Below are 53,950 nucleotides of genomic sequence, written 5' to 3' on the forward strand. Positions count from 1 at the left end.
CCGCCGCATCCGCCAGTCCCGCGCCGACATAGCCCCAGAAGGCCGGCTCGTGCCCGGCGCCGCCTCCGATCACCAGCCCGACCTTGCCCGGTCTCGGCCCGTGGACGGCGCGGACGGCGCGCGCGGTGCCGGGAACGGAAGCGATCAGCGTGCCGTGGGCGGCGAGCGCGCCCTCGAGCGCCTCGTCCACGGCGCGGCGCGGATCGTTCAGGAGCTTCTTGGTCTGGGTGCGCTCCGCGAGCGGGCGGGGCGGCGCGGCGGGCGCCTCGCGGCGGCCGGGCTCGCTCCAGCCGTCCGCCGTCAGGACGCCCCAGCCCGTCACCGCGTCGGTGACGAGGACGCTGACATAGCCGCCGCGCAGCGCGCCGAGGATCGCGGGCACCTTGTCGGGGCCGCCGGCCACCGCGATGCGCTGCGAGACGGCGCGCAGGCTCACGAGGTCGATGCCGATCGTGCGCCGGTCGAGGGGGCCGAGCACCGGCTCGCCCGAGGCCGAGATGAAGCGGCCCGCGATCGAGCCGATCGCCCGCGCCTCGTAGTCGTGCTGCGCGACGCCCTCGAAGAAGCCGCTCGTGTGGATCGTGCTCTCGGGGCGCAGCGAGGAGATGCCGAAGACGATGCGGTTGGCCTCGGCGAGAACCGCCATCTGCTCGGCCAGCACCGTTTCGTCGAGCAGCATGTCGCGCATGGCCGCGCTCGACACGATCGCGGGGGCCGAGAGGGGAATGCAGCGCGCGCGCATGGCTTCGGCGAGGCGCGAGGCGCAGGCTTCCGGGGTCCAGGGGATCTTGGCGGTCGTGCCGCCCGTCGCCTGCACGACGCGAAGGTCCGCAAGGCCCGGAAGGTCGAGCGCCTCGGCCAGGGCGAGGGCGGTGCGTCCCCAGGTGACGGCGATCGTGTCGCCCGAGCGCACGAAGCGCCGCAGCGCCTGCGCGCCCGCCGAGCCGAGGCGCGCGATCAGCGAGCGCTCGCCCCCCGTGGTCGGCACGACGAGGCAGTCTTCGAGGCCGAAGCGCTCGCGCAGCGCCTCGGCGAGCGTGAGGGCGCGGAACTGCCGGGGCTCGATCTCCACCGTCACGAGGCCGCGCGCCCGCGCTTCCGCCAGGTAGCTGTTCACGGAGGCGCGGGAGATACCCATCTCGGCGGCGATGTCGCCCTGCGTCATGCCCTCCTCGTGGTAGAGCCACGAGGCCCAGAGCAGCGAGTCGTCGCCGAAGCGCAGCGGCATGGCCGACGACTCGCCGGCCGGGCGCCCGGAAGGCCGCGCCATCAGCGCTCCCCGCTCCGGCGCGCGGCGAGCGCCTCGTGGGCCTCGCGCATCGCCTCCACCACGATCGCCGCCGAGGCGGCGCCCGGATCCACATGGCCGAGGCTGCGGGTGCCAAGCCGGGCCGCGCGGCCCTTGGAGGCGGTCATGGCGCGCGTCGCCTCGCGCCCCTCCCGCGCGGCACGGGCAGCGGCGGCGAGCGCCTCCTGGACCTCGGCCCCTTCCGCCACCGCCGCCGTCGCGGCACGCACCGCCGGGCCGAAGGCGTCCATCATGGTCTTGTCGCCCGGTGCCGCCTTGCCGCGCCGCGCGATGCCCTCCGCAAGACCCGCCAGGATCACGATCAGGTCCCCATCCTCCAGTTCGTCTCGTCCCGCGAGGCGCCGCCCGGCCTCGGCGAAGCCGCCGGCATAGAGCGGTCCGGCGGTCGCGCCGACCGCGTCGAGAAACGAGCGGGCGGCGATCGGCAGGAGATCGGCGGCGCCCGTCCCGCGCATGGCCGCCGCCTGCGTGTCGCGCACCACCGCCGCAAACCCCTCCGACATGGTGCGGCCGTGGTCGGCGTCGCCGATCGCTCCGTCGAGCTCGCCCAAGGCGTCGCGCGCCTCGTCGAGCCGCTGGGCGAGGGTGCGCAGGATGTCGACGAACTGGTCCGCGGTCAGTCTGGTCATGGCGCAAGTGTCGGGCGGCCGGACGATTCTTCAAGCGACCCGGCCGGGGATAGCGTGCCGGACTTAGCTTATACCGATTGACATATTCCGGCGTGAATCGAATATTGTCGAAACGGCGGGCCGAGGAGGAATCGGCCGGCGGGAGTCCGCGTCCGGGCTTCGGGAGGGAATGCCATGACGACCCCGCTCTTGAAGGTGGAAGGGCTTCGCAAGTCCTTCGGCGGCATCGCCGCGTTGCGGGACGGCCGCTTCGAGCTGGAAGCCGGTTCGGTCCATGCCCTGTGCGGCGGCAACGGCGCGGGCAAGTCCACCTTCCTCACCATCGTCATGGGCATCCAGAAGCGCGACGGCGGCACGATCTGGCGCAAGGGCCAGCCGGTCGACTTCTCCAGTCCCGCCGACGCGCTGAAGGCCGGCATCGCCATCATCGAGCAGGAACTGAGCCCGGTTCCGCACATGAGCGTCGCCGAGAACATCTTTCTCGGCCGCGAGCCCTCGCGCCGCTTCGGCGGCATCGACTTTCGCGCCATGAACAAGCGCGCCCAGTCGCTGCTCGACGATCTCGGCTTCGCGATCGACGCGCGCCAGGCCATGGCGACGCTCTCGGTCGCCCAGATGCAGCTCGTCGAGATCGCCAAGGCCTTGAGCCACGACGCCGAGGTCATCTTCATGGACGAGCCGACGTCCGCCATCGGCGAGCGCGAGGCCCAGCATCTCTTCTCCGCGATCGAGCGCCTGAGGGGGCAGGGGCGCGGCATCGTCTACGTCTCGCACCGCCTGTCCGAGATCTTCCAGATCGCCGACAGCTACACCGTGTTCCGCGACGGGGCCTATGTCGCGAGCGGCAAGCTCACCGAAACCGACCGCCCCGGCCTGATCCGCATGATCGTCGGGCGCGAGATGGGCGAGGAATACATCAAGACCAACACGCCCACCGAGACGGTCGGGCTCTCGGTCGAGGGCCTCGGCAGCCCGGGCCGCATCGACGACATCTCGTTTTCCGTGCGCAAGGGCGAGATCTTCGGCATCTACGGCCTGATGGGCTCGGGCCGCACCGAGATCTTCGACGCCCTGTTCGGCCTCGACCCGAAGGCGCAGGGGCGCATCGCGCTGGACGGCGCGCCGGTCACCGTGCGCCGCCCGGCGGACGCGATGGCGCAAGGCCTCGCCTTCGTGACCGAGGACCGCAAGAACAGCGGGCTGAACCTTCACGACACGGTGCGCGGCAACATCGCGCTCGCCTCCCTGCCGGAGATGAGCCCCGCCTTCGCCATGCGCGGGCGCGAGGAGGCCGAGGCCAGCCGCACCATGATCGAGCGCTTCCGCATCAAGGCGGCGCGCGACACGATGCCCGTGTCGGGCCTGTCGGGCGGAAACCAGCAGAAGGTCGTGCTCGGCAAGTGGTTCCTGAGGAAGCCTCGGGTCCTGCTCCTCGATGAGCCGACGCGCGGCGTCGATGTCGGCGCCAAGCGCGAGATCTACCGCATCATCTGCGAGTTCGCGGCCGCCGGCGGGACGGTCGCCATGATCTCGTCGGAAATCGACGAGGTGCTGGGCCTGTCGGATCGCGTCATGGTGATGCGCGGTGGTCGCTCGGCCGGCATCCTGTCGCGCGGTGAGGCGAGCGCGCAGTCGCTCGTCCACCTCTCGACCTGAACCACAAACGACGCGCCGCGCCCGCCGGAATAGGGAAGAGTCACGTGACCGACATCAACGCGAAAGCCGCCGACCCGGCGCTGGGCGCCGAGCGCCGCCGCCTGCTCATTCAGGAATACGGCATCTTCATCGCCTTCCTGATCCTGGTCGGCGTCCTGTCCGTGTCGAGCCCCTACTTCCTGACGGCGGGCAACATCTCCAACGTCCTGCTGCAGACGTCGATCAACGGCATCCTCGCCATCGGCATGACCTTCGTCATCCTGACGCGCGGCATCGACCTGTCGGTCGGCTCGGTGGTGGCGCTGGCGGGCATCGTGAGCGCGAGCTTCGTCACCACGACGGCGACGGCGAGCGTGGCGGGCGGACCCTATCCGGTGGTGCTGGCGCTCGCGATCGGCATCGGCGTCGGCGTCCTCAGCGGCGCGATCGTCGGCGCGATCGTCTCGCGCTTCAACGTGCCCGCCTTCGTGGCGACGCTCGGCATGCTGTCGGCGGCGCGCGGCATGACCCTGATCTACGGCGGCGGGCGGCCCGTGCCGGGCCTCGTTCCCGACTTCCGCTGGATCGGCACGGGCAACATCCTCGGCGTGCCCATGCCCGTCGTGATCCTCGCCGTCGTCTTCGCGGTGTCCTGGTGGCTTCTGTCGTCCACGCGCTTCGGCCGCTACATCTACGCGGTCGGCGGCAACCCGCACGCGGCCAAGACGTCGGGCATCAACGTCGCGCGCATCCGCTTCCTGGTCTACGTGATCTCGGGCGCCCTGTCGGGCCTGGCGGGCATGATCCTGTCGGCGCGCACCGGCTCGGCGCTGCCGCAGGCGGGCGTCGCCTACGAGCTCGACGCCATCGCGGCGGTCGTGATCGGCGGCACCTCGCTGTCGGGGGGCGTCGGGCGCGTCACCGGCACGCTGATCGGGGCGCTGATCATCGGCGTCATGAACAACGGCCTCGATCTCATGGGCATCCAGTCCTACTACCAGCAGATCCTAAAGGGAGCCCTGATCGTGGGCGCGGTGATGCTGGACCAGAAGCGCAGCCATTCGGCCTGACGCCTCGGTGAGTTTCGCCCGGCCGTCGCCGCCGGGCCGAAGGGAGGCGCGCGCCATTCCGGGCCGCCTCGATGGTTCCAAAGGGAGGATACCTCACATGAAGACCTTGCTGCTCGCCCTCGGGCTCGCGACCGCGCTGTCGGCGCCGGTCATGGCGCAGGAGAAGCTGAAGATCGGCGCAACCGTCTACGGCCTCAACGCCGAGTTCATGCAGATCTGGACCGCCGCGCTCCAGAAGCACCCCGCCGTCCAGAAGGGCGAGGTCGAGGTGACCGTGTTCGACGGCCGCTACGACGCACTGGTCCAGCAGGAGCAGTTCAACACGATGATCACGCAGAAGTACAACGCGATCATCTTCGTGCCGATGGACGTCGAGGCGGGTGCGGCCCCCGTGCAGGCGGCGGTCGACGCCGGCATCCCGGTGGTCGGCTCCAACGCGCGCGTCAACTCCGACGCGCTGACATCCTATGTCGGCTCCAACGACGTCGAGGCGGGCGAACTGGAAGCCAAGGCCGTGCTCGACAAGATCGGCTGCAAGGGCAACGTCGTGATCATCGAGGGCCCGATCGGCCAGAGCGGCCAGATCCAGCGCCTCGAGGGCAACGAGAAGGCGCTCAAGGCCTGCCCCGACGTGAAGGTCCTGGAGAAGCAGACCGGCAACTGGTCGCGCGCCGAGGCCCAGACCCTGATGGAGAACTGGCTGACCTCGCATCCCGGCCAGATCAACGGCGTGATCGGCCAGAACGACGAGATGGCGCTCGGTGCGATCGAGGCGATCAAGGCCGCCGGCCTCAACGTCTCCGACTTCGCGATCGCGGGCGTCGACGGCGTGACGGACGCCATCAACGCCGTGAAGGCGGGCGAGATGGCCTCGATCCTCCAGGACGCGAACGCGCAGGCGCAGGGCGCGCTCGACATCGCGATCAAGGCGGTGAAGCCCGACTACCAGCCGGAATCGCCGATCTGGAAGCAGTACCCCTCGATGGGCTGGGAAGACGGCAAGGCCAAGACCTACCTCGTGCCCTGGACCCCGGTCACGACCGCGAACGCCGACGAGCTCCTGAAGTCGCGCCAGTAGCACTGCTCGCGGCGGCCGGGCGATCCGGCCGCCGCAACCCGTCTCCCTTCCACCCTCTGCCCGGAGCCTCCCGTTGAGCGACGCGCCTTCTATCGACCTCGACTTCTCGCTGGCGACCAAGGTCGCCCTCGTCACCGGCGGCGGCTCGGGCATCGGACAGGCCATCGCGCGGGCGCTGGCCGCCAAGGGCGCGCGCGTCGCGCTTCTCGACAACAACCTTCAGGCGGCCGAGGCGACGGCTGCGACCTTGCGCGACGCGCGCGCCTTTCGCTGCGACGTGGCCGACCCGTCCTCCGTCGAGGACGCCGTCGGCGCGGCGGCGGATGCCTTCGGGCAGCTCGACATCGTGGTCAACAGCGCGGGCATCGTGGCGCTGGCGCCCGCCGAGGCGCTGACGCTCGACCAGTGGGACCGCACCATCGCGATCAACCTCAAGGGCACCTTCCTCGTCAGCCAGGCCGCCGGGCGCCGCATGATCGCGGCCGGCCGGGGCGGGCGCATCGTCAACCTCGCCTCGCAGGCCGGCACGGTCGCGATCGAGGAGCACGTGGCCTACTGCGCTTCGAAGTTCGGCGTGATCGGCCTCACCAAGACGCTCGCCGCCGAGTGGGGCCGCCACGGCATCACCGCCAACACGATCTCGCCGACCGTGGTTCTGACCGAGCTCGGCAAGGCCGCCTGGGCGGGCGAGAAGGGCGAGGCCGCCAAGCGGCGCATCCCCGTGGGCCGCTTCGCCTATCCCGACGAGATCGCCGCCGCCGCCCTGTTCCTCGCTTCGGATGCCGCCGCGATGATCAACGGCGCCGACCTCGTGGTCGACGGCGGCTACACGATCCTCTGATCCCCCAAAGCCCCTTTCGAACGGACCCCAGTCCCATGCAGCGCTTCATCAACGACCCCGACCAGGTGGTCGACGACACCGTCCGCGGCTTCGTGAAGGCCCATTCCGACCTCGTGCGCCTGTCGGAGACGAACCGGCGCGTCGTGGTCTCGACGGCTGCGCCGAAGGCGGGGCGCGTCGGGGTCGTGACGGGCGGCGGCTCGGGCCACGAGCCCGCCTTCATCGGATATACCGGACGCGGGCTGGTGGACGCGGTGGCCGTGGGCGAGCTCTTCTCCTCGCCGACCGCCAAAAGCTTCCATGACGCCATCAAGGAGGCCAATGGCGGCGCGGGCGTCGTATGCCTCTACGGCAACTATGCCGGCGACAACATGAACGTGAAGATGGCGACCAAGCTCGCCAGCAAGGACGGGATCGAGGTGGCGGTCGTGGTCGCCAACGACGACGTCTGCTCGGCGCCGGCCGCCGAGCGCGAGAAGCGCCGGGGCGTCGCCGGCGAGATCTTCATGTGGAAGATCGGCGGCGCGAAGGCGGCCGAGGGCGGGAGCCTCGAGGAGGTGCGCGCCGTCGCCCAGAAGGCGATCGACAGCTGCCGCTCGATCGGGGTGGGCCTCGGGCCCTGCACTCTGCCCGCCGTCGGCCATCCGAACTTCCAGATCGAGCCCGGCACGATGGAGGTCGGCATCGGCCACCACGGCGAGCCCGGCATCCGCGTGGAGCCGCTGAAGACGGCGGCCGAGGTCGCGCGCGACATGGCGCGCATCGTGCTCGACGACCACGACCTGGCCTCGGGAACCGAGGTCGCCGTCCTTGTCTCGGGCCTCGGCGCGACGCCGCTGAACGAGCTCTACATCCTGAACGACACGATCGAGGAGGAGATCCGTGCGCGCGGCCTCTCGATCCATCGCACCTATGTCGGCAACTACTTCACCTCGCTCGAGATGGTCGGCGCGACGCTGACCGTCGTCGCGCTCGACGACGAGCTGAAGCGGCTTCTGGATGCCGAGGCGCGTGCGCCCGGCTTCGCCGGTTGAGGGAGACGGGACCGATGCAGAGCTTTCCCAATGCGGGCGGCGGCGCCATCGTCGAGGCGATGGCGGCGCGGATCGTCGAGAACCGTGCCTATCTCTCCGAGATCGACGGCAAGATCGGCGACGGCGACCACGGCGTGAACATGGCCAAGGGCTTCGGCATGGCGGCGGAGCGGCTGAAGGGCCGCGAGGCGACGCTGGCCGAGGCCATGGCGCTTCTCGGCGAGGTGCTGATGGGCGAGATCGGCGGCTCCATGGGTCCGCTCTACGGCATGACCTTCACCGAGTTCTCTGAAGCCATCGAGGGCCGGGACGCGATCGACGCTGCCCTGTTCTCGGCCATGCTCCACAAGGGGCTGGAAGGCGTGCAGTCGATCGGCTCGGCCAGGGTCGGCGACAAGACCCTTCTCGACACGTTCGTGCCGGCGGTGGAAGCCTTCGATGCGGCGACGGCGCAAGGCCGCCCGTTCGCCGAGGCGCTGGACGCGCTCGTCGAGGCGGCGGACCGGGGCCGCGACTCCACGGTCGACCTCGTGGCGAAGGTCGGCCGCGCGAGCCGGCTCGGCGAGCGCTCGCGCGGCGTTCTCGATGCCGGCGCGACGTCCTGCGCCATGATCCTCGGCACGCTGGCCGAGGGGGCGAAGGCGCGTCTCGCCTGAGGCTCGCCTCACGGCGCGGAGCGGATCACCACTCCACGCCGATCTTGCCGAAGTGGCCGGCGCCTTCCTCGTAGCGGAAGGCGTCGGCGAGATCGTCGAGCGCGAAGCGGCGGTCGATCACCGGCCGCACGTTGTTCGCCTCCAGCGCCCTGACGAAGTCCTGCTGCTGCTGGCGGTTGCCCACGATCAGGCCCTGAAGCCGGGCCTGCTTGGTCATGAAGACCCCGGTCGGGATCTCGCCCGAGAAGCCGGTGAGGACGCCGATCAGGGAGATATGGCCCCCGATCCGCACAGCCTCGATGGACTGGGCGAGCGTTCCCGGCCCGCCGACCTCGACCACGTGGTCGACGCCCGCCCCATCCGTCCAGTCACGGATGCGCCGGCCCCATTCGGGCTCGGCCTTGTAGTTCAGCGTGAACTCGGCGCCCATCGCCTTCGCCCGCTCCAGCTTCTCGTCGGACGAGGACGTGATCGCGACCCGCGCGCCGAACATCCGCGCGATCTGCAGCGCCCAGATCGACACGCCGCCGGTTCCCAGAAGGAGCACCGTGTCGCCCGCCTTGAGCGCGCCGTCGCCAACCAGCGCGCGCCAGGCGGTGAGGCCGGCGGTCGTGATCGCGGCGGCCTCCACCGCGTCGTAGCCCTTCGGCGCGCGGGTGAAGGCGGTGGCGGGCAGCACCACGGTTTCCTGCGCGAAGCCGTCGATGCCGTCGCCCGGCGTGCGCCGGAAGTCGCCGACGGTCGCCGGGCCCGCCTGCCAGTCCGGAAAGAAGCACGAGACCACCGTGTCGCCGGGCTTGAACTCCGTGACGCCCTCGCCGACGCTGTCCACCACGCCCGCCCCGTCGGCCAGGAGGACGCGCCCATCGTCCGCCTTCATCTGGCCCTTGGCGACCGACAGGTCGTGGTAGTTGATCGATCCCCCGTGGAGGGCCACGCGAATCTCGCCGCGTCCGGGCCGACCGGGATCGGGCCGGTCCTCGCGTTGAATGCGCTCGAGGCCGCCGGGGGCCCGCAACACCATCGCCTTCATCTGATCGTTCCTGTCTGCCTGCGGCCCTTGGTGGGCCGGTTGCCTGCTGAGATATGGGCAGAGGCTCGGGCGTCCATGGCGATCGAGCCTGCGATGCCGACACGCTCTGTTGAGGCGGAGCGACCCTCGCAGGCCGAGGTGGTCCGTCCGCAAAGAGCATCCTGCATCAATGAAATTGGTGTCGGTGCTTCTACCGAAGGGTCGGACGCCACCTATTTCGTGCGCGACCGATCGGTTGCCGGCGCCCCCGAAAGCCTTTGGGGGACGAGGCGGTTTCGGGCGGGAGCCGGCGCCCGCGACAACCGGGAACAAGCAGCCGGTTCACCTACACCTTCGCGAGGAGCGCGGCCTTTCATGACCACCACGATCCCGACCGACGACGTGCCCTTGCCTGCCTGCGCCCCGGTGATCCGGGCGGGCGCGAAGGCGGCGCGCGACGGCCAGCCGCGCACCGGCAACCCGCACGACCTCAACAGCGAGGACTGGATCAACTGGATGGACGGCTTCGACCACCAGACGGTCTGGACCGAGCACGGCCGGGGCGTTTACGACCCCTTCGCCGACGCGCCGGCCGATCCGCGTTGATCGATGGCCGGACCTGCCGGGCGGCCCGCGGCTTTCTCGCCTGGACCGCGCGTTACCTGTCGTCCCGCTCGGGCGTGCCGATCTCGCGCATCTTCGAGTTCGAGCGGGACCGGCCGATCGAGGAGGGCTACCGGCAAAGCCTCGAGGCGACCTTCCTGCGCCACGGCGTGGCGGTGACCGGCGACGGTCGCCAGACCACGGGCATCCGGGCGCTCCGCCTTCCCGAGCCGGCCGACGCCGCGATCGCGGCGGAGGTCCTTCCCGAACCATGATGTCGACCCCGCACCACGGAGCCAGGTCCATGGCCGACAGACTCGCCGCACAGACGGTCGAGCGTCAGCAGCTTCAGCAGATCATCGCCGGCCTGACCGAGGGCGTGATCCTGATCGACCCGGACCAGACGATCGCCTGGGCGAACCGGGCGGCGCTGGTGATGCACGGCGCGCGCGAGGTGTCAGACCTCGGCCGCGACGTCGACGAGTATCGCCGCCGCTACCAGCTTCGTTACCGCAACCACCACGCGGTCGACGAGGGCGCCTATCCGGCCGACCGGGTGGTGGCGGGGGAGATGTTCACAGACGTCGTGGTGGAGGTGGCGCGCGCGGGTGCGGCCGAGCCGGAGTGGGTGCATCGCGTGCGCTCGCTCGTGCTCACCGACGGGGAAGGGCAGCCGGACTGCCTGGTCCTGATCGTGACGGACGCCACCGACGAGATGCAGGCGATCGAGCGCTTCGAGCGTGCGTTCAACGCCAACCCGGCACCGGCCCTCATCTGCCGCATCTCGGACCTGCGCTTCATCCGCGTGAACCAGGGCTTCCTCGACATGACGGGCTACGCGCGCGAGGCGGTGATCGGCCGCTCGGTCTACGACCTCGACGTGATGGCGGGCGCCGACAAGCGCGAGGTCGGCAAGGCGCGTCTTGCCGCTTGGGAGACCGTGCCGCAGATGGAGGCCTCTCTCCCGCTGCCGGGTGGCGAGACCAAGCTCGTGATCGCCGCCGGACAGCCCATCGAGATGGGCGACGAGCGCTGCATGCTCTTCACCTTCGCCGACCTCGAGCCGCGACGGAAGGCCGAGACCGCGCTTCGCAACAGCGAGGAGAAGTTCGCCAAGACCTTCCGCCTCGCCCCCGTGCCCATGAAGATCTCGACGCTGGACGGCTTCCGCATCCTCGACGTCAACGAGGCCTTCCTGAAGGAGACGGGCTGGTCGATCGAGGAGGTCGTCGGCCGCTCCACCGCCGAGATCGAGCTTTGGGACACGGCCGCCACGCGGCGGCGGCAGGAGCGCGAGCTCGTCGAGACGGGCGGCTTCCGGGGCTACGAGGCGAAGCTGAAGAAGAAGGACGGCACGACCGCCGACTGCCTCGTCTCGGCCGAGACCGTGCGGATCGGCGGCGAGGTCTGCGTGCTCGACGTCTTCCAGGACATCACGGTGCGCAAGACGTCGGAGCTCGAGCTCGTCAAGGCGATCGAGGAGGCGCTGGCCGACACGTCCTGGCTGAGCCGCAGCGTCATGGAAAAGCTTGCCAACATGCGCTCGCCCCAACCCGAGGGCCAGGGACGCTCCAGCCTGGTCGATCTGACCGCCAAGGAACGGCAGGTCCTTGGCCTCGTGTCGCAGGGGCTCGACGATACCGAGATCGCCGAGAAGCTCTTCCTGTCGCGCAACACGGTGCGCAACCACGTGCAGCGCATCTACGCCAAGATCGGCGTCCACCGGCGCAGCGAGGCCATCGTCTGGGCGCGTGAGCGCGGCATCGTAGGCGCCGAGGCGGAACGGCGCGGACCCGCGCGCAAGCGGTGACAAGATCAGGGCGGGCGAGGGTTTATCGCGAGAAAGAAACGCGTGCGTCATACGCACTGATGCACCCGGCTCTTCGGAACCGGCTGCCGCGCCCCAGATCATCGGGTATGCAGGAAGGCCCGCCCGTCATGGTGCCGGGCCCGTCGACCGAGAGAAACCAGGGAGATCGACATGGACAAGGATCGCATCGAGGGCGCCAGGAAGCAGGTCGTCGGCTCCGTCAAGGAGGCGCTCGGCAAGGTGACGGGCAACAACCGCGTGGAGGCCGAGGGCGCCGCCGAGAAGACCGCCGGCAAGCTCCAGGGCAAGGCCGGCGAGGCCAAGGACGCGGTGCGCGACACGTTCAAGCGCTGATGGTCGAAGGCTATACGGCCGGAGCATCGAGATGCTGAACCTCTTTCGCAAGGACGGCGAGCTCGTCTCGCTCTGCGCCGTGCCGGACGGCGGCGCCCTGCCGCACTTTCTGCACGGAGCGGGCTGGGCGTTCGCCGGCAAGGTCGCCGACATCGCGGAGCAGCTGCCCGCGGCCGAGCGCGCGACCTTCCGGGAGGTGCTGCGCGAGACCGGCTACTACGTCTTCGTCGCCGCCTGACCCACAGGCCGCGGAGCTGCGGCAATCTCTAAACAAGGGGACGTCGCGCCGGAAGGGGGGACCGGCGTCCGAAGGGAGGACACATGCAGGAGCCGAGCGACGGCGATCTGACGCCGATCGTGCGGGAGCGGGCCTACTTCCTGTGGGAGGAAGCCGGGCGTCCCTACGGCCGCGAGTTCGAGTTCTGGGCGCGCGCCTCCGGCGAGATCGAGACCGACCGGCGCGCGGCGGCGGAGCGCCATCAGGCCGGGCGAAGCGTCGCGCGCTAGCGCCCCGCCCGCCACCCCCCCCCATTCCGCGCGCCGGAGTTCATGCGTCGAGGGCGCGGAGAGGAGAGGCCGCAGGACCGCCGTGGGTCCTGCGGCCTCTTGCGCTTATCGGGGGCAGGGCAATCTTGGTTCGCGAGGCAAGGAAGAGAGCATGCGAGCATTCGATGTCCTGACGCGGATCGCCTTCGGGGTGGCGAGCGCGGTCCTGATGATCCTGGCCTGCGCCCTGATCGTCTATGCCGGCTCGGGCGTGTGGGAGAGCCTGCGCGTGCCCGACCGCAGCCTCGGGGCGACCGCACTCGAGGCGGTCGGCTACACCGTGATCGCGATCGCCGTGTTCGACGTCGGCAAGTACCTTCTGGAGGAGGAGGCGATCCGGGGGCGCGAGATGCGCAATGCGGGCGAGGCGAGGCGCAGCCTGACGAAGTTCATCTCCACCATCATCATCGCCGTGCTCCTGGAGGCGCTCGTCACCGTGTTCGAGGCCGGCAAGGAGGATCCGCGCCTGATGATCTACCCGACCATGCTGCTCGTGTCGGGCTGTCTCCTGATCGTCGGGCTGGGCGTCTACCAGCGCCTCAGCATCAGCGCCGAGACCAAGGTCCGCGACCCGGAGGAAGAGGAGTAGTTCGAAGGTGGCGCGTTGACGGGGCCTTGTCCGCCGTATCGCAAGGCGTTCGAAACCTCCGCGTGCCAGAACCGGGCGCATGAACGAGCGATTGGCTGCGGCGAAGTCCTGGGCGAAGCGGATCAAGCGCGACGTCGTGGCCCTCTGGGTCGCGGCGCGCGATCCGCGCACGCCGGTGCTCGCCAAGATCGTCGCGGGATCGGTCGCCGCCTACGCCCTGTCGCCCGTCGATCTCATCCCGGATGTCATCCCGGTTCTCGGCCTTCTGGACGATCTCCTGATCGTGCCGTTCGGTATCCTCCTGGCCGTGCGCCTCGTCCCCGGACCCCTCATGGCGGAGTTCCGGGCCGAAGCCCTGCGGCGCGAGGCGCGACCGAGGAGCCGAGCGGGCCTCGCCGCGATCGTTCTGATCTGGGCCGCCGCCGCGATCGGCACGGCGTGGTTTCTCCTTCGCGACGGCTGATCGATCCGGCGGCCGGGGGCTTGCGGGCAAAAGCTGACGCGCTTCCTATATGAAGGGTCACAGGATCCGGAATCCGGAACCGCTTGCCGCGAGGAGGGCACCATGAGCGTAGCCTTCGTGAAGGAGCCGAACGAGGACCAGGTGGAGGCGCTGCCCGAGCGCGATCTCGGCACCGACCCCAACTTCGTGACGGCCCATGGACTGGAGCTACTCGACCAGGCGATCGCCGCCGGCGAAGCCGCGCTCGAAAAGGCGCGCGCCTCGGACGACAAGATCGCGATGGCGATGCTGAACCGCGACCTGCGCTACTGGCGCGCGCGCCGTTCCACAGCCCAGCTCGCCACGCCCGATCCCGACGGCGAGACGGTCCAGTTCGGGCACGACGTCACGCTGCGCCGGGCGGGGGGCGCGATCCAGCACTACCGCATCGTCGGCATCGACGAGGCCGACCCCGCCAAGGGCCTCATCTCCTACCTCTCGCCGCTGGCGCGCCAACTCATCGGCAAGGAGGAGGGCGACCGGTTCCGGATCGGTCCCGCCGAGGCCGAGATCGTGCGGATCGGGCAGGCCGCGAAGGTCTGATACCCGCCGTCGCCAAACCTGCGACGGCGGGGCGTCGCGCTGCGGTCGGATCGCTCTTCGGGAGCATGCGGCTCGACACGTCGCGCCCTTTCCTAATAATGGAAGGCGGCTAACCAATGCGGCGGCCGTGGCATTCCAGGAACATCTCATGAAACCTGTGAACGACAACGCTCAAGGCCTGCTGGCGCTTCGCCTGTCGGCCCATCTGCCGTTCGGCCGCAGCGAGCACGAACTCCTGTCCGGCCTTCCCTGGCGGATGGAGGAGATGTCCGCGCGGCACACGTTCATCCGGGAAGGCGACACGCCGAAGCATTCCTGCCTGATCGTGCGGGGCATCGTCGTGCGCACGCAGTACACCGCCGACGGCCAGCGCCAGATCCTGTCGGTTCACATTCCCGGCGACATGCCGGACCTGCAGAGCCTGCATATCCGGCGCATGGATCACGACATCGAGACCGTGAGCGCGGCGCGCATCGCCTTTGTCGGGCACGACGACCTGCGGCGCCTGTGCGACGCTTCCGCTCCTATGGCCGCCGCCCTCTGGCGCGAGAGCCTCATCGACGCGGCTCTCTTTCGCGCGGCGATCTTCCGCAACGCCCAGCTCGGCGCCGAGGCGCGCCTTGCCCACTTCCTGTGCGAGATGCAGATGCGCCACGGCGCCGTCGAGCTCGTGGGCGAGGACGGCTTCGAGTTCCCCATGTCGCAGGAGCTGATCGGCGAGGTCCTGGGCCTCACCGTCGTCAGCATCAACAAGGCGGCGCAGGCCCTGCGCGCCCAGCACCTCATCCGCATGGAAAAGGGTCGCGTCGTCGTCCTGGACTGGGACGGGCTGGTGCGCTTCGGCGAGTTCGACGGCTCGTTCCTTCATATGGAACAGCAGCAGCGCCCCCTCGCGGCCGCAGGCTGACGGCGGGCGGACTTCGCCGGATGCGCGGTGCGTCTCAGGCTGTCCTGGCGAGGGGCGCTACGATCTCCCGCTCCTCGTCCGCATCCTCGTCCAGAAGCTGGTACATCGCCAGCAGGGAGACGCAGCCGGAAAGCTCCAGCGCGTCCCCGGCGTCGATGCGCCCGCCTTCGTAATCCTCCACGATCTCGCGCAGGGTCATGCGATCAACTCCATCTCTCGTCTCAACGCGTTGAACGAGACAAAGATGGCGATACGATCATATGGCGCGATATAATTCATGGTCGCCGCTAAGAATCGGCGAGACCCACTCCCGCATCGCGCCGAGCGGAGGCGTCGGCCGGAGTGCTGCCGCCTCCCAGCCGCGCGAGGACGGCCACCGGCAGCATCCCGATCAGGACGATGAGAAGCGCGGCGATGGCGGCCTCTTCGTAGGTCCCACGCGCCGCCTCGCCGTAGAGGTGGGTCGCGAGCGTCTCGAAGTTCAGCGGGCGCAGGAGAAGGGTCGCGGGCAGTTCCTTCATGCAGTCGACGAAGACGAGGAGCCCGGCCGAGGCGATGGCGGCGCGGGTGAGGGGCAGGTGGACGCGCCGGAAGGCGGCGGCCGGGCCGTGGCCAAGGACGCGCGCGGCCCCGTCCAGCGAGGGGGAAATGCGCCCGAGGCCCGCCTCGACGCCCCCGATCGCGATCGCGGCGAAGCGTGCCGTGTAGGCGAGCACGAGCGCCGCGCCCGAGCCGAGCAGCACGAGGCCGGGCGAGATGCCGGCCAAGCGCTCCACGACGTCGGCGACGAGGCGGTCGAAGGCGCCGACCGGCACGAGAAGCCCGATCGCCAGCACGGTTCCGGGAACGGCGTATCCGAGGCTCGCCAGCCGCGCGGCGAGCGCCGCCCGGCGCCCGGGATAGGTGCGCCCGACATAGCCGAACAGAAGGCCGCAGCCGAGGATGGCGAGCGTCGCGGCCAGGGACACCGCGACCGTGTTGCCGATCTCGGCAATGATGCGCGGCGACACGCCTGCAAAGCGCACGCGCTTGGTGGCCTCCGACACGAGATAGGCGGCGGGCGCGGCGAAGCCGAGGAGGACCGGCAGGGCGCAGGCGAGCGTGGCGCCGAGCGCGGGCAGGCCGGCAAGCGGCACGGGCTGCATCGGACGCGGCTTCTGCGCGGCCGCCGCATAGCGCTGGCGGCGTCTTGCATGGCGCTCCGCCATGACGAGGAGCACGACCACGGCCAGCATGGCGAGTGCGATCTGCGCGGCGCCAGCCAGGTCGTTGCGGTTCACCCAGGTGGAATAGACCGAGACGGTAAGCGTCTGGACGCCGAGGAACTGCGAGGCGCCGATGTCGTTCAGCGTCTCCATCAGGGCCAGGCTCACGCCCACCGCGATCGCGGGGCGGGCGAGCGGCACCGCGACGCGGCCGAAGACCTCGGCGCGCGAGAGGCCGAGCGTGCGGGACGCCTCCACGAGGCTCGCCGCCTGGGTCAGGAACATCGCGCGCGTCGTCAGGTAGACGTAGGGGTAGAGGACGAGGCCGAGCAGCAGCACCGCGCCCGGCAGCGAGCGGATGTCGGGCAGGCGGAACTGGCGCGGGCTCGTGTAGCCGAGGACCCAGCGCACGAAGCCCTGCACGTCGCCCACGGGATGCAGGATGTCGAGATAGGCGTAGGCCACGACATAGGTCGGCACGGCGAGCGGCAGGAGCAGCGCCCATTCCAGGATGCGCTGGCCGGGAAAGCGGTAGGCCGTGACGAGCCAGGCCGTGCCGGTGCCGACCACGCCGACCAGCACGCCCACGCCGAGAAGAAGGGCGAGCGTGTTGAAGGCGACGGAGGGCAGGACAGCGCTCAGCAGGTGGCGCCAGAGATCGCCGCTTCCCCCCAGCGCCGCGACGGCCAGCGCGCAGACTGGCAGGCAGATGGCGGCCGCGACCAGGAAGGACGCGAGCCGCCATCCGGCCGAGCCGGTGAACGCAAGACGAGTGGACGCGCGGGAGGAGGCCATGAGGCGATCGGGGCCGGGACGCCAGGTCCCGGCCTGGTTCGTCACGTCAGCCGTCGAACCCGACCTTCTCGGTCAGCTCGCTCGCCTGCTTGCGGAACTTCACGCCCTCCACGATGTCGATCGTGTCGGGCTTGAGCGGTCCGAACTCGGCGATCAGCGGATCGACGCTCGCCTTCGCGCTGACGGGATATTCGAAGTTCGCCTTGGCATAGATCGCCTGCGCCTCGTCGGAAACGAGATATTCAAGGAAGCGCACGGCCTCCGCACGGTTGGGGGCGTGTCGGGCGACGGCGCCGCCCGTGATGTTGACCTGCGTGCCGCCGTTCTCGAACGTCGGCAGGATCATCTTGATGCCTTCGGCCCATTGCTGCTGCTCGGGGCCGCCCTTTCCGCTGCGCATCAGGCCGACATAGTAGGAGTTGGCGACGCCGATGTCGCACAGGCCCCCGGTGATGTCGCGCGCCACGTCCCGGTCGCCGCCGCCGGCCGGCCGGGCGAGGTTCGCCTTGAGGCCCGCGAGCCAGGTCTCGGCCTCGGCCTCGCCGTGATGGGCGATGAAGGAGCCCGTCAACGCGACGTTGTAGGGGTGAAGCCCCGAGCGGATGCAGACGCGGTTCTTCCACTTCGGATCGGCGAGGTCCTCGTAGGTGATCGCCGCGAGGTCGAGGTCCTTGGCGGCGTAGAGCGCGCGGGCGCGCATGGACAGGGCGAACCAGTGGCCGGCGTCGTCGCGCAACGTCGCGGGAATTGCGGCCTCGAGGGCCTGGGAGGAGACGCTCTGCGTCAGGCCACGCTCCACGAGGTCGACGAGGACGCCCGCGTCCACCGTCATCAGAAGGTCGGCGGGCGAGCGGTCGCCCTCGGCGGTGACGCGCTCAGCCAGGCCCTCTTTCAGGAAGATCGTGTTGACCGTCGTGCCGCTCGCCTTCGTGAAGGCGTCGATGAGAGGCTGCACGAGGCCCGGCTCGCGGGTCGTGTAGAGGTTGAGCTCGGTCGCCGCGGCGCCGCCCGCCGTTCCCGCCAGGAGCGCCAGACCGACCAGCGCCCGCCCGTATGCCCGCATGCCCATCGCCATCCGCTCTACCCTCTCTTCGATCGCGTTCCGGATCGGGGAGGGCCATGCACATAGATGATCGATTCAGTCAACTTATCGATGCGTCGCAGTCGAGCCGGAACCGTTCGAAGATTTCATGGCCCGCACGCCCGCCTGCTTGCCGCGCGAGACGGGCAACACGGCAAGCCGTTGCTTTGCCGACATCTGTCCGCAGATCGGTAACGACTGGGAGTCGCTGTCTGGAATGCTTCTAAGCGAGGTTCTCGTCGGGAAACACGAAGACGTGTTCCGCCGGGGCGACGATCAACACCTTGTCGCCTGCCTCGAGAGCGGTCCGGTCCGTCGAGCGGACGCGCAGGTCTGCCTCCAGTCCCGGCACGGCCACGCGGACCTCCTCGATTTCGCCGAGAAGGGTGTGCCGCGTCACCCGGCCCTCGACGCCCTCGACGCCTTCTCCGGTGCGCGCAAGGCGCAGGATGTGGGGCCGGATGTGAGCGGTCGCGCGCGTGCCGTCGGCCAGGCCGGGAGCGGGGAAGTCGCCGAGCGGCGTCGCGAGGCGCCCGTTCCGGCATGTCCCCGCGATCCGGTTGGAGCTGGCGAAGAACTCTGCCGCATGGGCGTCGGCCGGATGGTCGAAGAGGTCGGCGGGCGTGCCGGCCTGGACGACGCGCCCCGCGCGCATGAGGATCACCCGGTCGCCCGAGGAAAGGGCTTCCTCGGGATCGTGCGTCACCATCACCACCGTGGTGCCGAGGTCGCCGAGGATGGCGAGCGTTTCGGCGCGCACGCCCTCCCGCAGGAACCGGTCGAGGTTCGAGAAGGGCTCGTCGAGCAGCATGATGCCGGGCCGGGGCGCCAGAGCGCGGGCGAGCGCGACGCGCTGCTGCTCGCCGCCCGACAGCATGTGCGGGAAGCGCTCGGCCAGATGCTCGATGCCGAGGCGCGCCAGCACGTCGCCGGCCAGGCGGCGTGCGGTGGCGCGCGCATGGCGCCGGAGCCCGAACAGGATGTTGTCGGTGACGCTGAGATGGGGAAACAGCGCGTAGTCCTGGAACAGGAAGCCGATGCCCCGGTCCTCCGGCTCGACGAAGACGCCGGGTCCCGACAGCACGAGGCCCTCGGCCTCGACGCACCCCGCCAAGGGCCGCTCGATACCGGCGAGGATGCGCAGGAGCGTCGTCTTTCCGCAGCCCGAATGCCCGACGAGGCAGGCGACCTGTCCGGTGGGGACGCGAAACGACACGTCGCCGAGGACCTGCGTCCGGCCGAAGCCGTGCGTGATCCCGGAGATGTCGAGCGACAGGCGGGCGGGCGGGGGCTGCTGGTTCATCCGTGGGCTTTCGGCTCTTGGGCGCTCCGGTCCCATAGCATTCCAGGACCCGGCGGTAAGCCGCCTTCGGCCTGCCGCGCCTAGCGCGGCCTGGCGAGCCAGAGTTGGAGTTCGGCCTCGGCCTGTTCCAGGCCGCCCCGGTTGAGGAGCTTGCGCGACAGGGCGAGCGAGACCGCGCGCATACGCAGGTTGAAGACCTCCGCGCCGCGCTCGGCGTCGTAGACGCCGAGCTTGTCGTAGATCTGCTGGAGGCGGTTCTGGACGGAACGAAGCGAGATGCCGCGCCGCTCGGCGATCACGCGGTCGGTGAGACCGAGCGCGAGGTCGGTCAGGATCTCGTATTCGACGTCGGTGAAGCTGCCCGAGCGGTCGGCGGAGCGCTGCTGGAGCGTGCGGATCTCGCGGTCGATCACGCACTGGCCCTCGAGGAAGACGCCGCGCAACGCCAGCGCAAGGCGCTCCTCGGAAGCCGACTTCAGGACATAGCCGTAGGCCGCACCCGGCGGCACGATGCGCGACACGCCCCGCACATAGGCCTCGTCGGCATAGTTCGACCAGAACATGATCGAGGTGGCGGGCCGCTCGCGCCAGACCGCACGCGCCATGTCGACGCCGGTGCGCTCGGGCATTTGGAGGTCCACCACCACGGCCGCGGGATCGTGCTCGCGCGCCAGGCGCTCTCCCTTGAGCCCGTTCTCCGCCTCCAGAAGCTCGCAGCCCGGCAGCGTGTGGGCGAGGACGTCGCGCAGGAAGGCGCGGTGGACGGCGTCGTCCTCGACGATCAGCACCTTCACCGCGCGTCCTCCCGCCCGTCGCGCTCGCCGAGCGGCAGCGCGATCGAGACCAGCGTGCCGCGCGCATCGGTGCGGCGCGCGATCTGGAACTGGGCGCCGACGAGGCGCGCGCGCGTCTGCATGTTGCGGATGCCGCCGACGCGGCGGCGCTGCGCGAGCGAGGCGAAGCCCACGCCGTCGTCGCGGATCTCGATCACCAGCGCCTCGCCCTGGCGGCGCAGCTCGACCTCGATCAGCGCGGGCTCGGCATGGTGCGCCGCGTTGTTCACCGCCTCTTGGACGATGCGGAAGAGCGCCACGCGCAGCGGCTCCTCCAGCCGCTCCACCACCGCGCCGCCCCCGTTCAGGAAGCGCCAGTCGATGCGCGTCGCCCCGCCGCCCAGCGCCCGGCCGAGAAAGTCCTCGATGCCCTCGGCAAGGCCGAAGAGCTGCAGGACGTTGGGCCGCGCGTCGTCGATGATCTCGCGCAGCTCGCGAATGCAGCGGTCGAGTTCCTCGGCGACCGCCGCAAGCTCGCCCTCGCCCGCCTCCGCTCCCCCGCGCAGCCGGGCGAGCCGGCGCGACAGGCGCGTCAGGTCGGCAAGGGTCAGGTCGTGAAGGTCCATGCCGATGCGCTGGCGCTCGCGCTCTAATTCCTCGGTGAGGCGCAGCGCGCCCTCGCGAAAAGCTTCCTCGCGCGTGCGCCCCTCGGCCTCCTCGATCGCCAGGCGCCGCGTGTCCTCGGCGGCGCGAAGCGCGAAGAAGTAGGGCGCCAGCATGTCGGCGACGTGCCGGGCGAAGGGGATGTCGGCGGGGGTGAAGAGGTCGCGCTCGCGGCTGGAACAGGAGAGGGCGCCGATGATCTCGCCGCGCACGAGCAGCGGCACGTGGATGCGGCTTCGCAGCGCCGCGTCGCGGATCGGATGGGCGAAGGCGCCCGCGAAGTGGAAGCGCGGGTCCGCCATGGCGTCGCCCGTCATCAGGTGATCCGCCTCGCCGCGCAGCACCGCGCGGATCGGGCTCATCGAGACCGGCATCGGCCGCTCGGTGAGGCTCCAGTCGGTGTGGGCGCCCGCCTCGAAGGCGACGTGGTGGTCGTGGCGCAGGATGCAGACGTCGAGATGGTCGTGCGGCAGGACGGGCTGCAGCCCGTCCGACACGGCCTGGATCGCGGTCTGGAAGTCGAGCTGGCCGGCGAGCGCCTGCGACACGCGCAGAAGGTGACCGAACAGGGCCTCCGCGCCGGGACGCACGCGTGCCGGGCGGGGCGTCGGTGCGGGCGTCGGGGAGGGGGCGGTCTCGCTCATGAACCGACAGCACCATGTCCCGCCGCCCGCCGCCAGTGGGAGGGACACCGGCGGCGCTGCCGGATGCCGCAGCGGGGCGTGCGGGTTCGCGCAAAAGAGTTGCGGGTCGGGGCTTGGACAGCGGGCGAGCGCCTGCCACACACTAGCGCAGACGCGGTGGGAGGAACGCCGCGGCGGCTGCCGGCTCCTCAGAGCCGGTTCATCCTGGGGAGGAACACCGTGAAGACCGCCATCGCCATCACCCTGTCGGCCGCCGCGCTGGCCTTGTGCGCCGCCGGCCCGGCCGCGGCCGACACGAGCGACAAGACCATCGCGCTGTCGAACAACTATGCCGGCAACTCCTGGCGCCAGGCCATGCTGACGAGCTGGAAGAAGATCACCGACAAGGCGGTGGCCGACGGCGTGGTGAAGAGCGCCGAGGCCTTCACGACCGCCGAGAACCAGGCGACCGAGCAGGCCGCGCAGATCCAGAACATGATCCTGCAGGGCTACAGCGCGATCGTCGTCAACTCCGCCTCGCCGACCGCGCTCAACGGCGCGATCAAGGAGGCCTGCGACGCCGGCATCGTGGTGGTGAGCTTCGACGGCATCGTCACCGAGCCCTGCGCGTGGCGCGTGGCGGTGGACTTCCGCAAGATGGGCGAGGGGCAGCTCGACTATCTCGCCAAGCGCTATCCCGACGGCGGCAACCTCCTGGAGATCCGGGGTCTGGCCGGCACCTCGGTCGATACCGAGATCCACGAGGGCATCGCCAAGGGCGTCGAGGCGCATCCCAAGTTCAAGATCGTCTCCTCGGTCCAGGGCGACTGGACGCAGACCGTCGCGCAGAAGTCGGTCGCGGGCGTCCTGCCGAGCCTGCCGGAGGTCGTGGGCGTCGTGACGCAGGGCGGCGACGGCTTCGGCGCGGCCGAGGCCTTCAAGGCGGCCGGACGACCGACGCCGACCATCATCCTCGGCAACCGCGAGGACGAGCTGCGCTGGTGGAAGGCGCAGAAGGACGCGTCGAACTACGAGACCATGTCGGTCTCGATCGCGCCGGGTGTCTCGACGCTGGCCTTCTGGGTCGCCCAGCAGATCCTCGACGGGCAGGAGGTGCCCAAGGACCTCGTGGTGCCCTTCCTGTCGATCGACCAGGCCAGCCTCGAAACGTCGCTGAAGACCACCGAGGCAGGCGGCGTCGCCAATGTCGAGTACTCGCAGGACGACGCCAAGAAGGTGATCGCCGGCTCGGCGAAGTAGGGCCGACCGTTCGGCTCTTCAGGGTTCCGGACGCCCGCCGGGCGCTCCGGGGCCTTGCCACGATCTTCCCACGAGAGACCCGCCCGCATGTCCGCGACCTCGCCGCCCATCGTTCGCCTCGTCGGCGTGCGCAAGAGCTTCGGCGCCGTGCGGGCGTTGGGCGGGGTCGACCTCGACCTTCGGGCCGGCGAGTGCCTGGGGCTCGCGGGTCACAACGGGGCGGGCAAGTCGACGCTGATGCAGGTCCTGGCCGGCAACCTGCGACCCGACGAGGGACGGCTCGAGATCGAGGGCGTGGACGGGGCGGGGCGCCACAGCGTGGCGCGGGCGAAGGAGGCGGGCATCGCCTGCGTCTTCCAGGAGCTTTCGCTCTGCCCGAACCTCTCGGTCCTGGAGAACGCGCGCGTGCGCCAGCGCGCGCTGAGCGGCTTCGGCTGGCGCGCGAGAGCGGCGCGGCTGATCGGCGAGCGGCTCGACGCGATCTTCCCCGGCCACGGCATCGGGCCGGACGAACTCGTCTCGGATCTCTCGCTCGGCCAGCGCCAGATGGTGGAGATCGCGAGCGTGTTCGCGGCCGGCGAGGGGTTGCGCCTCGTGATCCTCGACGAGCCGACCTCGTCGCTGGATGCGAGCGTGGCGGCACAGCTCCTCGCCTACGTGCGCCGCTTCGTCGATGGCGGCGGCACGATCATCCTGATCTCGCATATCCTCGGAGAGATCCTGTCGACCTGCGACCGCATCGCGGTGATGAGCGACGGACGCGTCGTGGACCTTCGCGCGGCCGGCGACTTCACCCGTCACAGCCTCGTCGAAAGCATGGGCCATGTGGCGGGCGGCGAGGAAGCCGTGGCGGTCGGGCAGGAAGCCGCACGCAGCACCGCGCCCGTGGTCGCCGAGGCGGGAACGCCCAAGGGCGGCCCCGTGCGCCTCGAGGCGCGGCGCGGCGAAATCGTCGGGCTCGCGGGTCTCGCCGGCCACGGGCAGACCGCGCTTCTCGTGCTCCTCCAGAACGCGGCGCACCATCGATCCCGCTGGGCGCGCGTTGCGGGGCGCACGGCCTTCGTGGCCGGCGACCGGCAGAGCGACGGCGTCTTTCCGCTCTGGTCGATCGGCGAGAACGTGACCGTGCGCTCGCTGGCGAGGCTCACGCGCTTCGGGCTCATCGACGGGGCGAAGGCGCGGGCGCTCGAGGAGAGCTGGCGCCGGCGCATCGCGATCCGCACGCCCGACATGGGCGAGAACATCCTGACCCTGTCGGGCGGCAACCAGCAGAAGGCGCTGTTTGCCCGGGCGCTCGCCTCGGACGCCGAGATCGTCCTCATGGACGACCCCATGCGCGGCGTCGACATCGGCACCAAGCAGGAGGTCTACGCCCTGATCCGCGCCGAGGCCGAAAAGGGCCGGACCTTCATCTGGTACACGACGGAGTTCGACGAGCTGAAGAGCTGCGACCACATCTACGTCTTCCGCTCCGGGCGCATCGTGGCGGACCTGTCGCGCGCCGAGCTGTCGGAACAGCGCATCCTCCAGTCCTCGTTCGACGAGGCCGCATGAGCCCCCGTCTCCTGCGCGCGCTCCTGCCGCCGGTCTCGCTGGTTCTGATCCTCGCGGTGATCTTCCTGATCCAGCCGCGCGCGATGAGCTATCTCGGCCTCAACCTGATGCTCAACCTCGCGCTGCCGATCGCGCTCGCCACGATCGCGCAACTCTGCGTCATCACGGTCAACGACCTCGACCTCTCGATCGGCGCCTTCGTCAGCCTCGTCGCCTGCGTCGGGGCGACGCTCCTGCCCACGACGCCGCTGCTCGGCACCGGGGTGCTTCTCGCGCTCATCGCGGTCTATGCCGGGCTCGGCGCGCTGATTCATTGGCGAGACCTGCCCTCGATCGTGGTGACGCTCGGCATGAGCTTCGTCTGGCTGGGTCTGGCCGTCCTGCTCCTGCCCTCGCCGGGCGGCTCGGCGCCGGGCTGGCTGTCGGGGCTCGTGAAGCTCAAGACGCCGCTCGTGCCCTTCGCGATCCTGGCGAGCGCGGCGCTGGCGCTCCTCGTCCACCTCTTTCTCATGCGCTCCTCGGTGGGCGTCGTCCTGCGGGGCGCGGGCGGCAACGCGCAGGCGCTCCGGCGCGCGGGTTGGTCGCTCCTCCGCGTCAAGATCGCGATGTACGCGCTGGCGGGCTTCTTCGGCGTCCTGTCGGGCCTCTGTCTCGTCGGGCTCACGACCTCGGCCGACGCCAACATCGCGCTCCGCTACACGTTGCTCTCGATCGCGGGCGTGATCCTGGGAGGAGGCGAGTTCACGGGCGGGCGCGTCTCGCCGGTCGGCGCGGTGATCGGCGCGCTGACGCTGACGCTCGCCGGCTCGCTTCTCTCCTTCCTGCGCATCTCGCCCGACTGGCAGATCGGGGCTCAGGGGGCGATCCTGATCGTGGTGCTGGCGCTGCGCGCGCTGGTCAACCAGACCGAGAGGAGGATGGCATGAGCACGGCACTGCCCCGCCGCCCCCGCGCGATCGGCTCCGCCCCATGGGCTTTCTCGTTCGTCGGCGCGGGGCTGATCCTCGCCGCGACGCTTGCGTTCACGGGCGGCGTCGGCGCGGGACAGATCCTGTCGACCGCGCTCACCTTCGCGACCATGTACGTGATCGTCGGCCTCGGGCAGATGTTCGTGATCACCACCGGCCCCGGCAATGTCGACCTGTCGATTCCCGCCATCATCGCGCTCGCGGGCACGGTCTCCATGGTGGTGATGGGCGAGAGCGACGCGCGCATCGCGCTGGGGCTGGCGAGCGCGCTCGGCGTCGGGATCGCGGTCGGCTGCTTCAACTACGCGCTGATCCGCCTCCTCTCGATCCCGCCCATCATCGCGACGCTTTCGGCGAGCTTCCTCGTCCAGTCCACCGCGATCGCCTATGGGCGCGGCCTGCGGGTGCGCCCGCCCGAGGGCTTCGCGGCCTTCGCCACGGGGCGCGTCCTCGGCATCCCGTATCTGGCGATCGCAACGCTCGTCCTTTCCGCGCTGATGGCGGTTCTCCTCCACCGGACGGTCTACGGACGGTCGGTCTCGGCGATCGGCCAGAACGGGCGCGCGGCGGGCCTTGCCGGCATCCGGGTCGATCGCGTGCGCTTCCTCACCTACGTCCTGTCGGCGGCGCTGGCGGGATTGTGCGGCGCGGGCCTCTCGGGCTTCTCGGGCGGCTCCTCGCTCAACATGGGAGAGGAATACCTTCTGGCCTCGATCGCCGTGGTCGTGGTGGGAGGCTCGTCGGTCTCGGGCGGCCGGTCCAACGTCGCGGGCCTTTGGGGGGCCTCGCTCTTCCTCTACCTGCTGGTGACCATGCTCAACACCTTCGGTGTCGGCGCGGGCCTGCGCCTTCTTCTGACGGGCGTCATCATCGTCGCCATCATCACGCTGGCTGGCGGGCGGCGCGGCGAGCGCGCCTGACGCGAAAGGCCGTCGGCGCCTAGCGCTCCTGGTCGGCCGTCTCGGCGTCGTAGCCCGCATGCCAGGAGATGCCGTCGGCGCTGCGCGAACGATAGGGGTTGTCGTGGCGGTTCACGCGGCGCCGCGCGGCCTCCCGCCCTTCCCGCCGGACGGTCTCGTCGCGCGTCATGCGCGCGGTCTCGGAAAAGCTTGCGCCATAGGTGTCGAGCATCGCGTTCTCCCTTGTTTTCGTTGGGCGAAGCGTCGCGCAGGCGCCTTGATCAAACCTGAATCGCCGATGGTGCGTCGCACCGAAACGGCGCCCGCACTGCGACAGCGCACCTCAGGGCTGGCGCAGGAATTCCAGCGCGATCAGCACCGAGCCGACGACGCCGAGGACGATCACCACCACGGCGAGCGCCAGGACGAGGCGTCGGGCCAGGCGGTGGGACCGGGGTTCTGCCATGACATCTCCAAGCGGGCGGGGCGGTCCGGCCGGGCCGGTCCGTGTGTGAGCGGCTTCTTGTCCGAATTCGTGGCCGGGAGAGTCAACCGCCCTTCGTCGGGCGCGACACGGTAAGCGGGCGCCGAGCGCCCGCGCCGTCCCGCCCTCGTCTCGCCGAGGCGCTTCGTTCAGTGCTTCGCCGCGTCGTTCGCGGCCTCGTGCTCGGCCCGCGCACCGGCCCCCGCATCAAAGCCGACCTGAAGGAGGACCGCCCGGATCAGCTTGGAAAGGAGCCCGTTGCCGAGGCCGCGCGCCAGTCCTTCCGCCTCGATCAGGAGAAGCGCGACACGCTCCAGCGGCGAGGCCGCCGAGGCGGGCTCGGGCACCGCGACCACGATAAAGGTCGCGGGGGCGGCGGAGCTTTCCCCGTCCGCGCGCCGCGAGCGAAGAAAGCGAACGGTCGCAACCCCGCCGAGCGCGCTGTGGATGCGGCAGACGAAGGCGTGGTGCCGCGCCAGCGGCGCCTCGGCCAGCAGGAGGCCGCGGACCGCGGCACGGTCCTCCGGCACGATCACGGAGAGGAGATCGGGGACGCTGTCGAGCTGGTACGAGGCGTCCAGGCCATGGCAGAAGCGGCGAAAGCCGAGATCCGCGTCGAGCGCGCCGGTGCGGGCGTCGACTGTTACGAGCCCGATCACGAACGGGTCGTCGGCGGGGCGGATCGGGTCGGGCAGGGATATGGCGCAGGCACTCACGAGGTGATCACAGCCTTGTTGTCCCTGATCCAGGCGAGGCGCAGCTTGGTCGAGAGAAGGGCGTTCAGGGTTTCGGCCGGGGCGAGATCGCTCTCGCGCGGCAGGGCGTTGCCCATCATCGCGATCTCCAGGAGGCACATGTCCAGGAGGCGCTTGGCGAAGGGGAGGCGCAGTTCCGCCGCCTGGTCGCGGCATTCCGAGACCGCGACGAGCAGGCGGTCGACCTCGCGTTCCTCCAACTGGCTCATGCCCGCGCCATCCCGCTCGACGTCTCGAACACGCCGGGCTTGTGCCATTGTCCCTCGGGACGCACGGTCAGGTACGGGTCGCCGCCGATCGCGACCGCGTCCTCGCTCGGCTCGATCTCGTCGATCATCTCCAGAACGGCGTAGCCGGCCAGGTCGAACGGGGCGCCGTTGTCCTTCATGCGGAAGCCGAAGCGCTTCCAGAAGGGCAGGAGTTCCTCCTTGGCATGGCCGTACAACTTGCGATAACCCTTGGCCCGGCACAGGTCCACGCTCGCGCGAACCAGGTCGAAGGCGATCGTCGAGCGACGGTACTCCTTGCGCACGGCAAGGCGTTCCATCTTCGCGAAGTCACCGAAGAAGCGAATCCGCATGCAGCCCGCCGGCTCGCCCCGAACGCTGTAGAGGAGGTGGGTCGCGGCAAAATCGTTGCCGTCGAACTGCTCCGCGAAGGGGAAGGTCTGCTCGCCCAGGAACACGGCCGAGCGGATGGCGGCGATCTTCAGGAAGTCGTCCAGCCCGTGGACGACCGTGATTCCGGTCCGCTCGCCCTGGGGATCGAACGTATCGAAGCGAGGCGCCGCCGCGGGCGGGGCCGGATCGGAAAGATCGGAATGTAGGTTTTCCTGACGAAACGTCGGCATGGGCGTCCCCCTTGGCTTCCTGGACGCCGCCGAACCTATTGAACCGAAGCCGCCGTGGATTTTCCCAATCCGAACACAGGGCGTTCAGCAGATGGAACACCTCCCCCAGAACGTGGACTGGGACAGCGTCAAGGTCTTCCTGGCCGTCGCCGACAGCCGAAGCTTCCGGCAGGCTTCCGCCGAGCTCGGCCGGGGCATCAACACGCTGCGGTCCACGATCGAGCGCCTGGAGGACCAGCTCGGCTTCCGACTGTTCTACCGGGAAACGGAGGGCACGCGCCTGACCAACGAGGGACGGCGGCTCGTCGCCTCGGCGCGCGACGTGCAGCGCTCGATTGCCGACATGTGCCGCGTCGCCCAGTCCACCAGCGACACGATGTCGGGCGCGATCCACCTCGCCGTCACCGAGGGCATCGGAACGTTCTGGATCATCCCCCAGCTCGTGGACTTCCTGCGGGGCGAGGGGCGCGACATCAACCTCAACCTCGAATGCGCGCTGCGCTCGGTCGACGTCCTGCGGCTCGAGGCCGACATCTCCATCCAGCTCACCGAGCCGACGGCGCCCGACCTCATCAAGAAGCGCCTGGGCTTCGTCCATCTCTCGATGTTCGCCGGCCGTTCCTATGTCGAGGCGCACGGCCTGCCGACGTCGCTCGCCGATCTCGCCAACCATCGCATCGTCGAGCAGGAAACCGAGCAGTTCGCGGGCTATCGCCTCGCCCAGCTCTTCGGCGAGGAGATCGCGCGCAAGATGGTGCCGCTGCGCACGAACTTCTCGAGCGCCCACTACTGGGCCGTCGCCAAGGGGGCGGGGCTCGGCATGCTGCCGAACTACGCGATCGCGATCGGCGGCGACCTCGTGCCCGTCGACCTCGGCATGAAGATGGGCGTCGAGATCTGGCTCGCCATCCACCCGGAGGTCATCAAGACCGCCCGGCACCGCGTGTTCGTGGACTGGCTGGTGGAGTGCTTCTCGCGCGAGAAGTACCCCTGGTTCGGCAACACGGCGATGCACCCCGACGAGATCGTCGGTCTGCTGCGGTCCTCGGGCGAACTGCGCACCTATTTCGAAGGGTTCACGCCCACGCTCGCCGCGCCCCGGGATGGGCGCCTCCTGGGAAAGGCCGCACCCGACTTAGTGCTGCCGCAAGGCGGTGCTAGCGAGGGTTGAAGGTCGAATCGGTGTCGAAGAGCGATGAGTGACGGGAATGGTTCGGGCGCGGTCGCCCGCTGCCTGCGCAGGCTTCGGGAATCGCATTCCCTGGGCTGCGGCGAGCTCGCCGTCCGCATCGGCGTCACGCCCGAGGGTCTTCACGCGATCGAGACCGGAGCGGTGCGCCCGTCGGCCGCCGTGCTCCTGCGGCTGAGCGAATTCTTCGCGGTCGAACCCGCCTATTTCTTCGGCCCCGCCGTTCCGCTGCCGGATGCCGTCCGGCCGGAGCGCACGGCAGGCGCCGCGGAGGAGCTGGAGCATCTGGACGGCCTCGTCGACCGCGAGACGCTTCGCCTTCTCGCCTCGCTCAGCCGCTCGGCCCGCAAGCTCAAGGGCTGAGCGGCGGGCGCGTTCGCCCCGTCAATGGCCCTGCCGCTCGCATTCGGCCAGAACCATCTCGACCTCCTTCGGGTCGGCCGCCGTCTCGCTGTCGAGGCCGGCTTCCAGCCGGCCCTCGGCGCGTCGGTACTCCTCGCAGCGTCCCGTGCGGGCGAGTTCGGCCGCGCTGTCGGGCGTGAACCAGCGATAGGCGTAGAGCGCGACCGCTCCCACGAACAGGAGCGACAGCGCGATCTTCCAGAAGCGGCGGGACATGGGCGGCCTTCTCGCGGGTTGCGGGAAAGCCATCAACACGCCCTGCCTTTCCCGGATCTGGTTCCGGCAAATAGCTTACCGCTCAAGGGTTGCCCTTGCCGCCATGGGCGCCCACGACCGTGCCGGTCGAGAAGCTGGCGTCGTCGGCCGCCAGCGCGACGTAGAGCGAGGCGAGCTCCGCCGGCTGACCGGCGCGGCCGAGCGGCGTGTCCTGGCCGAACTCGCCCATGGTTCCCTCGATCTGGCCGCCCGCGACCTGGAGCGGTGTCCAGACCGGGCCGGGGGCGACCGCGTTGACGCGGATGCCGCGCTTGGCAAGCTGCTTGGCCATGCCCTTGGTGAGGTTGAGGATGGCGGCCTTGGTGGAGGCGTAGTCGATCAGCTCGATGCCGGGGTCGTAGGAGTTGACCGAGACGGTGTTGATGATCGAGGCGCCCGGCGGCAGGCTGGGAATGGCCGCCTTCGAGAAGCGGAAGACGTGGAAGACGTTGGTCTCGTAGGTCCGCACGAACTGCTCGTCGGAAATCTCGAGGATGTCCTCCTTCGATTGCTGGTAGGCGGCGTTGTTGACGAGAAGGTCGAGCCCGCCGAGCGCTTCCACCGCCCGGCGCACGACCTCCTCGCAGGCCTCCAGCGTCCGGATGTCGGCGGGAAGGGCGACCGCGCGGCGGCCCGCATCCCGGATCAGCCGCACCACGTCCTGCGCGTCCGACTCCTCGTCGGGATGGTAGTTGATGGCGACGTCCGCCCCCTCGCGCGCGAAGGCGATCGCGGCCGCCCGGCCGATGCCGCTGTCGCCGCCCGTCACCAGCGCGCGGCGCCCGTTGAGCCGGCCCGAGCCGCGATAGCTGGTCTCGCCGCAGTCCGGCACGGGATTCATGCGCGACTGGAGGCCCGGCCAAGGCTGCTTCTGTTCGGGAAACGGCTCGCTCGTGTATTTCGTGCGCGGGTCGCTGAGGCGGCGGCCCTCTTCGGGGACTGCGGCCTCCATGGACTGGGCGCCGGCCGGCGAGGCCATCGCCGCCGCGCCGAGAACGGCTCCGCCGAGAATACTACGTCGCGACAGGTTCTGTTCGCTCATGGTCGTGCTCCTCGTGATGCCGGATCGGCCGGGCACGCGGACGCACCGAGCCGCCCGCCTCGTCGAGAACGGGAAAGGAGGGGAGGGGCAATGGTTCCAGCGCGCCTCCAGCCAAAGCCGCTAGGCGCGACACGGAACCGCGTCCGGCAAAAGCGCTTACGCAAAATTCACGATATTCTTGCTTGTACTGATGAAGACAACAAGCAGACCACCCTGCGCGGAAGGTTTATTGGCCGCGACTTCTAAAAGCCGGCAACGCGTCTCGCCGTCGTTTCGATGCATTAAGACGTCACGCGCATAGTATCGGCAGCTTCCTCCTTGCGAGTCGACGATGCCCACCTCCTTTGCCGCCAGCCCGTCGCAGGACGGGGCGTCGACGCCCCCGTTCGAGCGCATCCTCCAGGCGCTGGCGGACCCGGTGCTCTCGCTCGGGCCCGACGGCACGGTCCTTTATGCGAATGCGGCCGCCGAGACGCTGTTCGGCGGCTGGGTGGTGGGCCTTGCCTTCCACGACCTCTTTCCCGCCTACCGTCACGAGCAGGACGCCGCGCGCGAGAACGGCCCGCGTACTCTCGTGACCCAGCAGGACCTCGCCTTTGAGGCGCGCTTCCTGCCGCTCGGCCCGGGCCAGATCGTGGTGACGCTGCGCGCGGCGGAGCCCGCCGCCGGTCCCGCCGCGGAAGCCGCCGAGATCGACGACCTGACGGGGCTCGCCAAGCGCCGCATCTTCCTCGCGCATCTGGCCGCCGCCCTGTCGCAGGACGCCGACGACGCGCCCTTCGCGATCCATTGCCTCGACCTCGATCGTTTCAAGCTCGTCAACGACACGCTGGGCCATGCGATCGGCGACCTTCTCCTGCGCAAGGTCGCCGACCGGATCGTGAGCGCTTGCGGCAAGGGAGACGTCGTGGCGCGCCTGGGCGGCGACGAGTTCGTGGTGCTGCAGCACGGCGCGCGCTCGCAGGCCGAGGCCGAGAAGCTGGCCGCGCGCTTCGTCGATCTCGTCGGGCGGACCTACGTTCTCAGCGGCCACACGGTGAACATCGGCGCCAGCGTCGGAACGGCGCTGCGCGGCGAGCTGACCCAGGCGCGCGACGTCCTGCGCAACGGCGACCTTGCGCTCTACGAGGCCAAGCGCGCCGGTCGCGGTCGCTTCCGCCTCTTCCAGCCGGGCATGGACACGCTCCTGCACGAGCGGCGCGAGATGGAGATCGACCTCCGTCGCGCGCTCGCGCTCAAGCAGTTCGAGCTGCACTACCAGCCGTTTATCGATCTCGCGACCGACGAGGTGATCGGCTTCGAGGCGCTTCTGCGCTGGCGCCATCCCGTTCGCGGGAACGTGCCGCCGCTCGCCTTCATCCCGCTGGCCGAGGAGAACGGCCTGATCGTCAAGATCGGCGAATGGGTGCTGCGCACCGCCTGCCTGCAGGCCGCCTCCTGGCCGGGCGACCGGGTTGTCGCGGTCAACGTCTCGCCGCTCCAGTTCAAGGCCGACACGCTGCTCGAAACGGTGCGAGCCGCTCTGGAGCGCGCGAACCTGCCCGCTCGTCGCCTCGAGCTCGAGATCACCGAGGGCGCGCTTCTCGACAACACCGAAAACGTCCTGGCGACGCTGAATGCCCTGCGGGATCTCGGCGTCATGATCTCGATGGACGACTTCGGCACGGGCTACTCGTCGTTGAGCTACCTGCAGAAGTTTCCCTTCAGCAAGATCAAGATCGACCGCTCCTTCGTAGCCGGCGCGAATGCCGACAGCGAGGCGATCCTGCGCGCCGTCGCCAGCCTTGGCACGAGCCTCGGCATGGCCATCACGGCGGAAGGCGTCGAGACCGCCGAGCAGCTCGCCCGCATCCGGGGCGAGCGCTGCACCCATGTCCAGGGATACCTGACGGGCCGCCCCATGGCACCCGACCGGATCGCCGACTTCCTCGCCCGACCCGACGCCCACGCCCCGCTGGAGGACACCGCCGCATGACCGCCGACCTGCATCGCCTCGTCTACTACAGCCGCAACCATGTCGAGGGCACCGATGCGACCCTCGACCGGGAGATTGGCGACATCCTCGCCAAGAGCCAGCACAACAACCGGCGCGACGGAATCACCGGCGCGCTCCTGTTCAACGCGGGCTGCTTCGCGCAGGTGCTGGAAGGGCCGCTCGGCGCGGTCGAGGCCGCGTTCGAGCGCATCCAGCAGGACGAGCGCCACGGCGACGTGTCGCTTCTGGCACTGGAGCGAATCGAGGCGCGCAGCTTTCCGAACTGGGCAATGGGCTTCGTCGGCGCCTCGCAACACGACGCCGGCCGGTTCGACGCGATCGGCTCCGCGAGCGGCTTCGATCCCGCGCGTCTCGATGGTGAAGCGATCCACAGCCTCCTGCGCGACCTCGCGGTCGAGGAAGAAGGGATACGGCATTGAAAGACAAGGCGCCGCCGCGCCAGGGCGGTGGCGATGTCCGTTCTGACCGAGAAACGGCTTCAAACCCCAATTCGAGTTAGGGGGCATGCACCCGCAATCACGGGATGTGCGGGAGGTTTCCTCCTGGGGTGGTGAGGCGGGACCATGGATCAGTCGGTGGGATCATTCCCCGGTGATCGATTGCGACGCCTGGAGATATATCGTCATGCGGACGCAGGACCTCTGGGTTCGAGCACCAAGAGCGCAAGGCGGCCGAGCACGATTGCGCCGATCGATCGTGAGGCGCGGCCGGCTTTTCGTTCTTTCGTGATGTGACGCGGGGAAAGGGCGAGGCATCCGCGCCGAAGCGGAATAGGGTGTTTCGCCATCCCGGAACATCCTCGAAACCCCGCGAGCGGGAAACCCCCTTCCGAGCGCAGGGTGGCTAGACCCGCAGCGCGAAGACGATCATCCCGCGTTTCGGACCCTCGCGCGGGAAGTTGGATACGTATATGTCTGCGTGCGACGCCTGACGTGCGAGCGGATCCATCCCGCCGTATGCTCGCGCCCATCTCACCAAACCCGATCTGGACGCGCATGCGTTCGGACCTTTCGAAAATCAGGACGATACGTTGAAGATAGACAAGGACTTCACCGACCGGCGTCAGGCGGCAAAGGACGCCAAGGCTGCGCTGCTGGAGAAGATGAAGGCCAAGCAGAACGATCCCGCGCTTCTGGCTCGCCGGGCCGAACACGCCGCCGTCGTGGCGGCCCGCGAGGAGCGCGAGGCGGCCAAGCGCCGGCAGCGTGAAGAAGAGGAGGCACGCCGACAGGTCGAGCTGGAAGCCGAGCGGGCCGCCGCCGAGGAGAAGGCAGCCCAGTCCGCCGCTTCCGAGCAGGATCGACTGATCGCGAAGGCACTCGAAGATCAGGCCGCGCAGAAGGCCAAGCGCGACGCGCGCTACGCCGCACGCCAGAACCGCAAATCCTGATCGTCTCCGCAAGGAGGGATCGAGCCGCGTCGGCTCGGTGCGGGCGGAGGACGGGAATGCCCTCGAGCCTCGAGGTGCCTTTCCCGGCCCGCCCGGCGCGCCTTTTCAGGGCGAACCACCTCGACTGGTGCTAACCTTATGAAACCGGCCCGGACCGCTTGCGAACCTTCCGGTCCGGCTTCCGGCCGAGGGCAAACCCGATGCCCGGGAAGTGGTTCAACCCGCGCCAACCTCGTTGCTGATGGACGCGCATATCAAGCGCCGGCTCGTCGACCTCCCCGCGCGGCCCATTCTTTGTCGTGAACCAAGTCACGCCCCCAACCCGGAGCGGTGCCGGCGTTGCATCGCCGCCATGCCCTCTGGGACGAGTTCGTCATGGTTCTCACGGGCGAGGTCACGCTTGCCCATGACGGCGGCGAGACGATCCTGCTGCCGGGCATGTGCGCGGGGTTCCCCAACGGGTACAGCGCATCACCCGGTCAACCATTCCGGCAACGTCACAAACTACCTCGAGGTCCGAAACCGGCAAGCCGGCGACAGCATCAGCTACCCCCGAAACGACCTCCTCGCCGTTCGATTCGATGCCGCGTGGCTGTTCACCCTCACGCAGGCGTAGGGCGACCGCTTTGAGATGGCATGTGTCGCCTTGCGAGCGTTCGGCTTTGGTCTATCCCGTTGAAAAACGCATTATTGAGGCGGAGAGGGTCGGCGAGTTCTCGCGCTCGGCGGTGGTGGTGAAGCGGCTTGCTTCGTCCTTAGGCGAGTTTGGGTGCCGGTGCCGGGATCAGCTTGGCCGACTTCCAAAGGTTCCAAGCCGCGGCGAGATGGAACTCGTCGCGGCGCGACAACGCCTGCGTAGTCGCAGCCGATCGAGCTTCAGGATTCGTTTGAGGTGCGCAAACGGCATCTCGACCTTCGTGTGCTGCCGCTTCGAGGTTCGTCCCGGATCGCTCTTCATGATGTCGCGCGCGCCCTCTAAGATCGATCGCGGTACCTTTCGGGCCGGTTGATGCGGGGTGCATTCGGCCTTCAGGTTGCAGGCGTCGCAATCGAACTTGGCTTCCCCGGTCAATCAGGGTGACCCCCTCGTTCACGAGGGTGCCCTTGGTCATCAGCATCCTGACCGCCGGACAAAAGTAGACGTCGCCCTGATGGCCATTGGTGAAAGCGTCGCGCTGGAAGGTGCCGTCCCGCCGCGCCGACTTGGCGAACACGCTGACGTGCGGCTCGTTGCCCTGATCATAAACTAGCCAGCCGAGCATGCCCGCGGAGCCTTAGCACGCGTCGGCGGCAAGACGCGCTGGTTAGAGGTCGAAGCACTCGCGTGTGCGCTCGATCATCCGCTTGGCCACAATGACCTCGGCCTAGCGGATCGCTGTGGTCGGTTCGACATCGACGATGATCTCGTTGTCCGGGTCGATCAGGTAGTTTGTCGCGTAGGCGAAATAGGCAAGGCCGCCATCAGCACCGGTCCAACGGGCGGCGGGATCAACAGGGGAGACGAACTTCGGCAGGACAGGCGCCGCGACGCCGAAGGCGGCGTCGTCGAGAACGGCCAGATACTCCTCAACCGTTCGGCTGGAACCGTTCGGCTGGGTTCCGATGGTGCCGACCAGTCCGCGGGCTCGACGCCCTTCTGCCGACTGGCGTCTGCCCGGATCAGACTACCGTCGACCGCAAAGCCTTCGCCACCAACCAACCCTTCCTCCATGCAGCGCGTCAGCACCGTCGCGAACAAGCAGCGAGGGAGATGGCTGTCGCGGAACCGACCGTGCCGGTTCTTTGGAAAGGTCGAGTGATTTGGCACGTCGCCGTCGAGCCTGAGCCGACAGAACCAACGATAGGTCAAATTCAGATGCACCTCGTCGCACAGACGCCGCTCCGAGCGTATGCCGAAGCAATAGCCTGCGATCAGCATGCGCAGGAGAGACTCTGGATCGATCGAGGACCTACCTGTCGTGCTGTAGAACGGCGCCAACTCACGCCGCATGCTTGACAAGTCAACGACAAGGTCGAGCGAAGGAAGAAGGTGGTTCGCTGACACGTGCCGCTCGATTGGTCTGCCCCCTGAAAAGTGGCCCTCCCTGAAGTAGGCTTTCGAGCCGATGGAGGATGCCCAGATGGGACAGAAGAAGCACAAGCCGGAAGAGATCGTCGCCAAGCTTCGGCAGGTGGACGTGTTGCTCTCGCAGGGCCGCCCGGTGGCGGAGGCGATCCGCACGATCGGCGTGACGCCGTTCACCTACTACCGCTGGCGCAAGGAGTTCGGCGGTCTCAAGTTGGATCAGGTGAAGCGCTTGAAGGACCTCGAGAAAGAGAACGAGCGGTTGCGCAAGGCGGTCTCGGACCTGACGCTCGAGAAGTTGATTTTGAAGGAGGCCGCCTCGGGAAACTGGTGAGCCCCGCCCGGCGTCGCCAATGCATCGAGCACGTCATGAAGGAGCATGGCGTGAAGGAGCGGCTGGCGTGCCGGGTTCTGGGGCAGCACCGATCAACACAGCGCAAGGTGCCGAAGGGTCGAGCCGACGATGCGGCGTTGACGGCCGACATCATCGAGCTGGCAACCTGCTATGGTCGATATGGATACCGCCGGATCACGGCCCTGCTGCGCGTTGCCGGATGGCTCGTCAACGTGAAGCGGGTCGAACGCATCTGGCGGCAGGAAGGGCTGAAGGTGCCGGCCAGGCAGCCCAAGCGCAGTCGGCTCTGGCTGAACGACGGCTCGTGCGTCCGGCTTCGGCCCGAGCGTTCCAACCATGTATGGTCCTACGACTTCGTGGAAGCGAGAACCCATGACGGCCGCAAGTTCCGCATGCTCAATGTGATCGACGAGTTCACGCGTGAGTGCCTGGCCATTCGCGTCGATCGGAAGCTAAGATCCTCGGACGTCATCGACGTCTTGTCGGATCTGTTCATCGTGCGCGGCGTGCCGGGCCACATCCGCTCCGACAACGGTCCGGAGTTCGTGGCCAAGGCGGTGCGCGAATGGATCACGGCGGTCGGCGCCAACACGGCCTTCATCGAGCCAGGCAGCCCTTGGGAGAACGGCTATTGCGAAAGCTTCAACTTGAAGCTTCGCGACGAACTGCTCAATGGCGAGATCTTCTACAGCATTGCGGAGGCGCGCATCATGATCGAAGGCTGGCGTCAGCACTACAACACGAGGCGACCACACTCGAGCCTGGGCTACCGTCCGCCGGCACCTGCCGCCGCGCCATGGCCGGCGGCGCCACCCCAACCCGCTTCGCTGGCCACCTCAACTGTGGCCGCCAAGCCCACGATGCATTAGTTTTGAACCGGGCCACCTAACGGGGGCAGGCCAACGTACTCATAACCCTTGCCGCCGCCGTTCAAGAACCATGTTCGCGTTAGCTCAGGGGGTAGGCTGTCGAAGTCCTCGGCGTCCAGGGTGGCCCACGCGGTGCCTTTGGGGTCCAGAGGGACACGAACAACGGGCTGGCCGCGCTCGTCATGTTCTCGGATGATGGGTGGTCTGCCTGTCGGCGTCATGGGTCTCCTCTATGGGGATAGCAAAAGGGCTCCTCAGGAAGTGCCTGGGAGCCCGAAGTGATTGGGGTTGGTGAGATGTCGGCGACTACAAACGCCGTTAATTCACAGGTGGACGGGATGGTGCCTCGGTATTTGCCTTAGGTCCCCCTAATAAATTAAGTTCATGATTTCGCTGGGTTTTGTAAGGAAAACGGGAGAGTTTCTTGCAGACGCATTTACGCTGGACGACGTAGGTCGCCGTGCACACGCCTGTCGTCGGTCATCCGTTATGCTGCTGTTCGCCGCATACAGCGAGCGTCCTAACGGCGCCGTGGAGGAATTTCTGCGCGGCGTCAGTGATTACCATGCCCACTCTGGTCAACACACAGATGTTTACTGCGTCGGATATTCGATAGATAGATACATCAAACCGGATAATTACGAAGGGAGAGAATTCAGGCTTCCAGCCTATTCTGAACCCTTGAGTACTTTTTATCCTGGGATATTCCATGAGGTCCGCTACGATCTACAGTCCCGCCTTCGTGGGTATTGGGAATATGATGGTGGGGTGCATGTTCTAGTATTTAGCACAACCGGGGATAGAGAGAACCCTGTTGATTGGGAATACTGCGCGGTAGTAACCTCTCGAAGGCATGTAGGCCGCATTTATGACGACGTTGAGCAAATGCTGCGCGACACTTTCAACCATGCAGAGCGTTGCGCCGAGGGGTTGAGCCCCAACGAACTCGGGCCGTACCTCAAGCGAAAGGAGATGCTAGCGGGTACACGCCGAGTCGCTTCGGCAATCGGCGGGGATATTTTGGGAGGTCTATTCGGCAAGTAATGGTATCGCTCTTAGGGCCGGCCGTTCATCCATTGTCGGATCTTGTGGTGGCCTCGTAGGCCGTACGCTTGCATCCGTGAATGAGGCAATTTAGGTTTCGACTGGTCCATGCTCAACATGGCGCGTCAGCACCGCGTCGGCATGCGTCATCCTTCGGCTAGAGGAACTAGGGCCACCGTTATGCAGACGGTGGTCTTCCTCGCCTCAAGCTTGGGTAGCTCCACTTGTTTCGACCTTCGCCGTAAGGATGCGGTGGACGCTCGCTTTGCCGATCTTAAGACGCGCCGCGATCTGTGCCATGCTCAGTCCCTCCGATGCCAAAGCCTTCACGTCATCAGCCTTAGCCTGAGCAGTCGGCTTGCGGCCCTGGTACTTCCCTTCACCCTTGGCCTTGGCGATCCCCTCGCGCTGCCGCTCCAGCATCATCTCCCGCTCGAACTGCGCGACCGACGCCAGGACGTTGAGCATCAGCTTGCCGGTCGGCGTCCCCGTGTCCACGCCCATGGCCTCGATCCGCAGCGCCACGCCCTTGGCGGTGAGCTTGGCGACGATCTCGCCCATATGGACTACCGAGCGGGCCAGACGGTCCAGCTTGGTGACAACCAGCGTGTCGCCCTCGCGGACGAACGTCAGGGCGGCCTCCAATTGCGGCCGGGAGCCCACGGAGGAGACCTGTTCGGAGAACACGCGGTCGCAGCCAAGGCGCTCCAGGTCGCGCTCCTGGGCCTCCAGGCCGGCCTCCTGGTCGAGGGTAGAGGTGCGGGCGTATCCGATCAGCATGACGGGGTGTCTCCAGACGGTGGGTCGTTCCAATAGGGTCTAAGACATTCTGCCATCGTCATTCCAAAAGTCAACAGGCATTCTAATGGTACGGCTTCGGGCCGGCGCTGGAACGGTCCACAAGAGCTTGCCCTGCGGAACGGGGGAGGACCCCCGGCGCATAGCCGTTAGCTTACAGTTCGGGTGATGTGTCCCGCTTGGCGAGCTGAATGAGTGGGATAGTAAGATCGGGCTTTGAATGGCCCTTTCGCCACCATACCCACTCTCCGACGCCTGTTTTCGAGGGGCGGTTTGCATTTCCTAGGTAATAACCGACGATGGTGTTGCCTGATAGATCGAGATGGCCTGTCAGCGTTCCACGATATCCGTTCTTCGCTACGGACGACCAAAGGCCTGTCACGAGACGGTCTTCGTCCAGTCGCAGATAAACAAGCCATTCTTCCCCTTGATATGTGTAGAACCCGGCGGCGTGGCGTCCAACTACCGACAGCCGAACTTCGCAATCATTCTCGTCTGGCCACTCGGTGCTTCCCTGAGCATACCAAGTATGGAACCAATCACCGCCAAGGCGTGAATTCCCCCAAATGTGCAATCGGCGCTTCGCCATGAAGCGGGCGATCCATTGCTGCGACAGGTCAACTATCGCAGGTTTCGCTATAGCAGCGGCCACGCCGAGCATGAAGGTGAGAGTGGGGACTACGAACTCGGGCATGGCTGGCAATCTGGCACTCTCGAAGGGAGTTTTGTGCGCGGCTTATATCGATAGGGACAGCGACACACCATCACAGCGGGTGGCATTCAAGGCCGCTCAAGCAGCTTGTGCGGCAGTGCATGCCGGCCAATCAAAGATCGCTTCCTCAGGGCTCCAGTAGGCCGCCCAGGTGGATCCGCCGATCCACGGTCCCCGGACGTACAGCGCATGCCGCGTGTCGATCTCGAAGCGGTCGTTAATGGTGAGGTGGAAGGACGGGGCAACGCGATAGAGGAATCCCAGGACGGAGCGCATGCGGGGGGACCTTCGGGGTGGGGGGCGCGATCGGCACAGGTAGTCGTTCGCCCACCCTGATGGGTGCGCGGCTGGTCGTGCCCTCGGGGACCTGAGGGGGCTGGGTGGGGTGGGCTGAGGCCGCTCGGCAGGGGCCGGCGGGGACCCCGGTACGGGGGTACTCCGCGCGAGCCACTCTATCGATTGGCCTCTCAGATTTTTCCGCTAGACATTTGGGACCCTGGGCCCCGCCTGCCTTGCAGGCAAAGTTCTAGGGCAGGAAATCCTGACCGGTCCAGAGGCCCGAAGTGGAATAATCAAGTTGACGTCTCACACATTCGAGTAGTTCGGAATTGTGAGAGGTTCCTAGCACCGGAAGTCTGAGGAAATTCCAACGGTTGGTTGCTGCGCGGCGCTGTCGTGTCATGTCTGTGAGAGGTTGGCCTTCAGCGCCTTTCAACGGAATTTATGCGCACACGGCCGTCAGGCCTTCTGGCTCCCGTCTGCATTGCCGGTTCGCACCTTGCCGACCTCATAAGCCGGCAGGCGTCCTATGGCCTCCTGCAGCCGCTCCAGGACGATCTTGCCGACGTACCGGTTGTCCTGCCCCTCCAACGTGTGTCCGGTGATCCGCTTCCGGACTGTCTCGGTCACGTCGTGGTTGGTCAGCTCCGTCACGACGCGGTGACGCCATCCGTGGTTCGGGCTGACCTCTCCGGATAGGACGCCAGGGATCTCCAGCTTGCGGACCCAATCCCCTAAACGGTTGGTCGTGACCGACTTGCGAGACCGCCGGCCGTCCTCGGCTTCCCCCTCCCGCTCCTCATAGAACAGACGGTCGGCCTTCTGGGTCTTTGCCCACTCGGTGAAGCCCATAGCCAAGAGCTGCGGGTGGATCGGGACCACTCGGGCCGATGCCCTGTTCTTTAGGCGACCGGCTGACGGCGCGATGTCGATGAACCAGATGTCGGTCTCGGGGTCCTGCTTCACGTCCTGTCGGCGCAGCTGGACGATCTCACCGGCTCGGGCCCCCGTGTGCGCTAGGAGCCATGGGGCCCAGCGGCGCAAGGCCTGCTTCTCTCTGAGGGACGCCTGGAGGACCACCTGGGCCTCCGTCAGCGTGAACCCGCGCTTGCCGCCGTCCTCATCCCTGCGCTCGACCTTGGGGGTCTCTAGGGCCGGGTTGGTCGCGATCAGGCGCTTCGCCTTCGCCCATCGGAAGATGGCCTTCACGGCGGCGAGGTGGGTCTCATTGATGGTCTTGGCACTGAGCCCCTCCGCAACCATCGCGTCGGTCCAGGCGATGATATGGTCCGGGGTGATGCTGGCCGCGTCGGTGACGCCCGCGTGGTCCGTCAGGCGCTTCACGCTGCGGGTCCACTCGGAGACCGTCTTGGGCGCATAGGCTCGCTCAGCGGCAAGCTTGGTGAAGAGAGATAGGAGCGAAGTGCCGCCCTTGGCGACCGGCGGCTTGGCCTGCAGTGCGACCACGGCTCCGCTCCAGTCGGGGAAGCGGCTCGCCACCGGGTCGGGCCGATAGTCGCCCTCCGCGTTCGCACCCAGCCGGTCGGCGGCATCGATCAATGCCTTCGCTGCGGCCTCCAGCAAGCGGCCCCGGCTCGCTGCGTCTATGTTGAGGCCCTGCCGGAGCAATAGGTCGTCCACCGTGGAGCCCAGCCACCGCTCAAGGCTACCGCTCTCGCTGGCGCGTTGGTGGGCCTTCACCACCTCGGCCCAGAACGCCGGCTCGCCGGGCTCGTCCTCCAGGTGAGCAACGAGGTCCCGGTACAAGATCCCGGAGAGCGCCACGGTCTCGCGATGGGTGAGGGAGGCGGGCCGGGCGCGCATCGCTGCCCACGCCTTCTCTAGGTACGCCACGACAGCCGCATGCCGGCTCCTGGCCTCGTTGGTGTCTCCTGTGCGTAGCGAGACACGAATGTCGATCGCCTTCTCCGACAGCGTGACGCGCACGGTGTCTGGGCCGATCGGGAGGGCGAGCGTTCGCCCACGCGCGGTCGCGACCAAGTCGGTCGGGATGCGCTGAATAAGCTGGTGAGAAGTGGTGCCTTGGCGCTTCATCGGACGGGGCATTGCGAGGGGCACTGTTTAACAGTCCTGTTGAACAGGCTGCTGACCCTAACCCTCTGATGTCGCGTAAGACTTTGGCTTCCCTGAACAATCAGGGGAATTGGTGCCCAGGAAAGGATTGCCCCTTTTCCGAGTACCGACTAGCAAAAACAACAACTTACACGCTGCTTTCCAAGGTCGTGTGTACCACCCGCGTGGATAGGTGTCACTGCGATTTTGGTGGCCGGCTTTCGTAGATATCGCAAATCGCTCGCCGTCATTAATGGGTGGAAAGCCGTCAGTCCGCTATGGGGTGCTCTCTGCAGGAAAGCTGCCGTGCGGCGTGCGAGCGATGGCGCAGTCGTGCCCGTTCTGCTGGTATGACGTCGCCGAAGCTTGTTGGACTACGGCCGGTGCGGAAACTCCAGCGACAATGCCGTGCCTCTATCGGATCGCCAGTCCGGCTTTGCACCGATCTGCTGCGACAGGGCCGCGATCAAGGCCATGCCCGTTCCCGATCCCGGGCGGGATCCGGACGCCACGTTCGGCAAACCCCCGCCGTTGTCGCAGATCCGGATCCAGAGCGCATCGCCGCGTTGCTTTGCCTCCACGGCGATCAGACACTCCGATTGTCGCTCCTCGTCCGTGAAGGCATGTTTCATGCTGTTGGTCGTGAACTCGTTGAGGATGAGCCCCAGCGGGATCGCCGTGTCGCTGGCGATGTCCAGATCCTCGATCTGGATGTCGAGGCGCACGGGTCGCACTCCGTGCAGAACCAGCAGACGTTCCAGCAGCTGCGTGGCGTAGGATCGCAGCGCCAAGCGGTCGGCCTTCTTGGTCGTGTAGACGTGCTCGTGCGCAAGGCTGAGAGCGGCGATGCGCCCGTCGATGATGCCCAACTCGTTACGCGCATCCTGCGTCGCCGCCTTGTTGCGTCGCATGCGCACCAAGCTGGCGATCACGGCGATGTTGTTCTTGATGCGGTGTTGCAGTTCGCGCAGCAGGGTCGCGTTGCGATCGTTGGCGTCATCGAGCGCGTGCAGCTTGTGAAGCCGGTCGATCACCGGTCCCAGGATGGTCGCATAGGTGCGCAGGAACTCGGTGTCCTCCTGTGTTGGGTTCCAAACGTCGCGGCTGTCGACTTGCAACAGTCCATAGGCCTTCCCGCCGGGCAGGAAGATCGGCACGTTGATCATACCCATGACCCCGGCCGCCTGCATGAAGTCCGGGATCTCGAAACGGTCCTCTTTTTCGATGTCCGGCGTGATGACTGGTTTGCCGGCAGCCACCGCAAAGGTCTCCGACGTCAACTCATCGCCCGCCAGATGGACCTTGCCAACGACGCCGCTCGGCCATCCCACACCAGCTCGAACGAAAAGGGTCGTAGCGCCCGGGCCCTCCTCGATCTCCAAAACCTTCGCCAGATCGGCGTGCATAGCCCGGCTGACCAGACGGCAGGCTTCCGTCAGCACGGCATCAAGGTCGTCGGTCCGCAGCGCGAACTCGCCGAAGTCCGCCAGCGCACGTTGGCGCGCGACCATCCGATCTCTGCTGACCATACCGTTCGTCCCACCGTTGCCCATCAACGGACGCTTGTGCGCAAGAGACAGACTAGCGCGCAACGATGTAGGTTGGAGACTGAGCGGATATCGCCTGAGCGAAGGCTGTCAACTTCAGCCTCGGCGCTTCGATATCAATGCATGTTGACGGGACGGTTGAATGGCCCGGGCCAAATTGGACCATTCACCCTGATGCAGCGTTGCCTGTTCTCATTACACCGATTGGAATACCCATGTCTGAACAACGCTACATCGCACGCTGTGGTACGGGCGGGTCCTGGTCCGTCATTGACCGTGAGACCAACCTAACCGCTCACCATCGCCGTCACCATATGTGCAACATGGGCGGCGACGAAGCCGACGCGGCGGCGGACATGCTGAATAGGCTGGAGCCCTGCAAAGATCCGTTTGCCCCGCACCCGTAGGGTTCGGGCCCCACCGGTAGCGTGCGCGTTGGGTAATTGCGAAAAACACGCGACCGCTACTCCGGGGACTGCCCCGGAACCAGGCCACCCGATGGGGTCGTCTTGAACCTGTCGAACGGGGCCCGGGTGTTCTGGTTTCTGGATGTGTCGGCCGGGCCGAGATCGGGGTAGCCGAACGAGCCATCCTCGGTCGTATCGACGGGGGAGCGCATCGATGTTTGGGCGCACGAGGATGCTGCGATCGCTGCCAGGGCAACGACGCCAAATGTCATGAACTTCATGTCGGGGATCACCTTCCAGCGCGGCGAAAGCGCCACGCCCACGAAGCCAAGCCTCGCCGGGATCGATCGTTCCGTCACGATCGGCAAGGCCGGTCAGATTGCCCGGTTCGAGTGACCAAACTTGCGGGTTGTCCAACCTATCTTGGCTGTTGGCAGACGGTCCTCTTGCCCAGCAGGCGCTTGCGGCACGTATCGCGCGATGGTTGTCGAGGCGACGGTACGACGGGGAGACGCTAGAGCGTACCGGTCGGCGCCAACCGTAGGCCCGCTCAGGGACGGGGACTGAGCGGGCCAGCCTGATACACCAGGCAGCGGAAGACCTGAACGTAGCCTCCGTATCGCACGTATTAGCAACCCAATCGTTGCGCGCAGCAAGATAGATCAACTACCCAGTCAATTGCTCCGGTTGTGCCTGACCGTCATTCTGCGGGCAAAGGGGCCGGACGTTTGAATCCGAACGTCCTCCGCACCAAAGAAGATCTCCGAGCGGTACGATTCCCATGCCGATCTCGGGAAACGATCGCGCCGCAACCCGCTGACGCGATAGCTTCACAACAAGGATGTGCCGCCAGTCCTGATAGATGCGCCCGAACATGCGGGCAACCTCGCGTGGGCCGACCTTCAAAATCTGGACGATCTTGCAACCGTCGAAGCCGACGACGCCGGTCAGCCCTCGCCTCTCGTTGACGCGATCGGCAATTGCCCAAATGGCGTCGATGTCGGCGGGGATGCACTCCTTCGCAATTTGACTTGTATAGGTCAGTTGGACAAGAATTGGGAAACGGTGGCAGCGTCCGACGCACGGGTCAATTGCCGAACTCGAGACTTTTTGGTGTCAGCTGGTGTGATTTGTAGCAACCAGCAAACCAGATCATGAGTCCAGGGGCGGGCTTCTCACCTTTCCCGTGTAATTGGTCCGCGTTCGGTGTGCCGTCGGGCGGTGAACTGCAGGGTGATCAGAACGCGTCCGATCTCGTCGGTTATCAGCGTCGTGACGTCGGCGTCGATGGGAAGATGACCATCGAGGTCCCGCAGGAGTTCGCCCATCGAGGAGACGGCGACCGACCAAGCCGCCAGATCGTCCGGCAGCTCCTGTCCCTCAGGATCGGGATGGCTGACGGTGCCGGACACCGGAAAGAAGTAGCGGGGCATGACAGGGTGTTCCGCGGCAACGACCCATCTGGTCGGATCTCAGCCCTGCAGCGCAGAGCAATGGACCTTGGGTAGTGCCGTACGTTTTGAGGTTACATAAGAACCGCCACCGAAGCGATAACCGCTTCAAAACCGTGGCTCCGTCGGTTCTGCTTCTCTTCTAAGTGGTGCGCCCTGGCGATCCCTGTTACGACCCAGGTTGGCCTTCAGGGAGTTTTTTACTGGATGGCAACCACAAACCTTCTCCTTCGCAAGCTAGAACGCCTGCATCCGCTGACGGCCGACGACCGGGAGCTTATCGAGCGTCACAGCCGGCCCTTGCGCGAGGTAGCAATAAGGCAGGATCTAATCCGGGAGGGTGATGTTCCGACAGACGTGTTCCTCATCCTGTCGGGATTTGCCTGCCGCTACAAGATGATCGAGGGAGGGCGGCGGCAGATTATGGCCTTCTTCGTGCCCGGTGACTTCTGCGACTTCCAGGTCTTCATCCTGAAGCACATGGACCACAGCATCGGAACGCTCTCGCGCTGCCAGGTGGTGCGCATTCGCAGGGACGCCATCCTAGAGATGACCGAGCGCCCCGCAATCGCACGCGCCTTCTGGTGGGCCTCGCTCGTGGATGCGGCGGTGTTGCGCGAGTGGCTGGTCAACATCGGCCAGCGCACGGCCGAGGAGCGGATCGGCCACCTCTTATGCGAGCTTCTGGTGCGCCTCCAGGCGGTCGGCTTTGTGCGCGACAACAGCTATGCCCTGCCCATCTCCCAGACCGATTTGGCGGACGCGCTGGGCGTCACCGTCGTCCACACCAACCGCATGCTAGCCGTCCTGCGTGAGCAAGGTCTGATCACGCTGGACCGTCACGAGTTGCTGGTGCGCGACGTCGAGGGACTGAAACGCAGAAGCGGCTTTGATCCGAACTATCTGCATTTGGAGCCGTGAGCGGGCAGAGCGCGAATGGCTGTTCTGCACCTCGCCAATGGAGTTCGATCATGGATCTCACCGACACCGAACGCGCGTTCCTGCGAGGAATGCGGGCGATCACCCTTCACGCCGACGGCTACGAGGTGTTCGTCGGTCTGTCATCCTCAGAAAGCGACGAGTATCTTGTTCTCTCGCGCCGAAACGAAGCGGGCGAGGACATGAGCGGAAGCGAGCGCTTCCTGTTCCTCAACGGTTTGCACGAGACCCACAGACAAAGCATCGTATTGGGTCAGGCTTCGATGGATCCGCCTTCGACACCACGGTGAACATGCGGGAAAGCATCGAAGTCCGGGCGCTGCCTTTTTAGCGCCTCGGATCGAACAGATCCGGCTGGTGCTCGGGTTTCGACAAAGACCGGACCTCGGTCAAGCGCTCCAGCGTCGCCGCCAACTCCTCCATCCGTGCCATGCCAACCCGCCTGTCGAGCAGTGGCCGTGGCGTCTCCAAACCCAGCGCTCGGCTCAACAGACGAAGCTCCAGCGCAACAATCAGAAGCTGGGTATCGAGGTTCGACTCCTGACGTCGGATCGGATCAGTCGTTGAGCTGTGGCGAGGAGCTGGCGCTTGTAAGATCGTCATCGAGCATGATCCTCGTTGCGGTGTGCCGGATGCAGGTCGGTCCGGTGGGCAGGGGGATTCCCCTACGCTCGCGATCCAGATCGTTCAGGAACAGCACCAGCGTGCGTGCGTGCTCCTTTGGCAGGCCTTGCGTGCGCTCGCTTGGCAGTCCGGCAGGCCAGTCCGTGAACACGTCCGCGATCGTCCACGTGCCATTCGCTTCAATGCGAGCGCGGTAGCGATCGTGCCTCACGTGTCGAGCACCCGGTGCAGCGGACCCGTCTTGGGCGGCCCACCCTGACGAAGGCGCTGGATATTGGCCTGTACGATGGTTCGGCAGTCCGACACGACGCGGTCCAGGCCATGACCGCCGGCGAGCGTGGTCGCAGCTTGGCCGAAGGCGTCGATCTTCTCACCCATCATCAGCCTGTACTCATCCCAGGCCGAACTGCCGCCTAGCTGAAGCTTTTGCAGGCGCAGGCCCACGACTTGGTTCGCCTCGATCGCAAGAAGCAGGAGGTTGATCAAAGGTGCGAGCATGGGCACAATCCCGTGGCAATACGCAACGTCATCGATGTCCGATGCCGTCCAATCCCGGGCGATCATGCGCGGCTCGTCGGCGGAGGCACCAATCTACATTGCGCTGCGCGCCTGTTTTGCCCTTCCACGTTTGATGAGATGACGAGCACCACGATTGATCAATGCATCAGGTCGGTCCACTTGACCCTCCCCAATGCGGGCCTTTCTGGTGCTAGACGCAGAGATGACCTGCTGAGGGTCGGACACAGGAGCCAGAACGTTGCCGTGCAACCGTTCGATTAATGGATAGCCAAGAGCGAGCCGTCGTACCGGGCCAGAAGGTCGGCAGGACTGTCGTAGAGCGCACTGGCTCCAGCCTCCCTCAGGATCCGATCGCTGAAGCCTCCCGTGCGCACCGCCAGCGTGCGGATGCCGAGTTGAGAAGCCGCTCCGATATCGTAGGGGCTGTCGCCGACGACAATGGCGTCCTTGGCATGAGCGCCGACCTTTAGAAGTGCCGCCGCGAAGATGTCGGGGTTCGGCTTCGAGCGCTCCGCGTCGCCTGCCGTGGTCACGGCATCGACCAGGCTGCGAACGCCCAGCATGTCGAGATGGGGCTCGATCTCGCGGCTGTCGCCGGACGTGGCGATCACGATCATCCAGCCGTCCTGCTTGGCCCGGCGAAACAGCGCGGCCACATCCGCAAAGGGCGTGACGCGGCGGGCATAGCTCGCGCTGTAGATGCGCCCGCGTGCCGCCGAGATCGCCGGACCGTCTTCGTCCACCGCCTTTGCGCCGATGAGGGCGGGCATCAGGTTGTCGCCGCCCATGCCGATGCGGCCGCGAACGTCTTCCAGCGAAATGAGGTGGCCGAACTCGGCGAAGGCCTTCGTCCAGGCTTGAGCATGCAGATCGTTGCTGTCGACAAGCGTGCCGTCGACATCGAACAGGATGGCTTTGATGGTCATGGGAATGTCCTTGGGATTAAACCCAAGTCCCTCACCACGCTTCCGTTCCCTAATGATTTGTAGGTCAACTACTCACGGCGCTCTAACGGCACGATGCTGCCCTCGTCGTTGACGGGCATCCCAACGCGCGGACAGGACAGGAAGAAACATCGTCACTCGTTGGCAGCTGCGCTCGGCAGAACGGCACCGTGCGATGTCCGCTATGCGATCAGTTGGGGGATCAAGCGGAATGACCTCAAAGGGTCGATAGCGGATGGACCGCTTCCGGTTGTCCGCTTCCACGGAGCTGATCGGTACGACCGGGTAGAAACCCGTCAATCGGCTTTTGAGCGAGCGTTTGCGGATAAGCAGACACTGCCTATGCGTCGTGGTAGCTCAAGCGTCCATGGACACGTCAGAACCCCAATGGCTGCGCTGGGCACGCGAACTGCAGGCGCTGGCCCAGTCCGGCCTGACCTTCACGCGAGATCCGTACGACCGCGAGCGATACGAGCGGCTACGCGACCTCTCCGCTGAGATGTTCCACCAGCACACTGCGGTACCGACCGAAGAGTGGATGGCCCTGTTCGGCAGCCAGACCGGATACGCCACACCTAAGATCGACGTGCGGGCTGCGGTCTTCGACGACGCGGATCGGATCTTGATGGTGCGCGAGCGCGCCGACAAGGGGCGCTGGTCGCTCCCCGGCGGATGGGCGGACGTGAACATCACCCCGGCGCAGAACGCGGTTAAGGAAACGCGCGAGGAAAGCGGCTACGAGGTCGAGGCGATCAAGCTGGCCGCGGTTCTCGACCGGACGTGGCAGCGCCATCCGCACGGCGTCTTCTCCTGCGCCAAGATGTTCTTCCTCTGCCGTCCCATCGGTGGCGCAGCGGCCACCAGCCTGGAGACGTCGGAAATTGGCTGGTTCGCGCAAGGCGATATTCCAGCCGACCTGTCGCTCGATCGCGTGCTGCCGTCGCAGATCGCACGCATGTTCGAGCACAGGCGCCGTCCCGACCTCGCAACGGACTTCGAGTAGGGGCCGAGGCCTCGTGGCCTGCCCCCTGAAGTAGGCTTTTCGAAGTTGCCCCGAGAGAACGCAGTCGATAGAGCGGCCTGCATGCGCACTGTCACATATGCCATCGGGGACATTCACGGCCGCCTCGATCTCTTGGACGCACTTCTTGCCAAGGTCGAGAACGACGCCGAGACCCGCGGCGCGCGTGCCAAGATCGTCTTTACCGGCGATTACGTCGACCGCGGTGCAGACTCTTGCGGTGTCGTCGAGCGACTGATGGCGGGGCCCAAACGTTCGCAGGACGAGTTCGTCTGTCTTCGCGGCAACCACGACGATCTCTTCGTGCGAGCCGTCACGTCGGGCGAGGAGGTGCCGGAGTGGGCCTGGCTCCTCTACTGGCACACCGTCGTTAGCTACGGGCTCGACCGCGAGTCCGCGAGCCGTCCGGACCCGACGCTGAGCCGCCACGCTGACTACCTCGCAGCCCTGCCCTTAACGCACGATGACGGCACTCATTTCTTCGTCCATGCCGGTATCCGGCCAGGGGTGGCGCTTGAACGGCAAGCCGAAGAGGATCTCCTTTGGATCCGGCGCGAGTTCCTCGATTTCGACGGACCGCTGCCGCGCCGAGTGGTGCACGGTCACACGATCATGGGCGACGCGCCCGTCCTAACCGCGAACCGAATCTCCATCGATACCGGGGCGTTCCAGTCCGGTCGTCTGACGGCCGCAGTGATCGACGGGCCCGATGTCGGCTTCCTGCAGGCGATCGGCGCGCCGGACCGGAGTGCCGTCGTGAGGGAGTTCGAGCTGCGCTCCATTCTGCACGGCCGGGTGGCGTCGCCGACGGAACGGCAGGCACGGTCCGACTATCTCGACGGCCGCATCGATCTCGCCGAGCTCGCGCAGCTGAGCGGCGGATGAGGCGAGGGCGGGCGGACGGCCGGCGCATGCCGGGGCGCAGTCTCCCCGCGTAGCGTCACCCGGTGGTGGGTTCCGGGATGTCGGCATCCGGGTGTGACGGCGGACCGATGGCGATGACACCAGGAGAACGAAGGCGCGCCCACCCTCCCGCGATCCGGCCTCGCCCTTGTGCAAAGCGTTCGCAAGCCCAGCCGAGAGGGTAGACATCGCGCGGGCGATCGCTTGCGCGATCTTTCGGACCGGACGCCGTGATGGTGACGTTGTTTTCGGATGGGATGTCAGGGCTGCAGCGCCTTCAGCACCGCATCCGTCGTGGTCACGACCGCGACGTTGCGCAGGGCGAAGTCGATGGAAGCGCGGTGCCAGTCGGCGTTCATTGTCGAGCAGGCGTCTTCCGGAACCACCATGACGTAGCCCTTGTCGGCACCGGTGCGGGCGGTGTGCTCGATGGACATGTTGGTCCAGGCGCCGGTGTCGACGAGGATATCCCGCCGCTCGGACCGCATGATTGTCTCCAGCCGCGTGCCCTCCCAGGCGCTCATGCGGTTCTTCTCGACGACATGGTCGCCCGGGTGGGGTTCGAGGCCTGTGACGGGTGCCGCGCCCCAGGAGCCGCGTAACATGGCACGCTGCTCGAGAGCGCCCGTGAAGAGCGGCGCGTTGCGCGTCATTCCGAGGCCGTTCGCTTCGACGACGAACCAGACATGGACGACCGGAATGCCGATGTCGCGGCAGCGGTCGGCAAGGCGCCGGATGTTTTCGATCGTTCCTTGCTCACGGCAATGGGTCGGAGCGCCCGAATCCGCGAACGCCCCGCCGTCAGCCACGACATCGTTCTGCATGTCCTGGATGAGGAGGACGCAGCGGGCGGCGTCGAGCACGAGATCGTCGTCGGGCATGGCGTTCTCTCCAAAGGACGTCGAACGGTCGGGGCAGGAAGGGGCTGGCGTTCAGCGGCGCATGTGCGGCTCGAGGCGGGAGCGGATGCGGGTGGTGACAGCAAACAGCGAATGCGTGGCAGCCAGGAACAGGGTGCGCCCGTCGTCATCCCCCCAGCAGAGATTGGCGACCTCCTCGGGGACGCGAAAGCGTCCGACGCACCGCCCCTCGGGATCGAAGACCCAGACACCGCCCGGCCCCGTGACCCAGACGTTGCCGTCCGAGTCGCACTTCATTCCGTCGGGAAGGCCGGGCACGTCCGCCTCCCGGATGTCTGAGGCGAAGACGCGTCCGGGCCCAAGCAGGCCGTCGGTCGTCACGTCGAAGATGCGGATGTTCGCCTGCACCGTGTCGTTGACGTAAAGGCGATCTTCCGAGGGCGAAAAGCAAAGACCGTTCGGCTGAGTGAAGAGGTCGCGCGCGACGAGAAGCTGCAGTCCTCCTCCATCCGCGGGGATGCGGAACACACCCTGCCAGCCCAGTTCTCGCGGCCGTTCAACGCCGAAGCCCGGCATTCGCCCGTACCAGGGATCCGAGAAGTAGATCGACCCGTCGGACCGCACGCACAGATCGTTCGGACTGTTGAGCTCGCGTCCCTCGAAGTGGCTCGCCAGGATCTCGCGCGACCCGTCGGGTCGCAGGCGGACGACCTGGGATGTCGAATGCTCGCAGACGAGAAGGTTCAGCTCCGCGTCGTAGGCCATTCCGTTGCCCTTGTTGGACGGGCGAGCCACCTCGACCACACCCCCGTCCTCGCTCCACCGCCGGCGGACGTCTCCCGGCATGTCTGAGAACAGAAGATGCCGCTCCACGGGATGCCAGACCGGTCCCTCGATGAAGTCGAAGCCGGAGCCGAGGCAGCGAAGCTGTGCCGATGGATCGATCAGCTTGCCGAACGCGCCGTTGTCCGTGGCCGGTGTTGTCATGGTCATTTCCGATGGAGGTCGCCGCGCCCGTAGGCGAGCAGCATGGCGATGATCACGGTGCCGTAGATGATCTGGCGGCCTGCTTCCTCCATCTGCATGACCGCGAGGATCGACTGCAGGAGCGTGATGAGGATGACGCCCGCGATGGTACCGAGATAGTTGCCGCGCCCGCCCAGGACGTTCGTCCCGCCGAGCACCACGGCCGCGATGGCGGGCAGAAGGTAGCTGTCGCCCATCGCCTGATAGGCCTTGGTCGAGTAGCCCGCGAGAAGGACCCCGGCAAAGGCCGCCGCCGCGCCGGACAGGACGAAGCAGCCGACGATGATGGCGTTCGTGTCGACGCCGGACAGGTAGGCGGCCCGCTCGCGGTTGCCGACGGCATAGACCCGCCGGCCGAAGGCGGTGCGGTTGAGGAGGAAGATGACCCCGGCCCCGACCAGGATCCACATGAAGAGCGCGTTGGGAATGCCGAGAACCGGCCGGCCGACGGCGAGGAAGTGCATGGCGTCGGTCGCGTGGTCCTGCGGCGCCGAGCCGCCGGTGTGCAGCACCATCAGACCCTGCACGACCGCATTCATGCCGAGGGTGAAGATCATTGAGGGCAGGCGGAGATAGGCGACGCCGAGGCCGTTCACGAGGCCGACGATCGCGCCGCAGAGGATGCCGACGGGAATGGCGAGAACCTCGCCGGGCGTGCCGTACCATCCGGCCACCGCCGTTGCCATCATCGCCCCGAGTGTCACCGTCCAGGGGATCGAGAGATCGATGTGCCCGATAAGAATCACCAGCATGGCGCCGGAGGCGATGACGCCGAGGAAGGCGCTGATCTGCAGCTGCTGGAGAAGATATTCTGGCGACAGGAACTCGCGCGAGTAAAGGGCACCGCCCGCCAGAAGCACGACGATGCAGGCGAAGGCGATGAGGACGGACCGGTCGAGGCCGAGGCGG

General features: G+C 67.4%; 60 protein-coding genes and 2 pseudogenes (1 of these 62 cut by a window edge). 32 read left to right on the plus strand and 30 right to left on the minus strand.

The features are described 5' to 3' along the window. The coding region (locus AUL35_RS11810) for a sugar-binding transcriptional regulator (protein WP_156417959.1) at positions 1-1,270 on the minus strand (1,270 nt) is incomplete at its 3' end. Then, positions 1,270-1,938, minus strand: coding sequence for a dihydroxyacetone kinase subunit DhaL (dhaL, locus tag AUL35_RS11815; protein ID WP_062015021.1), 669 nt, complete (start codon positions 1,936-1,938; stop codon positions 1,270-1,272). The genes AUL35_RS11810 and dhaL (AUL35_RS11815), both read right to left, overlap by 1 nt. 174 nt (positions 1,939-2,112) lie before the next feature. On the opposite strand from dhaL (AUL35_RS11815), the gene AUL35_RS11820 reads away from it, so the two are divergent. The 6 genes from AUL35_RS11820 to dhaL (AUL35_RS11845) all read left to right on the plus strand — a co-directional run bounded on the left by AUL35_RS11820 (position 2,113) and on the right by dhaL (AUL35_RS11845) (position 8,252). Further along, positions 2,113-3,594 carry a sugar ABC transporter ATP-binding protein gene (locus AUL35_RS11820; RefSeq protein ID WP_062015022.1) on the plus strand — a complete coding sequence of 494 codons (1,482 nt, stop codon included), beginning with the start codon at positions 2,113-2,115 and terminating at the stop codon, positions 3,592-3,594. 44 nt (positions 3,595-3,638) lie between these two features. Next, positions 3,639-4,643, plus strand: a complete 1,005-nt coding sequence (locus AUL35_RS11825) for an ABC transporter permease (protein ID WP_062015024.1) — start codon at positions 3,639-3,641, stop codon at positions 4,641-4,643. Positions 4,644-4,740: 97 nt separating this feature from the next. After that, positions 4,741-5,721 (plus strand): substrate-binding domain-containing protein, encoded by a 981-nt coding sequence (locus tag AUL35_RS11830; RefSeq protein WP_062015026.1) that lies wholly within the window; start codon positions 4,741-4,743, stop codon positions 5,719-5,721. A 73-nt stretch (positions 5,722-5,794) separates the two neighbouring features. Beyond that, complete coding sequence (locus AUL35_RS11835; protein ID WP_062015028.1) at positions 5,795-6,562, plus strand: SDR family oxidoreductase; 768 nt, start codon at positions 5,795-5,797, stop codon at positions 6,560-6,562. Positions 6,563-6,597: 35 nt separating this feature from the next. After that, on the plus strand, positions 6,598-7,596 hold the full coding sequence (locus tag AUL35_RS11840) for a dihydroxyacetone kinase subunit DhaK (RefSeq protein WP_062015029.1): 999 nt from the start codon (positions 6,598-6,600) through the stop codon (positions 7,594-7,596). A gap of 14 nt (positions 7,597-7,610) precedes the next feature. Continuing rightward, positions 7,611-8,252 carry a dihydroxyacetone kinase subunit DhaL gene (dhaL, locus tag AUL35_RS11845; protein ID WP_062015031.1) on the plus strand — a complete coding sequence of 214 codons (642 nt, stop codon included), beginning with the start codon at positions 7,611-7,613 and terminating at the stop codon, positions 8,250-8,252. A gap of 25 nt (positions 8,253-8,277) precedes the next feature. On the opposite strand, the gene AUL35_RS11850 is transcribed toward dhaL (AUL35_RS11845), so the two are convergent. After that, positions 8,278-9,285: an NAD(P)-dependent alcohol dehydrogenase gene (locus AUL35_RS11850; protein ID WP_062015033.1), complete on the minus strand. Its 1,008-nt coding sequence runs from the start codon at positions 9,283-9,285 to the stop codon at positions 8,278-8,280. Positions 9,286-9,639: 354 nt separating this feature from the next. Here AUL35_RS11850 and AUL35_RS11855 point away from each other — a divergent pair, with 354 nt between their 5' ends. The 10 genes from AUL35_RS11855 to AUL35_RS11900 all read left to right on the plus strand — a co-directional run bounded on the left by AUL35_RS11855 (position 9,640) and on the right by AUL35_RS11900 (position 15,118). Further along, on the plus strand, positions 9,640-9,870 hold the full coding sequence (locus AUL35_RS11855; RefSeq protein WP_062015035.1) for a hypothetical protein: 231 nt from the start codon (positions 9,640-9,642) through the stop codon (positions 9,868-9,870). Then, positions 9,867-10,142 carry a hypothetical protein gene (locus AUL35_RS11860; RefSeq protein ID WP_062015037.1) on the plus strand — a complete coding sequence of 92 codons (276 nt, stop codon included), beginning with the start codon at positions 9,867-9,869 and terminating at the stop codon, positions 10,140-10,142. Before AUL35_RS11855 ends, AUL35_RS11860 begins: the two co-directional genes overlap by 4 nt. A 29-nt stretch (positions 10,143-10,171) precedes the next feature. Beyond that, positions 10,172-11,677, plus strand: a complete 1,506-nt coding sequence (locus AUL35_RS11865) for a PAS domain S-box protein (RefSeq protein ID WP_062015039.1) — start codon at positions 10,172-10,174, stop codon at positions 11,675-11,677. A 171-nt stretch (positions 11,678-11,848) separates the two neighbouring features. Next, a complete protein-coding gene (locus tag AUL35_RS11870) occupies positions 11,849-12,031 on the plus strand; it encodes a CsbD family protein (protein WP_062015041.1) in 183 nt (60 codons plus the stop codon). 31 nt (positions 12,032-12,062) lie between these two features. Further along, entirely contained in the window at positions 12,063-12,269 is a 207-nt protein-coding gene (locus AUL35_RS11875) for a hypothetical protein (protein ID WP_062015043.1), read from the plus strand. An 83-nt stretch (positions 12,270-12,352) separates the two neighbouring features. After that, on the plus strand, positions 12,353-12,538 hold the full coding sequence (locus AUL35_RS11880; RefSeq protein WP_062015044.1) for a DUF2934 domain-containing protein: 186 nt from the start codon (positions 12,353-12,355) through the stop codon (positions 12,536-12,538). A 151-nt stretch (positions 12,539-12,689) separates the two neighbouring features. Next, positions 12,690-13,166 (plus strand): hypothetical protein, encoded by a 477-nt coding sequence (locus AUL35_RS11885; RefSeq protein ID WP_062015046.1) that lies wholly within the window; start codon positions 12,690-12,692, stop codon positions 13,164-13,166. Positions 13,167-13,245: 79 nt separating this feature from the next. Then, complete coding sequence (locus AUL35_RS11890; protein ID WP_062015048.1) at positions 13,246-13,629, plus strand: YkvA family protein; 384 nt, start codon at positions 13,246-13,248, stop codon at positions 13,627-13,629. Between the two features lie 102 nt (positions 13,630-13,731). After that, positions 13,732-14,211: a GreA/GreB family elongation factor gene (locus AUL35_RS11895; protein ID WP_062015050.1), complete on the plus strand. Its 480-nt coding sequence runs from the start codon at positions 13,732-13,734 to the stop codon at positions 14,209-14,211. 148 nt (positions 14,212-14,359) lie between these two features. Continuing rightward, positions 14,360-15,118 carry a Crp/Fnr family transcriptional regulator gene (locus AUL35_RS11900; protein WP_062015051.1) on the plus strand — a complete coding sequence of 253 codons (759 nt, stop codon included), beginning with the start codon at positions 14,360-14,362 and terminating at the stop codon, positions 15,116-15,118. A gap of 34 nt (positions 15,119-15,152) precedes the next feature. On the opposite strand, the gene AUL35_RS22125 is transcribed toward AUL35_RS11900, so the two are convergent. The 6 genes from AUL35_RS22125 to AUL35_RS22135 form a co-directional block, all read right to left on the minus strand. Beyond that, entirely contained in the window at positions 15,153-15,317 is a 165-nt protein-coding gene (locus tag AUL35_RS22125; RefSeq protein ID WP_156417960.1) for a hypothetical protein, read from the minus strand. An 88-nt stretch (positions 15,318-15,405) separates the two neighbouring features. Next, entirely contained in the window at positions 15,406-17,118 is a 1,713-nt protein-coding gene (locus AUL35_RS11905) for an iron ABC transporter permease (RefSeq protein WP_062015154.1), read from the minus strand. A gap of 46 nt (positions 17,119-17,164) precedes the next feature. Further along, complete coding sequence (locus AUL35_RS11910; RefSeq protein WP_062015156.1) at positions 17,165-18,181, minus strand: extracellular solute-binding protein; 1,017 nt, start codon at positions 18,179-18,181, stop codon at positions 17,165-17,167. Between the two features lie 241 nt (positions 18,182-18,422). After that, positions 18,423-19,502: an ABC transporter ATP-binding protein gene (locus AUL35_RS11915; protein WP_062015053.1), complete on the minus strand. Its 1,080-nt coding sequence runs from the start codon at positions 19,500-19,502 to the stop codon at positions 18,423-18,425. Between the two features lie 80 nt (positions 19,503-19,582). Further along, positions 19,583-20,296, minus strand: a complete 714-nt coding sequence (locus AUL35_RS22130; RefSeq protein WP_062015055.1) for a response regulator transcription factor — start codon at positions 20,294-20,296, stop codon at positions 19,583-19,585. Next, the gene (locus tag AUL35_RS22135) at positions 20,293-21,582 is read right to left on the minus strand and encodes a GAF domain-containing sensor histidine kinase (protein WP_062015057.1); all 1,290 of its coding nucleotides are present in this window, start codon (positions 21,580-21,582) and stop codon (positions 20,293-20,295) included. The genes AUL35_RS22130 and AUL35_RS22135 overlap by 4 nt, the downstream gene beginning before the upstream one ends. 219 nt (positions 21,583-21,801) lie before the next feature. On the opposite strand from AUL35_RS22135, the gene AUL35_RS11930 reads away from it, so the two are divergent. From AUL35_RS11930 to AUL35_RS11945, 4 genes are all read left to right on the plus strand, one after another. After that, positions 21,802-22,821, plus strand: a complete 1,020-nt coding sequence (locus AUL35_RS11930) for an ABC transporter substrate-binding protein (protein ID WP_062015058.1) — start codon at positions 21,802-21,804, stop codon at positions 22,819-22,821. 87 nt (positions 22,822-22,908) lie between these two features. Continuing rightward, positions 22,909-24,375, plus strand: a complete 1,467-nt coding sequence (locus AUL35_RS11935; RefSeq protein ID WP_062015060.1) for a sugar ABC transporter ATP-binding protein — start codon at positions 22,909-22,911, stop codon at positions 24,373-24,375. Next, positions 24,372-25,301, plus strand: coding sequence for an ABC transporter permease (locus AUL35_RS11940; RefSeq protein ID WP_062015062.1), 930 nt, complete (start codon positions 24,372-24,374; stop codon positions 25,299-25,301). Before AUL35_RS11935 ends, AUL35_RS11940 begins: the two co-directional genes overlap by 4 nt. Next, positions 25,298-26,263: an ABC transporter permease gene (locus AUL35_RS11945; protein ID WP_062015064.1), complete on the plus strand. Its 966-nt coding sequence runs from the start codon at positions 25,298-25,300 to the stop codon at positions 26,261-26,263. The genes AUL35_RS11940 and AUL35_RS11945 overlap by 4 nt, the downstream gene beginning before the upstream one ends. 19 nt (positions 26,264-26,282) lie before the next feature. Here the strand turns inward: AUL35_RS11945 and AUL35_RS11950 are convergent, their stop codons facing one another. The 5 genes from AUL35_RS11950 to AUL35_RS11965 form a co-directional block, all read right to left on the minus strand. After that, entirely contained in the window at positions 26,283-26,474 is a 192-nt protein-coding gene (locus tag AUL35_RS11950) for a hypothetical protein (RefSeq protein ID WP_062015066.1), read from the minus strand. A gap of 111 nt (positions 26,475-26,585) precedes the next feature. Continuing rightward, on the minus strand, positions 26,586-26,708 hold the full coding sequence (locus tag AUL35_RS23060; protein WP_280137335.1) for a hypothetical protein: 123 nt from the start codon (positions 26,706-26,708) through the stop codon (positions 26,586-26,588). Positions 26,709-26,875: 167 nt separating this feature from the next. Further along, positions 26,876-27,442, minus strand: a complete 567-nt coding sequence (locus AUL35_RS11955) for a hypothetical protein (RefSeq protein WP_062015067.1) — start codon at positions 27,440-27,442, stop codon at positions 26,876-26,878. Continuing rightward, a complete protein-coding gene (locus AUL35_RS11960; RefSeq protein WP_062015069.1) occupies positions 27,439-27,690 on the minus strand; it encodes a hypothetical protein in 252 nt (83 codons plus the stop codon). Before AUL35_RS11960 ends, AUL35_RS11955 begins: the two co-directional genes overlap by 4 nt. Continuing rightward, positions 27,687-28,331: a GNAT family N-acetyltransferase gene (locus AUL35_RS11965; RefSeq protein ID WP_062015071.1), complete on the minus strand. Its 645-nt coding sequence runs from the start codon at positions 28,329-28,331 to the stop codon at positions 27,687-27,689. Before AUL35_RS11965 ends, AUL35_RS11960 begins: the two co-directional genes overlap by 4 nt. Before the next feature lie 91 nt (positions 28,332-28,422). On the opposite strand from AUL35_RS11965, the gene AUL35_RS11970 reads away from it, so the two are divergent. Together AUL35_RS11970 and AUL35_RS11975 are read left to right on the plus strand one after the other, a co-directional pair. Continuing rightward, complete coding sequence (locus AUL35_RS11970; protein ID WP_062015073.1) at positions 28,423-29,502, plus strand: LysR family transcriptional regulator; 1,080 nt, start codon at positions 28,423-28,425, stop codon at positions 29,500-29,502. Positions 29,503-29,526: 24 nt separating this feature from the next. Continuing rightward, a complete protein-coding gene (locus tag AUL35_RS11975; RefSeq protein ID WP_062015074.1) occupies positions 29,527-29,883 on the plus strand; it encodes a helix-turn-helix domain-containing protein in 357 nt (118 codons plus the stop codon). Between the two features lie 21 nt (positions 29,884-29,904). Here the strand turns inward: AUL35_RS11975 and AUL35_RS11980 are convergent, their stop codons facing one another. Both AUL35_RS11980 and AUL35_RS11985 read right to left on the minus strand, forming a co-directional pair. Further along, positions 29,905-30,138 carry a hypothetical protein gene (locus tag AUL35_RS11980; protein WP_062015077.1) on the minus strand — a complete coding sequence of 78 codons (234 nt, stop codon included), beginning with the start codon at positions 30,136-30,138 and terminating at the stop codon, positions 29,905-29,907. 82 nt (positions 30,139-30,220) lie between these two features. Next, a complete protein-coding gene (locus AUL35_RS11985) occupies positions 30,221-31,219 on the minus strand; it encodes an SDR family oxidoreductase (RefSeq protein ID WP_062015078.1) in 999 nt (332 codons plus the stop codon). A gap of 331 nt (positions 31,220-31,550) precedes the next feature. Between AUL35_RS11985 and AUL35_RS11990 the strand changes: the two genes are divergently transcribed. The 4 genes from AUL35_RS11990 (at position 31,551) to AUL35_RS23195 (ending at position 35,235) form a co-directional block, all read left to right on the plus strand. After that, positions 31,551-33,194, plus strand: coding sequence for a bifunctional diguanylate cyclase/phosphodiesterase (locus AUL35_RS11990; protein ID WP_062015080.1), 1,644 nt, complete (start codon positions 31,551-31,553; stop codon positions 33,192-33,194). Beyond that, entirely contained in the window at positions 33,191-33,634 is a 444-nt protein-coding gene (locus tag AUL35_RS11995) for a BLUF domain-containing protein (protein WP_062015082.1), read from the plus strand. Before AUL35_RS11990 ends, AUL35_RS11995 begins: the two co-directional genes overlap by 4 nt. Before the next feature lie 611 nt (positions 33,635-34,245). Beyond that, positions 34,246-34,605: a DUF6481 family protein gene (locus AUL35_RS12000; RefSeq protein WP_062015084.1), complete on the plus strand. Its 360-nt coding sequence runs from the start codon at positions 34,246-34,248 to the stop codon at positions 34,603-34,605. Between the two features lie 375 nt (positions 34,606-34,980). Further along, positions 34,981-35,235 (plus strand): hypothetical protein, encoded by a 255-nt coding sequence (locus AUL35_RS23195; RefSeq protein WP_374754494.1) that lies wholly within the window; start codon positions 34,981-34,983, stop codon positions 35,233-35,235. Between the two features lie 125 nt (positions 35,236-35,360). Here AUL35_RS23195 and AUL35_RS21635 read toward each other — a convergent pair. Further along, positions 35,361-36,712 (minus strand): annotated as a pseudogene (locus tag AUL35_RS21635) (transposase). Between the two features lie 13 nt (positions 36,713-36,725). Here AUL35_RS21635 and AUL35_RS12010 point away from each other — a divergent pair. After that, positions 36,726-37,894, plus strand: a protein-coding gene (locus tag AUL35_RS12010; protein WP_156417962.1) for an IS3 family transposase whose coding sequence is annotated in 2 segments (ribosomal slippage) — positions 36,726-36,990 and positions 36,990-37,894 — 1,170 coding nt in all. Because the reading frame shifts where the segments join, the coding sequence is not laid out codon by codon here. Positions 37,895-38,278: 384 nt separating this feature from the next. Beyond that, on the plus strand, positions 38,279-38,938 hold the full coding sequence (locus AUL35_RS22140; protein ID WP_156417963.1) for a hypothetical protein: 660 nt from the start codon (positions 38,279-38,281) through the stop codon (positions 38,936-38,938). A gap of 204 nt (positions 38,939-39,142) precedes the next feature. Here the strand turns inward: AUL35_RS22140 and AUL35_RS12015 are convergent, their stop codons facing one another. From AUL35_RS12015 to AUL35_RS12035, 8 genes are all read right to left on the minus strand, one after another. Next, positions 39,143-39,718: a recombinase family protein gene (locus tag AUL35_RS12015; RefSeq protein WP_062015088.1), complete on the minus strand. Its 576-nt coding sequence runs from the start codon at positions 39,716-39,718 to the stop codon at positions 39,143-39,145. Between the two features lie 172 nt (positions 39,719-39,890). Beyond that, the gene (locus AUL35_RS22145) at positions 39,891-40,430 is read right to left on the minus strand and encodes a hypothetical protein (protein ID WP_156417964.1); all 540 of its coding nucleotides are present in this window, start codon (positions 40,428-40,430) and stop codon (positions 39,891-39,893) included. A 96-nt stretch (positions 40,431-40,526) separates the two neighbouring features. Next, positions 40,527-40,724, minus strand: coding sequence for a hypothetical protein (locus AUL35_RS12020; protein WP_062015090.1), 198 nt, complete (start codon positions 40,722-40,724; stop codon positions 40,527-40,529). 462 nt (positions 40,725-41,186) lie between these two features. Continuing rightward, positions 41,187-42,782, minus strand: coding sequence for a site-specific integrase (locus AUL35_RS12025; protein ID WP_062015092.1), 1,596 nt, complete (start codon positions 42,780-42,782; stop codon positions 41,187-41,189). Between the two features lie 392 nt (positions 42,783-43,174). Further along, a complete protein-coding gene (locus tag AUL35_RS12030; protein ID WP_244493756.1) occupies positions 43,175-44,311 on the minus strand; it encodes a sensor histidine kinase in 1,137 nt (378 codons plus the stop codon). 499 nt (positions 44,312-44,810) lie between these two features. Further along, on the minus strand, positions 44,811-45,122 hold the full coding sequence (locus tag AUL35_RS22150) for a hypothetical protein (RefSeq protein WP_156417965.1): 312 nt from the start codon (positions 45,120-45,122) through the stop codon (positions 44,811-44,813). Between the two features lie 298 nt (positions 45,123-45,420). Next, a complete protein-coding gene (locus AUL35_RS23200; protein WP_082666289.1) occupies positions 45,421-45,846 on the minus strand; it encodes a BLUF domain-containing protein in 426 nt (141 codons plus the stop codon). Positions 45,847-45,929: 83 nt separating this feature from the next. Beyond that, the gene (locus tag AUL35_RS12035) at positions 45,930-46,187 is read right to left on the minus strand and encodes a hypothetical protein (RefSeq protein WP_062015095.1); all 258 of its coding nucleotides are present in this window, start codon (positions 46,185-46,187) and stop codon (positions 45,930-45,932) included. 225 nt (positions 46,188-46,412) lie between these two features. On the opposite strand from AUL35_RS12035, the gene AUL35_RS12040 reads away from it, so the two are divergent. Together AUL35_RS12040 and AUL35_RS12045 are read left to right on the plus strand one after the other, a co-directional pair. Then, a complete protein-coding gene (locus AUL35_RS12040; RefSeq protein WP_062015097.1) occupies positions 46,413-47,126 on the plus strand; it encodes a Crp/Fnr family transcriptional regulator in 714 nt (237 codons plus the stop codon). Between the two features lie 50 nt (positions 47,127-47,176). Beyond that, positions 47,177-47,434 (plus strand): hypothetical protein, encoded by a 258-nt coding sequence (locus tag AUL35_RS12045; protein WP_062015099.1) that lies wholly within the window; start codon positions 47,177-47,179, stop codon positions 47,432-47,434. A 37-nt stretch (positions 47,435-47,471) separates the two neighbouring features. Here the strand turns inward: AUL35_RS12045 and AUL35_RS12050 are convergent, their stop codons facing one another. The 3 genes from AUL35_RS12050 to AUL35_RS12060 all read right to left on the minus strand — a co-directional run bounded on the left by AUL35_RS12050 (position 47,472) and on the right by AUL35_RS12060 (position 49,213). Continuing rightward, positions 47,472-47,747: a hypothetical protein gene (locus tag AUL35_RS12050; RefSeq protein WP_062015102.1), complete on the minus strand. Its 276-nt coding sequence runs from the start codon at positions 47,745-47,747 to the stop codon at positions 47,472-47,474. A 228-nt stretch (positions 47,748-47,975) separates the two neighbouring features. Then, complete coding sequence (locus tag AUL35_RS12055) at positions 47,976-48,332, minus strand: hypothetical protein (RefSeq protein WP_156417966.1); 357 nt, start codon at positions 48,330-48,332, stop codon at positions 47,976-47,978. A gap of 212 nt (positions 48,333-48,544) precedes the next feature. Continuing rightward, positions 48,545-49,213: an HAD family hydrolase gene (locus tag AUL35_RS12060; RefSeq protein ID WP_062015104.1), complete on the minus strand. Its 669-nt coding sequence runs from the start codon at positions 49,211-49,213 to the stop codon at positions 48,545-48,547. A gap of 385 nt (positions 49,214-49,598) precedes the next feature. Here AUL35_RS12060 and AUL35_RS12065 point away from each other — a divergent pair, with 385 nt between their 5' ends. Beyond that, entirely contained in the window at positions 49,599-50,234 is a 636-nt protein-coding gene (locus AUL35_RS12065; RefSeq protein WP_062015106.1) for an NUDIX hydrolase, read from the plus strand. 81 nt (positions 50,235-50,315) lie between these two features. After that, a complete protein-coding gene (locus AUL35_RS12070; RefSeq protein WP_062015108.1) occupies positions 50,316-51,137 on the plus strand; it encodes a metallophosphoesterase family protein in 822 nt (273 codons plus the stop codon). 278 nt (positions 51,138-51,415) lie between these two features. Here the strand turns inward: AUL35_RS12070 and AUL35_RS12075 are convergent. Both AUL35_RS12075 and AUL35_RS12080 read right to left on the minus strand, forming a co-directional pair. Further along, a pseudogene (locus AUL35_RS12075) lies at positions 51,416-53,002 on the minus strand (isochorismatase family protein). A gap of 2 nt (positions 53,003-53,004) precedes the next feature. After that, on the minus strand, positions 53,005-53,950 hold the 3' portion of the coding sequence (locus AUL35_RS12080) for an ABC transporter permease (RefSeq protein WP_062015110.1). 44 nt of this gene lie beyond the right edge of the window; 946 of the gene's 990 nt are visible here — the last part of the coding sequence; its start codon lies off the right edge, out of view; the stop codon is at positions 53,005-53,007.

The organism is Aureimonas sp. AU4 (genome assembly GCF_001463765.1).
Taxonomy (GTDB): Bacteria; Pseudomonadota; Alphaproteobacteria; order Rhizobiales; family Rhizobiaceae; genus Aureimonas.

Excerpts from the sequence above, each read along its gene's own strand:
- dhaL (WP_062015021.1), bottom strand. The coding sequence starts at position 1,938 with ATGACCAGACTGACCGCGGACCAGTTCGTCGACATCCTGCGCACCCTC.
- AUL35_RS11820 (WP_062015022.1), top strand. The coding sequence starts at position 2,113 with ATGACGACCCCGCTCTTGAAGGTGGAAGGGCTTCGCAAGTCCTTCGGC.
- AUL35_RS11830 (WP_062015026.1), top strand. The coding sequence starts at position 4,741 with ATGAAGACCTTGCTGCTCGCCCTCGGGCTCGCGACCGCGCTGTCGGCG.
- AUL35_RS11840 (WP_062015029.1), top strand. The coding sequence starts at position 6,598 with ATGCAGCGCTTCATCAACGACCCCGACCAGGTGGTCGACGACACCGTC.
- dhaL (WP_062015031.1), top strand. The coding sequence starts at position 7,611 with ATGCAGAGCTTTCCCAATGCGGGCGGCGGCGCCATCGTCGAGGCGATG.
- AUL35_RS11850 (WP_062015033.1), bottom strand. The coding sequence starts at position 9,285 with ATGAAGGCGATGGTGTTGCGGGCCCCCGGCGGCCTCGAGCGCATTCAA.
- AUL35_RS11855 (WP_062015035.1), top strand. The coding sequence starts at position 9,640 with ATGACCACCACGATCCCGACCGACGACGTGCCCTTGCCTGCCTGCGCC.
- AUL35_RS11865 (WP_062015039.1), top strand. The coding sequence starts at position 10,172 with ATGGCCGACAGACTCGCCGCACAGACGGTCGAGCGTCAGCAGCTTCAG.
- AUL35_RS11870 (WP_062015041.1), top strand. The coding sequence starts at position 11,849 with ATGGACAAGGATCGCATCGAGGGCGCCAGGAAGCAGGTCGTCGGCTCC.
- AUL35_RS11875 (WP_062015043.1), top strand. The coding sequence starts at position 12,063 with ATGCTGAACCTCTTTCGCAAGGACGGCGAGCTCGTCTCGCTCTGCGCC.
- AUL35_RS11880 (WP_062015044.1), top strand. The coding sequence starts at position 12,353 with ATGCAGGAGCCGAGCGACGGCGATCTGACGCCGATCGTGCGGGAGCGG.
- AUL35_RS11885 (WP_062015046.1), top strand. The coding sequence starts at position 12,690 with ATGCGAGCATTCGATGTCCTGACGCGGATCGCCTTCGGGGTGGCGAGC.
- AUL35_RS11890 (WP_062015048.1), top strand. The coding sequence starts at position 13,246 with ATGAACGAGCGATTGGCTGCGGCGAAGTCCTGGGCGAAGCGGATCAAG.
- AUL35_RS11895 (WP_062015050.1), top strand. The coding sequence starts at position 13,732 with ATGAGCGTAGCCTTCGTGAAGGAGCCGAACGAGGACCAGGTGGAGGCG.
- AUL35_RS11900 (WP_062015051.1), top strand. The coding sequence starts at position 14,360 with ATGAAACCTGTGAACGACAACGCTCAAGGCCTGCTGGCGCTTCGCCTG.
- AUL35_RS22125 (WP_156417960.1), bottom strand. The coding sequence starts at position 15,317 with ATGACCCTGCGCGAGATCGTGGAGGATTACGAAGGCGGGCGCATCGAC.
- AUL35_RS11905 (WP_062015154.1), bottom strand. The coding sequence starts at position 17,118 with ATGGCCTCCTCCCGCGCGTCCACTCGTCTTGCGTTCACCGGCTCGGCC.
- AUL35_RS11910 (WP_062015156.1), bottom strand. The coding sequence starts at position 18,181 with ATGCGGGCATACGGGCGGGCGCTGGTCGGTCTGGCGCTCCTGGCGGGA.
- AUL35_RS11915 (WP_062015053.1), bottom strand. The coding sequence starts at position 19,502 with ATGAACCAGCAGCCCCCGCCCGCCCGCCTGTCGCTCGACATCTCCGGG.
- AUL35_RS22135 (WP_062015057.1), bottom strand. The coding sequence starts at position 21,582 with ATGAGCGAGACCGCCCCCTCCCCGACGCCCGCACCGACGCCCCGCCCG.
- AUL35_RS11935 (WP_062015060.1), top strand. The coding sequence starts at position 22,909 with ATGTCCGCGACCTCGCCGCCCATCGTTCGCCTCGTCGGCGTGCGCAAG.
- AUL35_RS11940 (WP_062015062.1), top strand. The coding sequence starts at position 24,372 with ATGAGCCCCCGTCTCCTGCGCGCGCTCCTGCCGCCGGTCTCGCTGGTT.
- AUL35_RS11945 (WP_062015064.1), top strand. The coding sequence starts at position 25,298 with ATGAGCACGGCACTGCCCCGCCGCCCCCGCGCGATCGGCTCCGCCCCA.
- AUL35_RS11950 (WP_062015066.1), bottom strand. The coding sequence starts at position 26,474 with ATGCTCGACACCTATGGCGCAAGCTTTTCCGAGACCGCGCGCATGACG.
- AUL35_RS23060 (WP_280137335.1), bottom strand. The coding sequence starts at position 26,708 with ATGGCAGAACCCCGGTCCCACCGCCTGGCCCGACGCCTCGTCCTGGCG.
- AUL35_RS11960 (WP_062015069.1), bottom strand. The coding sequence starts at position 27,690 with ATGAGCCAGTTGGAGGAACGCGAGGTCGACCGCCTGCTCGTCGCGGTC.
- AUL35_RS11965 (WP_062015071.1), bottom strand. The coding sequence starts at position 28,331 with ATGCCGACGTTTCGTCAGGAAAACCTACATTCCGATCTTTCCGATCCG.
- AUL35_RS11970 (WP_062015073.1), top strand. The coding sequence starts at position 28,423 with ATGGAACACCTCCCCCAGAACGTGGACTGGGACAGCGTCAAGGTCTTC.
- AUL35_RS11975 (WP_062015074.1), top strand. The coding sequence starts at position 29,527 with ATGAGTGACGGGAATGGTTCGGGCGCGGTCGCCCGCTGCCTGCGCAGG.
- AUL35_RS11980 (WP_062015077.1), bottom strand. The coding sequence starts at position 30,138 with ATGTCCCGCCGCTTCTGGAAGATCGCGCTGTCGCTCCTGTTCGTGGGA.
- AUL35_RS11985 (WP_062015078.1), bottom strand. The coding sequence starts at position 31,219 with ATGAGCGAACAGAACCTGTCGCGACGTAGTATTCTCGGCGGAGCCGTT.
- AUL35_RS11990 (WP_062015080.1), top strand. The coding sequence starts at position 31,551 with ATGCCCACCTCCTTTGCCGCCAGCCCGTCGCAGGACGGGGCGTCGACG.
- AUL35_RS11995 (WP_062015082.1), top strand. The coding sequence starts at position 33,191 with ATGACCGCCGACCTGCATCGCCTCGTCTACTACAGCCGCAACCATGTC.
- AUL35_RS23195 (WP_374754494.1), top strand. The coding sequence starts at position 34,981 with ATGGTTCTCACGGGCGAGGTCACGCTTGCCCATGACGGCGGCGAGACG.
- AUL35_RS22140 (WP_156417963.1), top strand. The coding sequence starts at position 38,279 with ATGATTTCGCTGGGTTTTGTAAGGAAAACGGGAGAGTTTCTTGCAGAC.
- AUL35_RS12015 (WP_062015088.1), bottom strand. The coding sequence starts at position 39,718 with ATGCTGATCGGATACGCCCGCACCTCTACCCTCGACCAGGAGGCCGGC.
- AUL35_RS22145 (WP_156417964.1), bottom strand. The coding sequence starts at position 40,430 with ATGCCCGAGTTCGTAGTCCCCACTCTCACCTTCATGCTCGGCGTGGCC.
- AUL35_RS12020 (WP_062015090.1), bottom strand. The coding sequence starts at position 40,724 with ATGCGCTCCGTCCTGGGATTCCTCTATCGCGTTGCCCCGTCCTTCCAC.
- AUL35_RS12025 (WP_062015092.1), bottom strand. The coding sequence starts at position 42,782 with ATGAAGCGCCAAGGCACCACTTCTCACCAGCTTATTCAGCGCATCCCG.
- AUL35_RS12030 (WP_244493756.1), bottom strand. The coding sequence starts at position 44,311 with ATGGTCGCGCGCCAACGTGCGCTGGCGGACTTCGGCGAGTTCGCGCTG.
- AUL35_RS12035 (WP_062015095.1), bottom strand. The coding sequence starts at position 46,187 with ATGCCCCGCTACTTCTTTCCGGTGTCCGGCACCGTCAGCCATCCCGAT.
- AUL35_RS12040 (WP_062015097.1), top strand. The coding sequence starts at position 46,413 with ATGGCAACCACAAACCTTCTCCTTCGCAAGCTAGAACGCCTGCATCCG.
- AUL35_RS12045 (WP_062015099.1), top strand. The coding sequence starts at position 47,177 with ATGGATCTCACCGACACCGAACGCGCGTTCCTGCGAGGAATGCGGGCG.
- AUL35_RS12050 (WP_062015102.1), bottom strand. The coding sequence starts at position 47,747 with ATGACGATCTTACAAGCGCCAGCTCCTCGCCACAGCTCAACGACTGAT.
- AUL35_RS12055 (WP_156417966.1), bottom strand. The coding sequence starts at position 48,332 with ATGATCGCCCGGGATTGGACGGCATCGGACATCGATGACGTTGCGTAT.
- AUL35_RS12060 (WP_062015104.1), bottom strand. The coding sequence starts at position 49,213 with ATGACCATCAAAGCCATCCTGTTCGATGTCGACGGCACGCTTGTCGAC.
- AUL35_RS12065 (WP_062015106.1), top strand. The coding sequence starts at position 49,599 with ATGGACACGTCAGAACCCCAATGGCTGCGCTGGGCACGCGAACTGCAG.
- AUL35_RS12070 (WP_062015108.1), top strand. The coding sequence starts at position 50,316 with ATGCGCACTGTCACATATGCCATCGGGGACATTCACGGCCGCCTCGAT.